56 protein-coding genes and 2 pseudogenes (1 of these 58 only partly in view) are annotated in these 55,467 nt (G+C 67.2%); 36 read left to right on the top strand and 22 right to left on the bottom strand.

Translation table 11 applies throughout. The annotated features are described in order from the left end of the window. Together IEX88_RS06135 and IEX88_RS06130 are read right to left on the bottom strand one after the other, a co-directional pair. A protein-coding gene (locus tag IEX88_RS06135; protein ID WP_188849686.1) for a GDP-mannose 4,6-dehydratase crosses the window boundary here: on the bottom strand, positions 1–49 show its start. It extends 1,991 nt beyond the left edge of the window; 49 of the gene's 2,040 nt are visible here — the first part of the coding sequence; it begins with the start codon at positions 47–49; its stop codon lies off the left edge, out of view. Beyond that, positions 46–1,155, bottom strand: coding sequence for an NAD-dependent epimerase/dehydratase family protein (locus IEX88_RS06130; protein WP_188849685.1), 1,110 nt, complete (start codon positions 1,153–1,155; stop codon positions 46–48). The genes IEX88_RS06135 and IEX88_RS06130 overlap by 4 nt, the downstream gene beginning before the upstream one ends. Before the next feature lie 633 nt (positions 1,156–1,788). Between IEX88_RS06130 and IEX88_RS06125 the strand changes: the two genes are divergently transcribed. From IEX88_RS06125 to IEX88_RS06115, 3 genes are all read left to right on the top strand, one after another. Then, entirely contained in the window at positions 1,789–2,778 is a 990-nt protein-coding gene (locus tag IEX88_RS06125; protein WP_188849684.1) for an MDR/zinc-dependent alcohol dehydrogenase-like family protein, read from the top strand. Further along, entirely contained in the window at positions 2,775–3,806 is a 1,032-nt protein-coding gene (locus IEX88_RS06120) for a Gfo/Idh/MocA family protein (RefSeq protein WP_188849683.1), read from the top strand. The genes IEX88_RS06125 and IEX88_RS06120 overlap by 4 nt, the downstream gene beginning before the upstream one ends. A gap of 159 nt (positions 3,807–3,965) precedes the next feature. Then, a complete protein-coding gene (locus IEX88_RS06115; protein WP_188849682.1) occupies positions 3,966–4,139 on the top strand; it encodes a hypothetical protein in 174 nt (57 codons plus the stop codon). A 263-nt stretch (positions 4,140–4,402) separates the two neighbouring features. On the opposite strand, the pseudogene IEX88_RS06110 reads toward IEX88_RS06115, so the two are convergent. Continuing rightward, positions 4,403–6,465: pseudogene (locus IEX88_RS06110) on the bottom strand (NAD(+) synthase). 241 nt (positions 6,466–6,706) lie between these two features. On the opposite strand from IEX88_RS06110, the gene IEX88_RS06105 reads away from it, so the two are divergent. The 8 genes from IEX88_RS06105 (at position 6,707) to IEX88_RS06070 (ending at position 13,015) form a co-directional block, all read left to right on the top strand. Beyond that, positions 6,707–7,156 (top strand): type 2 periplasmic-binding domain-containing protein, encoded by a 450-nt coding sequence (locus IEX88_RS06105; protein ID WP_188849681.1) that lies wholly within the window; start codon positions 6,707–6,709, stop codon positions 7,154–7,156. A gap of 89 nt (positions 7,157–7,245) precedes the next feature. Beyond that, on the top strand, positions 7,246–7,914 hold the full coding sequence (locus IEX88_RS06100; RefSeq protein WP_188849680.1) for an amino acid ABC transporter permease: 669 nt from the start codon (positions 7,246–7,248) through the stop codon (positions 7,912–7,914). A gap of 8 nt (positions 7,915–7,922) precedes the next feature. Next, a complete protein-coding gene (locus IEX88_RS06095; protein ID WP_188849679.1) occupies positions 7,923–8,597 on the top strand; it encodes an amino acid ABC transporter permease in 675 nt (224 codons plus the stop codon). A gap of 3 nt (positions 8,598–8,600) precedes the next feature. Further along, complete coding sequence (locus tag IEX88_RS06090) at positions 8,601–9,572, top strand: NAD-dependent epimerase/dehydratase family protein (protein WP_188849678.1); 972 nt, start codon at positions 8,601–8,603, stop codon at positions 9,570–9,572. Continuing rightward, positions 9,569–10,315 (top strand): amino acid ABC transporter ATP-binding protein, encoded by a 747-nt coding sequence (locus IEX88_RS06085; RefSeq protein ID WP_188849677.1) that lies wholly within the window; start codon positions 9,569–9,571, stop codon positions 10,313–10,315. The genes IEX88_RS06090 and IEX88_RS06085 overlap by 4 nt, the downstream gene beginning before the upstream one ends. A 50-nt stretch (positions 10,316–10,365) precedes the next feature. Further along, positions 10,366–11,313, top strand: coding sequence for a dihydrodipicolinate synthase family protein (locus tag IEX88_RS06080; protein WP_188849676.1), 948 nt, complete (start codon positions 10,366–10,368; stop codon positions 11,311–11,313). Beyond that, entirely contained in the window at positions 11,303–12,091 is a 789-nt protein-coding gene (locus tag IEX88_RS06075) for an SDR family oxidoreductase (RefSeq protein WP_188849675.1), read from the top strand. Before IEX88_RS06080 ends, IEX88_RS06075 begins: the two co-directional genes overlap by 11 nt. Positions 12,092–12,238: 147 nt before the next feature. After that, positions 12,239–13,015 (top strand): SDR family NAD(P)-dependent oxidoreductase, encoded by a 777-nt coding sequence (locus IEX88_RS06070; protein WP_188849674.1) that lies wholly within the window; start codon positions 12,239–12,241, stop codon positions 13,013–13,015. A gap of 119 nt (positions 13,016–13,134) precedes the next feature. Here IEX88_RS06070 and IEX88_RS06065 read toward each other — a convergent pair whose 3' ends face one another. Continuing rightward, positions 13,135–13,812 carry a GntR family transcriptional regulator gene (locus tag IEX88_RS06065; protein ID WP_188849673.1) on the bottom strand — a complete coding sequence of 226 codons (678 nt, stop codon included), beginning with the start codon at positions 13,810–13,812 and terminating at the stop codon, positions 13,135–13,137. 262 nt (positions 13,813–14,074) lie between these two features. On the opposite strand from IEX88_RS06065, the gene IEX88_RS06060 reads away from it, so the two are divergent. The 4 genes from IEX88_RS06060 to IEX88_RS06045 all read left to right on the top strand — a co-directional run bounded on the left by IEX88_RS06060 (position 14,075) and on the right by IEX88_RS06045 (position 17,987). After that, positions 14,075–14,686, top strand: coding sequence for a TRAP transporter small permease (locus IEX88_RS06060; RefSeq protein ID WP_188849672.1), 612 nt, complete (start codon positions 14,075–14,077; stop codon positions 14,684–14,686). Beyond that, on the top strand, positions 14,686–15,951 hold the full coding sequence (locus IEX88_RS06055; RefSeq protein WP_188849671.1) for a TRAP transporter large permease: 1,266 nt from the start codon (positions 14,686–14,688) through the stop codon (positions 15,949–15,951). Before IEX88_RS06060 ends, IEX88_RS06055 begins: the two co-directional genes overlap by 1 nt. Before the next feature lie 13 nt (positions 15,952–15,964). After that, positions 15,965–16,975 carry a TRAP transporter substrate-binding protein gene (locus tag IEX88_RS06050; RefSeq protein WP_188849670.1) on the top strand — a complete coding sequence of 337 codons (1,011 nt, stop codon included), beginning with the start codon at positions 15,965–15,967 and terminating at the stop codon, positions 16,973–16,975. A 70-nt stretch (positions 16,976–17,045) separates the two neighbouring features. Next, the gene (locus tag IEX88_RS06045) at positions 17,046–17,987 is read left to right on the top strand and encodes a dihydrodipicolinate synthase family protein (protein ID WP_188849669.1); all 942 of its coding nucleotides are present in this window, start codon (positions 17,046–17,048) and stop codon (positions 17,985–17,987) included. A gap of 224 nt (positions 17,988–18,211) precedes the next feature. On the opposite strand, the gene IEX88_RS06040 is transcribed toward IEX88_RS06045, so the two are convergent. Further along, positions 18,212–19,201 (bottom strand): sugar-binding protein, encoded by a 990-nt coding sequence (locus IEX88_RS06040; RefSeq protein ID WP_188849668.1) that lies wholly within the window; start codon positions 19,199–19,201, stop codon positions 18,212–18,214. Between the two features lie 740 nt (positions 19,202–19,941). On the opposite strand from IEX88_RS06040, the gene IEX88_RS06035 reads away from it, so the two are divergent. The 5 genes from IEX88_RS06035 (at position 19,942) to IEX88_RS06015 (ending at position 24,954) form a co-directional block, all read left to right on the top strand. Next, a complete protein-coding gene (locus IEX88_RS06035) occupies positions 19,942–20,682 on the top strand; it encodes an ATP-binding cassette domain-containing protein (protein ID WP_188849667.1) in 741 nt (246 codons plus the stop codon). 59 nt (positions 20,683–20,741) lie between these two features. Further along, on the top strand, positions 20,742–21,740 hold the full coding sequence (locus tag IEX88_RS06030) for an ABC transporter permease (RefSeq protein ID WP_188849666.1): 999 nt from the start codon (positions 20,742–20,744) through the stop codon (positions 21,738–21,740). A 134-nt stretch (positions 21,741–21,874) separates the two neighbouring features. Then, positions 21,875–22,771 (top strand): NAD-dependent epimerase/dehydratase family protein, encoded by an 897-nt coding sequence (locus IEX88_RS06025; protein ID WP_188849665.1) that lies wholly within the window; start codon positions 21,875–21,877, stop codon positions 22,769–22,771. A 223-nt stretch (positions 22,772–22,994) separates the two neighbouring features. After that, a complete protein-coding gene (locus IEX88_RS06020; RefSeq protein ID WP_188849664.1) occupies positions 22,995–23,921 on the top strand; it encodes a universal stress protein in 927 nt (308 codons plus the stop codon). A gap of 190 nt (positions 23,922–24,111) precedes the next feature. Continuing rightward, complete coding sequence (locus IEX88_RS06015; RefSeq protein WP_188849663.1) at positions 24,112–24,954, top strand: universal stress protein; 843 nt, start codon at positions 24,112–24,114, stop codon at positions 24,952–24,954. A 240-nt stretch (positions 24,955–25,194) separates the two neighbouring features. Here IEX88_RS06015 and IEX88_RS06010 read toward each other — a convergent pair whose 3' ends face one another. From IEX88_RS06010 to IEX88_RS05990, 5 genes are all read right to left on the bottom strand, one after another. Next, a complete protein-coding gene (locus tag IEX88_RS06010; protein WP_188849662.1) occupies positions 25,195–26,043 on the bottom strand; it encodes a transporter substrate-binding domain-containing protein in 849 nt (282 codons plus the stop codon). A 36-nt stretch (positions 26,044–26,079) separates the two neighbouring features. Continuing rightward, the gene (locus IEX88_RS06005; RefSeq protein WP_188849661.1) at positions 26,080–26,865 is read right to left on the bottom strand and encodes an ABC transporter ATP-binding protein; all 786 of its coding nucleotides are present in this window, start codon (positions 26,863–26,865) and stop codon (positions 26,080–26,082) included. Next, a complete protein-coding gene (locus IEX88_RS06000; RefSeq protein ID WP_188849660.1) occupies positions 26,862–27,590 on the bottom strand; it encodes an ABC transporter permease in 729 nt (242 codons plus the stop codon). The genes IEX88_RS06005 and IEX88_RS06000 overlap by 4 nt, the downstream gene beginning before the upstream one ends. Then, positions 27,590–28,309 carry an ABC transporter permease gene (locus IEX88_RS05995; protein ID WP_188849659.1) on the bottom strand — a complete coding sequence of 240 codons (720 nt, stop codon included), beginning with the start codon at positions 28,307–28,309 and terminating at the stop codon, positions 27,590–27,592. The genes IEX88_RS06000 and IEX88_RS05995 overlap by 1 nt, the downstream gene beginning before the upstream one ends. A gap of 72 nt (positions 28,310–28,381) precedes the next feature. Then, entirely contained in the window at positions 28,382–29,800 is a 1,419-nt protein-coding gene (locus IEX88_RS05990; RefSeq protein WP_188849658.1) for a M20 family metallopeptidase, read from the bottom strand. On the opposite strand from IEX88_RS05990, the gene IEX88_RS05985 reads away from it, so the two are divergent. Further along, on the top strand, positions 29,781–29,948 hold the full coding sequence (locus IEX88_RS05985; RefSeq protein WP_188849657.1) for a hypothetical protein: 168 nt from the start codon (positions 29,781–29,783) through the stop codon (positions 29,946–29,948). The two genes, IEX88_RS05990 and IEX88_RS05985, sit on opposite strands and share 20 nt — an antisense overlap. A 104-nt stretch (positions 29,949–30,052) precedes the next feature. Continuing rightward, a complete protein-coding gene (locus IEX88_RS05980; RefSeq protein WP_188849656.1) occupies positions 30,053–30,691 on the top strand; it encodes a GntR family transcriptional regulator in 639 nt (212 codons plus the stop codon). A gap of 107 nt (positions 30,692–30,798) precedes the next feature. Here IEX88_RS05980 and IEX88_RS05975 read toward each other — a convergent pair whose 3' ends face one another. Both IEX88_RS05975 and IEX88_RS05970 read right to left on the bottom strand, forming a co-directional pair. After that, positions 30,799–31,995 (bottom strand): YeeE/YedE family protein, encoded by a 1,197-nt coding sequence (locus IEX88_RS05975; RefSeq protein WP_188849655.1) that lies wholly within the window; start codon positions 31,993–31,995, stop codon positions 30,799–30,801. Positions 31,996–32,204: 209 nt separating this feature from the next. Further along, positions 32,205–32,642 (bottom strand): Lrp/AsnC family transcriptional regulator, encoded by a 438-nt coding sequence (locus IEX88_RS05970; RefSeq protein WP_188849654.1) that lies wholly within the window; start codon positions 32,640–32,642, stop codon positions 32,205–32,207. Between the two features lie 391 nt (positions 32,643–33,033). Between IEX88_RS05970 and rocF the strand changes: the two genes are divergently transcribed. Both rocF and ocd read left to right on the top strand, forming a co-directional pair. Beyond that, positions 33,034–33,963 carry an arginase gene (rocF, locus tag IEX88_RS05965; RefSeq protein WP_188849653.1) on the top strand — a complete coding sequence of 310 codons (930 nt, stop codon included), beginning with the start codon at positions 33,034–33,036 and terminating at the stop codon, positions 33,961–33,963. A gap of 1 nt (position 33,964) precedes the next feature. Beyond that, positions 33,965–34,959: pseudogene (ocd, locus tag IEX88_RS05960) on the top strand (ornithine cyclodeaminase). Here the strand turns inward: ocd and IEX88_RS05955 are convergent. Next, positions 34,956–35,942 (bottom strand): GlxA family transcriptional regulator, encoded by a 987-nt coding sequence (locus IEX88_RS05955; RefSeq protein WP_188849652.1) that lies wholly within the window; start codon positions 35,940–35,942, stop codon positions 34,956–34,958. The pseudogene ocd and the gene IEX88_RS05955 overlap by 4 nt on opposite strands. A gap of 101 nt (positions 35,943–36,043) precedes the next feature. Here IEX88_RS05955 and IEX88_RS05950 point away from each other — a divergent pair, with 101 nt between their 5' ends. From IEX88_RS05950 to glnT, 10 genes are all read left to right on the top strand, one after another. Further along, on the top strand, positions 36,044–37,297 hold the full coding sequence (locus tag IEX88_RS05950; protein WP_188849651.1) for a sarcosine oxidase subunit beta family protein: 1,254 nt from the start codon (positions 36,044–36,046) through the stop codon (positions 37,295–37,297). A 351-nt stretch (positions 37,298–37,648) separates the two neighbouring features. Then, positions 37,649–37,930 carry a sarcosine oxidase subunit delta gene (locus IEX88_RS05945; RefSeq protein WP_188849650.1) on the top strand — a complete coding sequence of 94 codons (282 nt, stop codon included), beginning with the start codon at positions 37,649–37,651 and terminating at the stop codon, positions 37,928–37,930. Next, complete coding sequence (locus tag IEX88_RS05940; protein ID WP_188849649.1) at positions 37,927–40,908, top strand: sarcosine oxidase subunit alpha family protein; 2,982 nt, start codon at positions 37,927–37,929, stop codon at positions 40,906–40,908. Before IEX88_RS05945 ends, IEX88_RS05940 begins: the two co-directional genes overlap by 4 nt. Continuing rightward, entirely contained in the window at positions 40,901–41,509 is a 609-nt protein-coding gene (locus tag IEX88_RS05935; protein ID WP_188849648.1) for a sarcosine oxidase subunit gamma, read from the top strand. Before IEX88_RS05940 ends, IEX88_RS05935 begins: the two co-directional genes overlap by 8 nt. A gap of 332 nt (positions 41,510–41,841) precedes the next feature. Beyond that, positions 41,842–42,693 carry a hypothetical protein gene (locus IEX88_RS05930; protein WP_188849647.1) on the top strand — a complete coding sequence of 284 codons (852 nt, stop codon included), beginning with the start codon at positions 41,842–41,844 and terminating at the stop codon, positions 42,691–42,693. 303 nt (positions 42,694–42,996) lie between these two features. After that, positions 42,997–43,650, top strand: a complete 654-nt coding sequence (locus tag IEX88_RS05925; RefSeq protein ID WP_188849646.1) for a helix-turn-helix domain-containing protein — start codon at positions 42,997–42,999, stop codon at positions 43,648–43,650. Positions 43,651–43,749: 99 nt separating this feature from the next. Then, positions 43,750–44,643, top strand: coding sequence for a class II glutamine amidotransferase (locus tag IEX88_RS05920; protein WP_188849645.1), 894 nt, complete (start codon positions 43,750–43,752; stop codon positions 44,641–44,643). After that, on the top strand, positions 44,643–45,329 hold the full coding sequence (locus IEX88_RS05915) for a GltB/FmdC/FwdC-like GXGXG domain-containing protein (RefSeq protein ID WP_188849644.1): 687 nt from the start codon (positions 44,643–44,645) through the stop codon (positions 45,327–45,329). The genes IEX88_RS05920 and IEX88_RS05915 overlap by 1 nt, the downstream gene beginning before the upstream one ends. A gap of 12 nt (positions 45,330–45,341) precedes the next feature. Continuing rightward, positions 45,342–46,679, top strand: a complete 1,338-nt coding sequence (locus IEX88_RS05910) for an FMN-binding glutamate synthase family protein (RefSeq protein WP_188849643.1) — start codon at positions 45,342–45,344, stop codon at positions 46,677–46,679. Positions 46,680–46,759: 80 nt separating this feature from the next. Beyond that, positions 46,760–48,058: a type III glutamate--ammonia ligase gene (gene glnT / locus IEX88_RS05905; protein ID WP_188849642.1), complete on the top strand. Its 1,299-nt coding sequence runs from the start codon at positions 46,760–46,762 to the stop codon at positions 48,056–48,058. A gap of 76 nt (positions 48,059–48,134) precedes the next feature. Here glnT and IEX88_RS26785 read toward each other — a convergent pair whose 3' ends face one another. The 7 genes from IEX88_RS26785 to gph form a co-directional block, all read right to left on the bottom strand. Next, positions 48,135–48,377 carry a helix-turn-helix domain-containing protein gene (locus IEX88_RS26785; RefSeq protein ID WP_274604576.1) on the bottom strand — a complete coding sequence of 81 codons (243 nt, stop codon included), beginning with the start codon at positions 48,375–48,377 and terminating at the stop codon, positions 48,135–48,137. Positions 48,378–48,479: 102 nt separating this feature from the next. After that, positions 48,480–48,707, bottom strand: a complete 228-nt coding sequence (locus IEX88_RS05895; protein WP_188849640.1) for a hypothetical protein — start codon at positions 48,705–48,707, stop codon at positions 48,480–48,482. After that, on the bottom strand, positions 48,704–49,396 hold the full coding sequence (locus tag IEX88_RS05890; RefSeq protein WP_188849639.1) for an acyl-homoserine-lactone synthase: 693 nt from the start codon (positions 49,394–49,396) through the stop codon (positions 48,704–48,706). The genes IEX88_RS05895 and IEX88_RS05890 overlap by 4 nt, the downstream gene beginning before the upstream one ends. A gap of 82 nt (positions 49,397–49,478) precedes the next feature. Then, positions 49,479–50,201: a LuxR family transcriptional regulator gene (locus tag IEX88_RS05885; RefSeq protein ID WP_188849638.1), complete on the bottom strand. Its 723-nt coding sequence runs from the start codon at positions 50,199–50,201 to the stop codon at positions 49,479–49,481. 96 nt (positions 50,202–50,297) lie between these two features. Then, complete coding sequence (locus IEX88_RS05880; protein WP_188849637.1) at positions 50,298–50,558, bottom strand: DUF2188 domain-containing protein; 261 nt, start codon at positions 50,556–50,558, stop codon at positions 50,298–50,300. 160 nt (positions 50,559–50,718) lie between these two features. Further along, the gene (locus tag IEX88_RS05875; protein WP_188849636.1) at positions 50,719–51,411 is read right to left on the bottom strand and encodes an HAD-IA family hydrolase; all 693 of its coding nucleotides are present in this window, start codon (positions 51,409–51,411) and stop codon (positions 50,719–50,721) included. Then, complete coding sequence (gene gph, locus IEX88_RS05870) at positions 51,408–52,103, bottom strand: phosphoglycolate phosphatase (RefSeq protein ID WP_188849635.1); 696 nt, start codon at positions 52,101–52,103, stop codon at positions 51,408–51,410. The genes IEX88_RS05875 and gph overlap by 4 nt, the downstream gene beginning before the upstream one ends. Positions 52,104–52,320: 217 nt before the next feature. Here gph and IEX88_RS05865 point away from each other — a divergent pair, with 217 nt between their 5' ends. Further along, a complete protein-coding gene (locus IEX88_RS05865; RefSeq protein WP_188849634.1) occupies positions 52,321–53,157 on the top strand; it encodes a transglutaminase-like domain-containing protein in 837 nt (278 codons plus the stop codon). Positions 53,158–53,227: 70 nt separating this feature from the next. Here the strand turns inward: IEX88_RS05865 and IEX88_RS05860 are convergent, their stop codons facing one another. Then, on the bottom strand, positions 53,228–53,740 hold the full coding sequence (locus IEX88_RS05860) for a MaoC family dehydratase (RefSeq protein ID WP_188849633.1): 513 nt from the start codon (positions 53,738–53,740) through the stop codon (positions 53,228–53,230). Between the two features lie 2 nt (positions 53,741–53,742). After that, positions 53,743–54,561, bottom strand: a complete 819-nt coding sequence (locus IEX88_RS05855; RefSeq protein ID WP_188849632.1) for an SDR family oxidoreductase — start codon at positions 54,559–54,561, stop codon at positions 53,743–53,745. 106 nt (positions 54,562–54,667) lie between these two features. Between IEX88_RS05855 and IEX88_RS05850 the strand changes: the two genes are divergently transcribed. Beyond that, the gene (locus tag IEX88_RS05850; RefSeq protein ID WP_188849631.1) at positions 54,668–55,408 is read left to right on the top strand and encodes a TetR/AcrR family transcriptional regulator; all 741 of its coding nucleotides are present in this window, start codon (positions 54,668–54,670) and stop codon (positions 55,406–55,408) included. Positions 55,409–55,467 lie beyond the last annotated feature (59 nt).

The following is a 55,467-nucleotide window of genomic DNA, read 5'->3' as shown; positions in this document are numbered from 1 at the left end:
CGTAGGCCTTGCCTGGTGCCGCCCGATCTGGAGGGACGGATGAGTTCATGAAATCAATCCTCGCTCTTCCAGCTGGCGCTTCATCTCGGCCCCTCGGTCGATGCCCCCGGTGCCCCGAACCCATTCCGCAAAGGGGCCAAGGGAGGTCTCGAGCCGCGCCTGAGGCTCGAAGCCGAGGAGATCGCGCGCCTTCGAGATGTCGGCGAAACAGTTGCGGATGTCGCCGGAGCGCGCCTTCCCCATGATCTCCGGGGCGATCTGCGGCACGCCCATGGCATCGGCCAGCAACATCGCAACCTCGGCGATGGTGTAGGCCTGCCCGCTGCCGACATTGATCGTGTGACCTGCCGCCTGCGGCTCTTCGAGCGCCAGACGGAAGGCCCGGGCGACGTCCTCGACATGAACGAAATCGCGGCGCTGCTGGCCGTCCTCGAAGATCAGAGGCGGCTGGTTGTTGGCGAGCCGGGATGCGAAGTTGGCCAACACCCCAGTATAGGGGTTCGACAGCGCCTGGCCGGCACCGAACACGTTGAAAAGCCGAAGCGCCACGGCATCGACGCCGTAGGCCTCGCCGAAGATCAACACCTGCTTTTCCTGCGAATACTTGGTGAGCGCGTAGATGGACGCGAGGTCGACGGGCTTCTCCTCGTCCGTCGCCACCGGCACGAGCGCCTCGCCTGTCGGGGAGACGAGATCCCAGACCCCCTTCTTGATCCGGTCGGGGCTGCGACGGACGACGCCCGCCAGCTTGGCGCCGCTTTCAGACCTGTAACGCCCCTCGCCGTACACGCTCATCGAGGACGCAACGACGATCCGCCGGATCGGCTTGCCGATCATGGCTTCGAGGAGGACCGCGGTGCCTAGGTCGTTGCCGCCGACATAGCGGGCGATTTCGTACATGGACTGACCGACGCCGACCTCGGCCGCCAGATGGATGACGCCATCGACACCGACCAGCGCCTCCTCGACCGCCGCCTTGTCCCTGACGTCACCGCGGAGGACTGTCGCCGCTTCTGGCACGGATGCCTCCGCGTCTCCGTGGACCTGGTCGATCAGCGCGTCGAGAATGAGGACTGAATATCCATGCTGCAGGAGCTCTTCCGCGACATGGCGGCCGATGAAGCCGCATCCTCCGGTCACAAGAATCGTTGCCATGAGGCCCCCATCGCTGATGGTCTAAAACACATGCTGACCTTCGAACTTGACGGCCGGCGGATGGTTCCTTCATCTACGGCATCTTTGGTGACATCAATGACTTCATCAATGACATCCGGCTGGAAACGCGGAGGCGGCAAAATATATTCCATATGTCGACTAGACATTTTGCCGCTCGGGAACCGCGTTATGTAGGCGTTACAGGAGGTTTTCTCTTTGGTTACTGAGGCGGCTACAGAGATGCGAGCAGGGCCAGGAAATTAATTGGCCGCCTGCGTATGTCAGCGCCGGTTATAGTCGGTTCTCCCCAAGCGAATTGGATCGGTGGCTAAACTTCAATCCTTCGAACCTCATCGAACAGCCTTGATGAACTTCCTGCGGAACGCCTACAGGGGGCCGGAGTTCAAACCGAGATCGCGGGCACCATCACCTGCGGAGAGACAGTGACAACGCGGCGGTGTTCGCAGGCGATCATCCGGGCTGACGGCTGATGCACACCGATCGGGGCCGCTTCTGCCTTCGCCCTCCGGCCAGGCAGCGGCAGTCCGTGGAAGCGGCGCCGTCGGGGATGTCACAGCGGGCGTCATCGCGCGCGGAAATTTTCGCCATTGCCCATCACGACAGGAGACATCCATGGACCTATCCCCCAGCCCGGCGGCGCATGCCTATTCCGGTGTCGTCGTCTCCGGTCCCGGCAAGATCCTCCTTGCCCAGGCGGCGCTCCGGGAGCCTGTCGCGGGCGAGGTGCGGGTGCGCCTGGAAGGCTGCGGAGTCTGCGCCTCGAATCTGACCCCTTGGTCGGGGCCGGAATGGATGACGTTTCCGACCGAACCGGGGGGGCTCGGCCACGAGGGCTGGGGCCGTATCGACGCCGTTGGTCCCGGCGTCACGCGTTTCGCCGTCGGCGACCGTGTGGCTGCCCTGAGCTACCACGCCTATTCCAGCCACGACTTCGCGCCGCAGGAGAATGTCGTGCCGCTTCCTGCCGCCCTGGACGGTCAGCCTTTTCCGGGGGAACCGCTCGGCTGCGCCATGAACATCTTCCAGCGTTCGGACATCCGGCCCGGCCAAACCGTCGCCATCGTCGGCATCGGCTTTCTCGGCGCGCTGCTGACCCAACTCGCCGCAAAGGCCGGCGCGCGTGTCATCGGCGTATCACGACGCCCGGAATCGCTTGAGGTCGCCAGGCGCATGGGAGCGGCAGAGACGATCGCCATGGACGACCACTGGCGCATCATCGAGGAAGTCAGGACCCTGACCGATGGGCGGTTTTGCGAGCGGGTGATCGAAGCGGTCGGAATGCAGTGGCCCCTCGACCTGGCGGGGGAACTCGCTGCGGAGCGCGGGCGGCTGATCGTCGCCGGCTATCATCAGGACGGTCCGCGACAGGTGAACATGCAGATGTGGAACTGGAAGGGGCTCGACGTGATCAACGCTCATGAGCGTGATCCGGCCGTCTACGTCCAGGGCATCCGCGACGCCGTCGAGGCGATCGCGGAAGGCCGTCTCGATCCGTCTTCGCTCTACACGCATCGCTACCCGATGGACCAGCTGGACCAGGCGCTCAACGACACGCGCGACCGGCCCGGCAACTTCATCAAGGCGCTGGTATTGGCTCCATGACGAACACCCTCACGCAAGAGCAGACCCTGACCGACCAGAAGCCAAGGCTTGGCTTTCTCGGCGTCGGCTGGATCGGACGGCATCGGATGGAGGCCATGCTGGCCACCGGGCAGGTCTCGGCCGCCGCCATCGCCGATCCCTCCGCCGAAATGCTGCAGGCGGCCGCGCTGGTGGCCCCCCAAGCGAAGTGTGTGAGCAATCTGGACGAGCTTCTGGCGGAGGACCTCGATGGAATCGTCATCGCGACGCCCAGCGCTCAGCACGCGGAACAGTCGCTTCGCGCCCTTCAGGCAGGGGCGGCGGTCTTCTGCCAGAAGCCGCTGGGGCGCACGGCGGGGGAAGTCAGGGCCGTCGTCGACGCGGCGCGGGCAGCCGACCGTCTCCTCGGCGTCGACCTCTCCTACCGGGAGACGAAGGCGATGCAGGCGATCAGGGCCCTGCTGCAGTCGCAGCAGCTGGGAACGGTCATGGCTGTCGACCTGACCTTCCACAACGCCTACGGGCCGGACAAGCCGTGGTTTTACGACAAGACTCTCTCGGGCGGGGGGTGCGTGATCGACCTGGGGATCCACCTCGTCGATCTCGCGCTCTGGGCGCTCGACTTTCCGAAAGTGGTGGGCATCACCAGTCATTTGCTGGCCAAGGGTCAGCCGATCCGCAGCCGGACGGATGCGGTCGAGGATTTCGGCGTCGCAACACTCGAACTGGCCAGCGGGGCCGTCATCCGGCTCGCCTGTTCCTGGGGCCTTCACGCCGGCCGCGACTGCGTCATCGGCGCCAGCTTCTTCGGCACCGAGGGCGGTGCGGAAATGCGCAATGTCGGCGGCTCCTTCTACGACCTCAGCGCCGAGCGCTTTTCGGGAACCAGCAGCGAACGGCTCGTCGACCCGCCGGACGAATGGGGTGGACGCGCCGCCATCGGATGGGCGCGGCAGCTCAGCCAGAGCGCCAGGTTCGACCCTGCAGCGGAGCGTCTGATCGACGTGACGGAAATTATCGACCGCATCTACGAAACGGCGCGCCTGTAAGCCCGTTGCGGCTGATGGCGCCAGCGGTGGTGCTCGAAAATGGCACTGTGACTGCATTGCTGGACGAGGGACATGCCGAGGCGACGGTTCGATTGGCAGAAGGCGCAGACGTCTCCCCGGAGTGACCTGGTAATCAGGAGCAAGCTGCCGGGATGGGTGGTGCGCGCGCTCCGAGAGAACGGTATCAAGAGGATGAGCGTCCTCTCCACTCTTTCCGACCAGCAGCTGTCGCAGGTGCCTGGTCTCGGCACCCGCTCGATCGCGCTGATCCGCGAGGAACTGAAGCGGATGGGCGCCATGAAGAACCCGCCGCCCATCGATGGACGGTCGTGAGATTGCTTGTGTGGCCAGTCATGGTCGCGACTGTCGGTCCGCAGAGGACGGCCTTCGCCCTCAGGGATCACCCCGGGCGGAAGTGGGCTCTGAAATGTGCCGGCCGGCATGGCTGACGCGCGACATCAACCCGGCCATTTTCCAGGTCGCAGGAGCGGATTAATTTCGCAAGGCCGTGAACCGAGACCCCAGTGCCGAGCCGCAATCGGTGGCCGTGCGAAGAAGCGGCAAAGTAAGCCGGCGTCTGCGACCGATTCCGTGGCTTACGGGTTCTTGACGCTGTCGCCGAGATTCTTCAGCCAAACGTCCGCCCGGCCATCCGACGGCGCGCGCCAATCGCCGCGCGGGGAGAGACTGCCGCCGGCGGACACTTTCGGACCGTTCGGCATGGCTGTCCGCTTGAACTGGCTGGTCTGGAAGAAGCGGACGAGGAAACGCTCGAGCCAGAGCCGGATCGTATCCAGGTCGTATTGGTTCTTGGCCTCCGCCGGATAGCCCGCCGGCCATAACCCCGCCGCCGCGTCCTTCCAGGCCTCGTAGGCCAGATAGGCCACTTTCGACGGCGACTGGCCGTAGCGCATGGTGTGGAACAGGAAAAAGTCGTTGAGCTCGTAGGGGCCGACCTTGGACTGTGTGCTCTGGATGACGCCTTCGGCATCCGCGGGCACGAGTTCGGGCGAGATCTCCGTGCCGAGAATGTCGGTGAGGACCGCGCCCGTCGCCGCGTCGAACTGACCGGTCGAGACGGTCCAGCGAATGAGGTACTGGATCAGCGTCTTCGGCACGCCGGCGTTGACGCCGTAGTGACTCATCTGGTCGCCGACACCGTAGGTGCACCATCCCAGAGCCAGTTCCGACAGATCCCCGGTGCCGACGACGAAGCCGTTCCGCTGGTTCGCCAGGCGGAAGAGATAGTCGGCCGCAACCCGGCCTGCACGTTCTCGAAGGCAATATCGAAGATCGGCTCGCCGTTCGCGAAAGGATGGGCCATGTCCGCCAGCATCTGCCGGGCAGCCGGCCGGATGTCGATCTCTTCGCCGGTAATACCGAAGGCTTCCATCAGCCGCCAGGCGTTGGATTTGGTGGCGTCGCCAGTGGCAAAGCCCGGCATGGTGAAGCCGAGGATGGTCGTGCGCGGCAGGCCGAGAAGATCGCAGGCCTTGGCGGCGACGATCAGGGCGTGCGTCGAATCGAGGCCCCCGGAAATGCCGATGACCAACCGATCGCCCGGCGTCGACTCGAAGCGCCGGATCAGACCCGCCACCTGGATGTTGAAGGCTTCGAAGCAGTCCTCGTCCAGCCGCGACGGCTCGTCGGGCACATAGGGAAAGCGGCGGATGGGACGGATCAGTCCCCTCTCCGCGTAGTTCGGCTCATGCTGGAACAGGACGCGACGGAACGGCTCGCTCTTCTCCGGGCGGATCGCGGCATCGTGGAAGGTGGGCGTGCGCATGCGCTCGAGCCGGATGCGCTGGAGGTCGACGTCGGCATATACCAGCTGATCGGAGCGGGAGAATCGGACCGATTCCGCCAGGAGGTCGCCCATTTCGTAGATCATCCCCTGGCCGTCCCAGGCGAGGTCGTTGGTGCTCTCGCCCGCGCCGGCGGCCGAGTACGCGTAGGCAGCGAGGCAACGGGTGCTCTGGGAACGGCAGAGAAGATGACGGTCGTCGGACTTGCCGACGACGATGTTGGAGGCCGAGAGATTGCAGAGCAGCAACGCCCCGCCGAGCGCTCCTTCGGTCGAGGGCGGCGTCGGCGCCCAGATGTCCTCGCAGATCTCGGCGTGGAAGATGAAGTCTCGGAAATCGTCGGCCTCGAAGATCAGATCCGTCCCGAAGGGCACCGCCGTGCCGCCGAGCCGGATCGTCGACCCGGTCACCGCTCGGCCCGAGGCGAACCAGCGCTTTTCGTAGTATTCGCGGTAGTTCGGCAGGAATGTCTTGGGAACCACGCCGAGGATCTTTCCCCGCGACAGGACCACCGCGCAGTTGTAGAGAGCCGAGCCCCGCCGCAACGGAGCCCCGACCAGAAGGACGGGAGCCAGATCCCGGCTTGCCTCGGCGAGATCGACGACTGCCTGCTCGACGGCCTGGAGAAGCGCCTCCTGCAGGAACAGGTCGTCGATCGCATAGGCGGACAGCGAGAGTTCGGGGAAGACGACGATATCCACATCGCCCTCGGAAGCCTGCGCGGCGAGCTTCAGGATCGCTTCGCCGTTGCGGACGGGATCACCGACATGGACCCGCGGCGTCGCGACCGCGGTACGGATGAAGCCGTGTCCGTGCGAGGCCAGAAAGCTTCTCTCGCGCTCTAAATTCGTCATGCCCACTCCCGCTTCCGTCTCGTCGATGATTACTAAATCGAGCGGCGTCCGGATGTTCCCATCCAGCAGATTTCAGAATAGCCGAAGCCAGCTATCGACCGGGAACGCACGGAAGCCCTCGTTTCTTTTGAGACGAGGAGGCTCCCATGAATGATAAAAACCAGCTGATCTACGGACCGCTCGGGCCGAAATGCCTGCATCTGTGCGTCGACATGCAGAAGATGTTCGCCGAGGACACGCCATGGCACACCCCTTGGATGAAACGGGTGGTGCCCAACGTCACAAATGGGCGACCGAGAACGCCGAAAAGTTCGGCTTCGAGGTTCAGCGCTACGAGACTTTTCCCGACTCGGTCCAGGCCGTCATCACCCAGCGCGCCTTCGCGGCGATCAACGAGATCCCGACCGCCGCATATGCGGCCGGGAAGAATCCGGCCATCACGCTCGCCTTCGAGGACTATGACGGGCGCATGTTCGGCTATGCCTTTCGCTATGACAGCAAGGACTATCGCGACAAGGTCGAGAACGCGATCGAGTGCATGAAGACCGACGGCACGCTCTCGGCCCTCTACACCAAATGGTATGGCGGCGAGGTTCCGGCCGACAGTCCGCTCGTCACCGCCTATCCCGGCTACGGCGCTCCCGGCTTCAAGGGCCATGACGCGACCCCGCACACGCTGACCTGCAACTAGGACCAGCCTTCCCGCAGGGCCGCCATCGGTCGCCCTGCGGACGGTCCCGAGAGGCTCGGGCCGGCCCTCGCAACGCAAGAGAACGGCGAATGGACGAGCTTCGCGAGAACTACTTCAACCTGGAGATCATCGCCGGCGCGCTGCCCTCGGTGCTGGCGGGGTTTGCGACGACGGTCCAGGTGGCGCTGACGGTGATCGTCATCGGCGTCGCGATCGGGCTCGGCCTGGCGCTCCTCAGGCTGGTGGGCAACCGCTATGTCAACGGTCTCATCACCGCCTGGGTGGAGCTGTTCCGCACCCTGCCGCAGCTGGTGATCCTGATCTTCCTGTATTTCGCCCTGCCCTATGCCGGCATCCGCCTGTCGCCCTTCCTGGCGACGGCCCTGGCGCTCGGCGCGGTGCTGTCGGCCTTCTGCACCGAGATCTTTTCCGCCGCGATCATGGCCTTGCCCAAGGGCCAGTGGGAAGCGGCCCGCGCCCTCAGCCTCAGCCCGGGGCGCACCCTGCGGCTCGTCGTCCTGCCGCAGGCCCTGCGCCTGGCGACGCCGCTCGTCACCAACCGCGTCATCGCCGTGACCAAGGGCTCGGCCCTCGGCATTGCCGTCTCGCTGAACGACACGCTGGGCGCGGCGCAGAGCTACATGTCGATCACCGCCAATCCCTCGCCGCTGATGCTGGCCGCCGCCCTCTACCTCGCCTTCTTCATTCCCCTCGTCGTCTTGAGCCGCCTGCTCGAGCGGCGCATGCAGCCCTACTGAGGCGAGCGATGGACCTCTTTCTCGCCAATTTCGCCAATTGGGACTCGCTGGTCACGGTCTGGCCGCTGCTCATGCAGGGGCTGGGGGTGACGCTGCAGATCGTCGCGGTGTGCCTGCCGCTGGCGGCCGCCAGCGGCCTCCTGGTCGGCATCGCCTATTCGCTGAGCGGTCCCGGCCTGCGCCGCGCCATCGTCGTGATGATCGACCTCCTGCGCTCCTTCCCGGCGCTCGTTTTGCTCGTCCTCATCTATTACAGCCTGCCGGCCCTGCAGATCCGCATCAGCGGCTTCGGCGCCGTGGTGCTGGCGCTGGTGATCAACAACACCGGCTATTTCGGCGAGATCTTTCGCGCCGGCCTCGTCTCCATCGACAAGGGGCAGAGCGAGGCGGCCTATGCGCTGGGCTTCGGCCGGATCCGCTCGATGATCTGGATCATCCTGCCCCAGGCGGCGCGCCGGGTGGCCGCGCCGCTCGCCTCCAATGCGCTCGAGCTCGTCAAGATGACCTCGATCGCCTCGATCGTCGCGATGCCGGAACTTCTCCGCTCGGCCCGCGTGGCGCAGGAACTCACCTACAATCCGACGCCGCTGACGGCCGTCGCCGTGATCTTCTTCGTCCTCCTGTGGCCGTTCTCGCGCTGGGTTTCAGTGCTGGAGCGCCGCGCCATCATTGCACGGGGCTGAGCCATGAAGATTGCCATCACCGGCGGCAGCGGGTTCCTCGGACTCGCCGTGGCGGAAGCGGCAGCGGCACGGGGGCACGAGGTCCTGCTGCTCGACCTTTCGCCGCCGCCCGCCGCCTTCGCGCGCCACGCCGCCTTGTCCGGCGTGGCCTTCGCCGCAACGGATGTGTGCGACAGCGCGGCGCTCGTCCGGCACGCCGTGGATTTCGGCGCCGAGACGATCGTCCATCTCGCCGCGATCACCGCCAACGCCGCCCTGGAGCGCACGGCGGCCCAGCGCATCGTCGACATCAATGTCGGGGGTACGGCGGCCGTGCTCCAGGCCGCCGCGACGGCCGGAATTCGGCGTATCGTGCATCTGTCCTCCATCGCCGTGTACGGATCCATCGGGCGCGACCCCGGCGGGGCGGAAACGCTGCGCGAAGACAGCCGGCTTTCGGCCGACAGCCTCTATGGCATCAGCAAGCAGGCTGCCGAGGACGTCGCGCGGCGGCTGGCAGTCGTGCACGATCTGGGCCTCACCATCCTCCGGCTCGGACCGCTTTTCGGGCCTTGGGAACATACTGGCGCCGCGCGGCCCGATCTCAGCCCGCACGCCCAGATCCTGCGGCTCGGCAGCGACGCGCGGCTGCCGCATGCGATGCGGGCCGACTGGCTGTACAGCCGCGACGCGGCCGCGGCGATCGTCCTTGTTCTGGAGCGCGGCGACCTTGGCGGCGAAACCCTCAACCTCGGGGCCGGCCGCTCATCCACCCCGGCCGAATGGGCCGCGGCCGCCCGCCTGCCGGAGCCGGTCCTCGACGCGCAGTCGCCCAATGTGACGGCGCGGATCCCGCCAGGCCGCCCGCCGATGGACATCCGGCGCCTGTCGGCCGCCTGCGGCTATGCCGGCACACGCGACATCGCGCTGGCCGCTGCCGATCACATGGCCTGGGTGCGATCGGCCGGCCTGCAGCAAGAGATCGTCACCCCATGACGCCAGCCGAAGATCCGCTCATTCACGTCAAGGGCGTCTCGAAATTCTACGACCATTTCCAGGCTCTGCAGAGCATCCACCTGCCCGTCCACAAGGGTCGCAAGGTGGTGATCTGCGGACCGTCGGGATCGGGGAAGTCGACGCTGATCCGCTGCATCAACGGCCTGGAGAAATTCCAGAAGGGCGAGATCCTGGTGGACGGCGAAGGCCTGGCGCCGGGCGGGCGCGGTCTCGACCGGGTGCGCCGCAAGGTGGGAATGGTGTTTCAGCACTTCAACCTGTTCCCCCACCTCACCATCCTCGAGAACCTCACCATCGCCCCGATCAAGATCGGCCGCATGCCGCGGGGCGAGGCGCGCGATCTGGCGATGCATTATCTGGAGCGGGTCCACATCGCCGAGCACGCCGACAAGCGGCCCTCCCAGCTCTCCGGCGGCCAGCAGCAGCGGGTGGCGATCGCCCGCGCCCTCTGCATGCGCCCGAAAGCCATGCTGTTCGACGAGCCGACTTCGGCGCTCGACCCGGAGATGATCGGCGAAGTTCTCGACGTCATCACGGGCCTCGCCGAAGACGGCATGACGATGATCTGCGTCACTCACGAGATGGGCTTTGCCCGCCGCGTCGCCGACGAGGTGGTGTTCATGGACCAGGGCGCCATCGTCGAGCGCCGCCCGCCCGACGAGTTCTTCGACGCGCCGCGCAGTCCCCGGGCCCGCGTCTTCCTGGAGCGGATCATCCGCTGAGCCGCTCCCCTCCCGCCAACGCCGAAGCCCTCTTCTGATCGAGGAATCTGATGCCTACCCAACCGATCCACCGTCACACGCGCGGCGTCTACATCATCGCCGCGACCCCGTTCACGGCCACCGGCGAAGTCGACGATGCCAGCACCGACCGTCTGGTCGATTTCTATCTCGAACACGGCGTCGACGGGATCACGATCCTCGGCATCATGGGAGAGGCGAACAAGCTGACGGAGGCGGAGGCCTGCGCCTTCGCTTCGCGTGTCCTCAGGCGAGTCGACGGGCGCGTTCCCGTCATCGTTGGGGTCTCGGGCGCCGGCATTGACAATCTGCGGCGCCTGGCGGTCTTCGCCATGGAAAACGGGGCGGCCGGCGTGATGGTGGCGCCGACGCCCGGGCCCGCCGTGGAGGACCGCATCCGCCACTATTTCCACCAGGTCTGCGAGGCGCTGGGGCCCGGCGTGCCGGTCTGCCTTCAGGATTTCCCGCAGGTGACCGGGGTGCCGATCTCGGCCGCCACCATCCTCGCCCTCACCCGCGAATGCCCCGAGATCGTCATGCTGAAGCATGAGGACTGCCCCGGTCTCGGCAAATTGTCCGCCGTCCGCGCGGGATCGGGCACCGTCGAGACGCCGCGGCTCTCCATCCTCTGCGGCAATGGCGGCCTCTATCTGCCGCAGGAACTCGCCCGCGGGGCGGATGGCGCCATGACGGGCTTTGCCTATCCGGAAATGCTGGTCGAGGTGGTCGCCCGCCACGCGGCCGGCGAGATCGACCGCGCCGAGGACATCTTCGACGCCTATCTGCCGATCCTGCGCTACGAGCAGCAGCCGGGTTATGGCCTCGCGGTGCGCAAGGCCATTTTGCACCACCGCGGCGTCATCGCCGATCCCCGCACGCGGGCGCCCGGTCCGAAGCTCGGCCCCCTGGACCAGGCCGAGCTCCTGCGCCTCATGGCCCGGACCGACATCAATGTGAAGGAGTTGAACCATGGATCTTGAGATCAAGGGCAAGCGCGCCGTCGTCCTCGCCTCGTCGCGCGGACTGGGCCTCGGCATCGCCGAAGCGCTGGCCGCCGAAGGCGTCGATGTCCTCCTCTCCGGCCGCAGCGCCGACCGGTTGAAGGCGAATGCCGAGGCCATCAACGCCAGAGGCGGCGGACGGGCAGCGTGGATTGAGGTCGACCTGACCGATCCCGCCTGCGTCGACCGCATCTGGGAGGCCGCCCAGGAAAAGCTCGGCGGCATCGACATCCTCGTCAACAACACCGGCGGTCCGCCGCCGGGCGGGGCCGCCGACATGTCGGCCAGCCTCCTGGAGCAGCAGTTTTCCGTCATGGTCGCGCGGGTCATCGAACTGACGACGCTGGCCCTGCCGGGCATGCGGGCTGCCGGCTGGGGCCGTGTCCTCACCATCGCCTCGTCCGGCGTGGTTCAGCCGATCCCGAATCTCGCGCTGTCGAACACGCTGCGTTCGGCCCTCGTCGGCTGGAGCAAGTCGCTGTCGAACGAGGTCGCCAGCGACGGCGTGACGGTGAACATGCTCCTGCCCGGCCGCATCCATACCGACCGCGTCGACGAGCTGGACGCCGCCAATGCGAAGCGGACGGACAAGCCGATCGATACCGTCCGGCAGACGGCTCGCGCCGGCATTCCCGCCGGCCGCTATGGCGACGTCGCGGAATTTGCGGCGGTCGCCGCCTTCCTGGTCAGCGGCCGGGCCAGCTACGTCACCGGCAGCGTCGTGCGCTGCGACGGCGGCGCCATCAAGGCCGTCTGAACCCCGCCTTGCTAAGCCCCGGCCGGTGGACCCGGCCATGCCGCGGCCTCCCGCCGCGGCCGTGGTGACGCGATACCCCGGCCGGCATGGCCGCGCCGGGTCGCGGCGTGGCCAAGGCTTCCCTGCGACAGAAGAGGATACCGAGGAATGACCCAGAGACTGGCAGGCAAGGTGGCGATCGTCACCGGCGGATCCTCGGGGATCGGACGATGCATCGCCCGGCATTTTGCGCAGCACGGCGCGGCGGTGGTCGTCGCCGACATCACGACGGAGGCCATCGAAGGCGGCGAACCCGTCGCCGACGTGATCGCGCGGGAGGGCGGGACGGCGCTGTTCGTCAAGACCGACGTCGCGAAGGCGGATGCCGTCACGGCGCTCGTCGACGCAACCGTCACGCGGTTCGGCAAGATCGATATCCTCGTCAACAACGCCGTCCTGCGTGCCGGCAAGGCGCTTCTGGAAACCGAGGAAGCCGACTGGGACAGGGTGATGGATGTCAGTCTCAAGGGCGCCTATCTCTGTGCCCGGGCCGTTCTGCGCCAGATGGTGTCGCAGCCCGTCGTTGGCGAGGCACGCGGGCGGCTGATCAACATCTCCTCCCAGCACGGCCATGTCAGCGCGCCCGAAGACTTCGCCTACGGCGTCAGCAAGGCCGGCATCGCCTATATGACCCGGCAGATCGCCGCCGACTATGCCAAGGACTACATCGTCTGCAACGGCATCGCGCCCGGCAAGATCCTGACCGGCAAAAGCGGCCGGGCCATCGAGCCGAAGTGGATCGACTATTCCGAGCAGCGGACGCCCTGGCCGCGCCTCGGGACGCCGCAGGACGTCGCCAATGCCGCCTTGTTTCTCGCCAGCGACGAGGCGACCTATCTGACGGGGCATAATCTCTTCGTCGACGGCGGCTGGATGGCCGCCTGACGCGAAGGCGCCCGGCCTGGCCGCCTTGAGGCAGACAATCCACTCATCCCGCTGTGAAGATTGGACGAGCCACCTCTATCGCCGGCTGCCCGTATGGTCTGAGCCCCGCGACGCCGAAATCAGGCCTGCTCGCCCCGCTCGCGCTGGAGAAACGCGACGAGGGAGTGGCTGGCGTCGAGGATATGGGCCCGGGTGAGCTCCGCGGCCCGGTCGCCGTCGCCCGCCAGACAAGCGTCGAGGATCGCCTGATGCTCCCGGCGCGCCTGGTCCATGCCATCGGTCAGAGCGAGCTGCGCCTTGAGATAGCGCCCCACTTTGTCGAGCGCGCTGGAAACGACCTGCAGGTGATAGGGGCGGTTCGCATCGCGATAGAGCGCGTAGTGGAAGGCGCGGTTGAGCTGCGCCCAAAGCTCCGGATTGGTCTCTGCGGCAAAGGCCTGGCAGTGCCGAGCCGCCTCGTCGAGGGACTCGCGGCTCATGCTGGCGGCTGCCAGACGCAGCACCTCGGGCTCGATCAGCGCCCTGAACTCGAAGGTCTCGGCGATCTCATCGAGGGACAGCGAGGCGACGACGGCCCCCTTGTAGCGCTGGTTGGTGACGAGACCGAGCGCTTCCAATCGCGCCAGGGCCTCGCGCACCGGAATGCGGCTGACGTTGAAGAGCGAGGCGATCTGATCCTGGCGCAAGAGCTCGCCATCGCGCAGCTCGCCCTGGACGATGGCTTCCCGCAGGGACTCGACGATGAGATCGGCGGCCGAGGCGGCACGCCCGATATCGGTGGTTTTCAACCTGAGCATCGAGATCCTTGCAAAGCCTATCGAACGTGCAAGCGGGCACGATTCTGCGGGCAGTCAGCGTAGATAATATACATTCCGTTTGATGGCACGAATTATAGCAGCAAAACACTCGGACCTCATTGCAAATTGGATCCAATATGCGATTGTCGCCCCAGCAGGTGTCTCGGTGCATGGAAACCACGGTTTTCCGGCATGACGAACGGGCTCCCGCGCCAGGCCGCATTTTCAAACGCGGCCGCCCCCGCGTTCGAAGGAGCGACTCATGAACACCTGGCCCGCCCGCAAGGCACCCCTGCCCCTGCGGGCCCTGCAAAGCGCTTCGGAAGGCGTGCTGAAGATCGAGAAGATCCTGCTCGGCCTGCTGATGGCGCTGCTGTTCGCGCTGATCCTCGTCAACGTCGTCACGCGCTATGCGCGCATGCCGCTCTATGGCAATGACGAGGCTTCCGTCTACGCCATGGTCTGGCTGACCTTCATTGGCGCCTCCTGCATGACGCGCCTGCGCATGGATTTCTCCGTCGCTCTCCTGACGGAATATCTGAAGCCGGGCCTCGCCAAAGCGTTCCAGGCCGGGGCGACCCTGATCGTGCTGGGCTTTTCGCTGGCGCTCGCCGCCATGTGCTGGATCTGGCTCGACCCCATCGGCATCGCCCGGGCCGGCTTCGACGCGCAGGCCTATGCCGGCGAGAGCTTCAATTTCCTCTACACCGAGCGCACCCAGACGCTGGAATGGCCGACCTGGATCGTGATGGGCGTGGTGCCGCTCTTCGCCCTCACCACCATCCTCCATGGCGCCGCCAATCTCGCCGAAGATCTCGGCCTCGTCGCCCGCCCCGAGCGTCCCCCGCTCGATGCCGGCCAGGGGGTGAACTGATGATCACCGGCGGCGCCTTCTTCATCCTGATGCTCGTCGGCGTGCCGATCAGCATCTGCCTTTGCCTCGCCTCCATCGCCTTCATCTGGGACTCCGGCAACCCGCTGCTGTTCCAGTCCTTCGTCCCGCAGATGTTTGGCGGCGTCGACAGCTACGGCCTGATCTCGATCCCGCTGTTCATCATGATCGGCGAGGTGATGAACGGGGGCGGCATCACCCGGCGCATCGTGGCCATGGCCATGGCGATCGTCGGGCAGCTGAAGGGCGGCCTCGCCTACGTCAACCTCGTCGCCAACATGTTCATCTCCTCCATTCTCGGCTCGGCGACCGCGCAGGTCGCGATCATGGCCAAGGTCATGGTGCCGGAGATGGAGCGCCAGGGCTACGACAAGACCTTTGCCGCCGGCCTCACCGCCTATGCCGGCATGCTCGGGCCGATCATCCCGCCCTCCATCATGTTCGTGATCTATTCGGTCATGGCCCAGGTGCCGGTCAGCGACATGCTGATGGCCGGTCTGGTGCCGGGAATCCTCCTCACCGTGCTGTTCTGCACGGTCATCGCCATCATGGATGTCTGGCAGAACTATCCGCGCGGCGAGCGGATGGACTGGGCGCAGCGCCTGCGCGTCGTCCTCGATGCGATCCCGACGCTGATCATCCCCGTGGTGATCGTCGGCTCGATCCTCACCGGGCTGGCCAACGCCACCGAAGCTGCCGCCGTCGGCACGCTCGCCGCCATCCTGATCGGCCGTTTCTGGACCCGCCAGCTGAGTTTTCGCGACCTTCCGGCGATGATGGTGCGCTCGGGCATCTATGCGGCCGTGGTGCTGTTCCTGGTCGCCGCCGCCGCGATCTTCTCCTGGGTGCTCGTCTACGGCCGGGTGCCGCAGGCGGTGGCCGCCTGGGTGCAGACCGTCGCGGAAGATCCGGTCACCTTCATGCTCCTCGTCAACGTCATCCTCCTGGTCATCGGAACGGCGATCGACGGGGCGCCGGGCCTCATCATGACGGTGCCGATCCTCCTGCCCATCGCGACCGAAGTCTACGGCATCGACCCGATCCATTTCGGCGTCGTCGCCGTGATCAACCTGACGCTCGGCTTCCTGTCGCCGCCGGTCGGCCTCTGCTTCTTCGTCGCCTCGGCGGTGACCGGAGCCAAGGTCGGACGGATGTTCATCGTTACCCTGCCGTTCTTCTTCGCGGCCTGCCTGCTGCTTCTGCTGCTCTCGATCTTCCCGTCGCTCTCCCTTCTTCTCGCCAACTGAAAGGCCTCGTCCCATGAGCACGCTTCTGACCCGCCGCTCCCTTCTCCATTCGGCCGCAGCCGTTGCCGGCGCCGGCGTGTTGGGCCTTGCCACGCCCGGCATCGTGCGCGCCCAGGAAGCCCGCGACTTCCGCCTCGGCATCATCACGCCGAACGGCCACCCGTGGAACCTCGCCGCCGCCAAGGTCGGCGAGCGCCTGAAGGCGGAGACGAACGGCCGCCTGTCGCTGACGCTCTTCCCCTCGGGCCAGCTCGGCAACGAGGCGGCCATGCTCCAGCAGATGCAGTCGGGCGCGCTCGACCTCGGCTGGATCATGACCGCCGAACTTGGCTCGCGCGTTCCCTCCATCGCCGCGATCAACGCCCCCTGGATCGTCGATTCGACGGCGAAGGTCGCGAAGCTGGTGCGTGATCCGCTGGCTTTGTCCTTGCTGGACGTCCTCCCGAGAGAGACCGGCACCATGGGTCTTGCCTATGGCATCACCACCATGCGCGTCGTCTTCTCGGCCCGGCCGATCGAGGGTCTGGAAGACCTGAAGGGCATGAAGCTGCGGATCAACACGACGCCGGCCTATCGCGACTTCTACGGCCTCCTCGGCGCGACGCCGACGCCGATCCCGACGCCGGCGGTTTTCGACGCCATGTCCAACGGCCAGGTCGACGGGCTCGAGGCCGATCTCGACCTTTCCTGGAACCAGCGCTTCGACAAGGTGTCGAAGACCATGCTGCGCATGAACGCGATCTTCATGCCCTGCGTCGCTCTGGTCTCCGGCCGTGTCTGGAAGACGCTCGATCCCGCCGACCAGGAATTGCTGACGCGGCTGACCCGGGAAGCCCTTTCCGCCCAGATCGACGAAACGGTCGTCAACGAGCCGAAGCTCGTCGAAAGCTTCTCGGCCGCCGGCATTCCGATCAAGGACGTCAAGGTCGCCGATGCCGATGCCGTCATCGCGCAGTATGACGCGATCTGGCAGCCGAAGGCGCCGGCGCTGGCCGATCTTCGCAAGCTCGGCGCGACCCTCTAAGCTTCGCTCCTCCCTTTCGGCCGCCCCGCAGCGGGCGGCCCCCGTCTCATCTCTTTCTGGACCGATCTCCATGGACACCACGATCTTTACCGGCTGCATCCCCGCCCTGATGACGCCCTGCACCGCCGACCGCCAACCCGACCTCGCGGCCCTGGTGGCGACGGGCCAAAAACTGGTCGATGCCGGCATGTCGGCCGTCGTCTATTGCGGCTCGATGGGCGACTGGCCGCTTCTGACGGACGACCAGCGCATGGCCGGCGTCGCGGCGCTGGCCGAAGCCGGTGTGCCGGTGATCGTCGGAACGGGTGCGGTCAACACCGCCTCGGCCGTCGCCCACGCCGCCCATGCCGCCAGCGTCGGCGCCAAGGGCCTGATGGTCATTCCGCGCGTCCTGTCGCGCGGCTCCTCGCCCTCGGCGCAGAAGGCGCATTTCAAGGCGATCCTGTCGGTCGCGCCGGACCTGCCGGCGGTGATCTACAACAGCCCCTATTATGGCTTTGCGACCCGCGCCGACCTCTTCTTCGCCCTGCGCGCAGAGCACCCGAATCTCATCGGCTTCAAGGAATTCGGCGGGGCGAGCGATCTGCGCTACGCCGCCGAGACGATCACCTCGGGCAGCGCGGACGTGACCCTGATGGTCGGCGTCGACACCAACGTCTTCCACGGCTTCGTCAATTGCGGTGCGTCGGGCGCCATCACCGGCATCGGCAATGCGCTGCCTCGCGAGGTGCTTCAGCTGGTCGCCCTGTGCAAGCAGGCGGCCGCCGGCGACGTCGAGGCCCGCCGCAAGGCGCTGGAGCTGGAAGCCGCGCTCGGCGTCCTCTCTTCCTTCGACGAAGGCCCCGATCTCGTTCTCTACTACAAGCTGCTGATGGAGCTGAACGGGGAAGCCGGCTACGGTCTGCACTTCAACGAAACCGACGTCCTCAGCGCTTCGCAGCGCGGCTATGCCGAGGCGCAGTATCGGCTGTTCCAGACCTGGTATGCGAACTGGAATGCCGCCGCGGCCTGATGGGCCCTTGGGCTGCCGGTGATACCGGCGGCCCATCCTGAAAGCGGTGGACCAGACCGTCCCAGCTCTGATCCACGGCTTCTGCCGCGATCTCCGCGCATGGCCGCTGAAATGACGCCGCTCTGCGGTAATCACGTCGCCGGGCGCCAGCGCCTGCGGTGCGATCTCGTCCATCAGGGCGCAGAAAAATTGGGAGCGCCCGGCTGGCGGGCGCTCCCTTTGGCTTACTTCTGGATGCAGGTGTCGACGGTGTCCTTGGTGCATTCGTCGAGGCCGGTGAAGACCGGATCCTCGACGGTCTTGCCCTCGATCAGGTCGATCATCACCGAGGGGGCCTTGTAGCCCATCTCGAACGGACGCTGTCCGACCAGGGCCGTGACGAGGCCTTCGCCGGCGATCGCCACTTCGTCTCCGATCGTGTCGGCGGCACCGACGACGAAGTCGTTCGAGGCGATGCGCTCGGCCAGCGGCCGCATCAGGTCGCGGTAGGGCTGCGGCGCGCCGAACAGCGGCCAGCCGCCCATGATGCCGAAGGCGTCGAGATCGGGATTGGCGGCGAGGATGTCGGTCATCGCCTGCACGCCCTTGGCGCCGTCGTCATTGGTGAAGACCGGGCAACCCGCGACTTCCGTCCAGCCGCCCTCGCCGGCCAGCGCGCCGAGGCCTTCCTGGCCGGAGAGCGCATCGCGCATGCCCTGCGCGCGGCGCAGGATGTTGTCGGCGCCGGGATTGCCCTGGATCGAGCAGACGGTCCCGCCGTCCGGCTTGGCCTTCTTGATGTACTCGCCGATCTTCTTGCCCATCAGGTAGTTGTCGGTGCCGAGATAGGTTTTGCGTAGGGCCGAATCCTCGGCGGCGAGATCGGCGTCGATGGTCATGATCGGAATGGTCGGCGCGGCGACCTTCAGCGTCTGGGCGATCAGCTTGGCGTTGGAGGGTGAGATCGCCATGGCCACGGTGTCGGCCTTGCCCAGCATGTCCTGGACGATCTGCGCCTCGCCGGCTTCGTCCGAGGTCGAGGCCGGGCCGGTGTAGAAGCACTCATATTCGGAATCGGCGTTCTCGCTGTTCCACTTCTGGCAGCCCTGGTTGATCGCCTCGAAGAAGGGATTGTCGAGCCCCTTCACCACGATCACGAGCTGCTTCTTGGCCAGAGCCGGCCCGGCACCGAGCGCCAGCGCGGCGGCGGCGACAAGTAGGGTCAGTTTCTTCATCTGTTCCTCCCGATGGATGTCCGCCGCCTCGACGGCGGTCGGCTGAATGGCGGCAGCAGTTCTTGCGACTGCGGTCCGCCGGTCGAAATCCGGAAGTTTTCCGGCACTGCTCGCCGACCGGCGCGGCGACGAGACGGGCCCCGCACCTTCCGGTCACACTGCGGTCAAAGCCCGCCGCTTGGGTGGCCCCAAAGCCTCCCGCCTTGGCGTGTTTTGCCTATTCGTGTCCTGTCTTTCCCGCCCCCTGCCCTTCGCGTCCCCTGCGGCTTCCTGCCGTGCGGTCTCCTGCCGCCCGCCTGCATTCCCGGTCGGGGGTGGCAGAGCCAGTCGACCGACGCTGACGCGGATCGCAGCCCTCTACCGCCCCGACCCCGACTTACGGCCCGGCTTACCGCCCAGACTGCATCAAGAACCCCTGTCGACAGGCCTGCGCCTGCCGTCGTCGATCATCCGCCGAGCGACAGCCGGACGGTCCTCCGGGAGGACCAGGTCGGCCGATGTCGATCTAATCTTGGCTTCCGGCGACGGTCAACAGTATTTATTCCAAGCACTGGATTATTTTTGCAGTGCAAGGAAAATTTATACTGCATTGCACAAGAGAAGCTCGATTGACGCCCGGCGGAAGAGTGTGCGCTAGTGCTGGGGAAGTCGTTTTCGCGTCAGGCGGAAGGGAATGAAGGCCGCTGCCGGCAGTCCGCCGCAGCAGGCCTTTTCAGTCTATGCCAGAGGATCAACGTCGCGTGGCCGTTCTCGAGCTCCAGAATATTTCCAAGCATTTCGGCGCCATCCAGGCGGTCAACGACGTGTCCTTTTCGCTCGAACGCGGGGAAGTCATGGGCCTGATGGGCGACAACGGCGCCGGCAAGTCGACGCTGGTGAAGATGATCGCCGGCAATTTCCGGCCCAATCACGGTCACTTGCGCATGGATGGCAAGGAACTGGTGATGAACCACCCGGTGGAGGCGCGCCAGCACGGCATCGAGATCGTCCACCAGGACCTGGCGCTCTGCAACAATCTGACGGCGGCGGCGAACGTGTTCCTCGGCCGCGAATTGAAGCGCGGTTTCGGGCCCTTCAGCATTCTCGACTATGCCGGCATGTACCGCCGCGCCGGCGAAATCTTCGCCGAGCTGAAATCGGAAACGCGGCCGCGCGATCTGGTGAAGAAGATGTCCGGCGGCCAGCGCCAGGCCGTCGCCATCGCCCGCACGCGCCTCTCGGACGCCAAGATCGTCCTCATGGATGAGCCGACGGCGGCGATCTCGGTGCGCCAGGTGGCGGAGGTCCTGAACCTCATCCGGCGGCTGCGCGACCAGGGCATCACCGTCGTCCTGATCAGCCACCGCATGCCGGATGTCTTCGACGTCGCCGACCGCGTCATCGTCATGCGCCGCGGCCGCAAGGTGGCCGACAAGGTGATCGCCAAGAGCTCGCCGGAAGAAGTCACCGGCCTCATCACCGGCGCCATCGAACTCGCCTGAACCCTGTTTCCCGATATTCGGGCCCCGACGTCCGGGGCCGACCGCTGAGAAGACCGACCATGGCCATCACGCTGGATCAGCCCATCGAGCACAAGCCGAAAAGCTTCCTGGCGAGGCAGATGGCGAGCCAGACCTTCTGGGTCCTGGTCGCCCTCCTGCTCGCCTGCCTGTTCCTGTCCTTCGCCACCGATTCCTTCGCCTCGACGAAGAATCTCTACAACATCAGCCGCAACGTCACCTTCACCGCGATCATCGCGCTGGGCATGACGATGGTGATCATCTCCGGCGGCATCGACCTGTCGGTCGGCTCGGTGCTGTGCCTGTGCAGCATGGTGCTGGCGGTGACCATGAATGCCGGCTACTCGATCGAGGTCGGCATTGCGGCGGCCATCGGCACGGCGCTTCTCGTCGGCGCGTTCAACGGCATCCTCGTCGCCTATCTCAACTTTCCGCCCTTCGTCGTTACCCTCGGCATGCTGTCCGTGGCGCGCAGCCTCGCCATGGTCGCCTCCAACAACACCGTCGTCTTCCAGTTCGGTCCGGACCACGACAAACTCCTGTCGCTCGGCGGCGGGGCATGGCTCTTCGGCATCGCCAACCCGGTGATATACATGGTCGTCCTGGCGCTGATCACCGGCTTCGTGCTGCGCTGGACGAAGTTCGGCCGGCACGTCTTCGCCATCGGCGGCAACGAGCATGCGGCGACGCTGACGGGCGTGCCGGTCAAGCCGATCAAAGTCGCGGTCTACATGATCTCGGCGCTGTCGGCCGGCATTGCCGGCATCATCCAGACCGGCTGGCTCGGCGCGGTGACGACGAACATCGGCGCCGGCATGGAGCTGCAGGTCATCGCCGCGGCGGTGATCGGCGGCGCCAATCTCGCCGGCGGCATCGGCACGGCCTTCGGCGCCCTGGTCGGCGCGGCGCTGATCGAGGTGATCCGCAACAGCCTCGGCCTCCTCGGCATCAACGCCTTCTGGCAGGGCACCTTCATCGGCGGCGCCATCCTCCTGGCCGTGCTGTTCGACCGCCTGCGCAATTTCCGGCAGAGCGACTAATCCGGCGGGCTTGAAGCCAGAGACCTTGCCTTTTCGACCCAGCGCCCTCGCTGCATGACCATGGCGCCGCGGACGACGCCCGGCGCGTCGCGCCGACGGCGGCAGGCGGCGCCGACCTATCTCGGGAGAATTTCATGAACAAACGCATCGTCTTCACCGGCGGCACCGGCAAGGCCGGGCGCCACGTCGTCCCCTATCTCGTGGACAAGGGTCACGAGGTGCTGAACGTCGATCTCGTGCCGCTCGACCATCCCGGCGTCAACACGCTGATCGCCGACATCGCCGACAGCGGCCAAGTCTTCAACGCCCTCTCCTCGCATTTCGGCTTCGAGGGTTTTGAGAGCGGCAAGGGCCCGGCGGCGATCGATGCCGTGGTCAATTTCGCCGCCGTGCCGCGCGTCCTCATCCGGCCCGACAACGAGACCTTCCGCATCAACACGGTCGGCACCTACAATGTCATCGAGGCGGCGGTGAAGCTCGGCATCAAGAAGATCATCATCGCCTCCAGCGAGACCACCTACGGCGTCTGCTTCGCCGAGGGGGACAAGGACTACCACTCCTTCCCGCTCGAGGAAGACTACGACATCGACCCGATGGACAGCTACGGCCTGTCCAAGGTGGTGAACGAGAAGACGGCGCGGGCCTTCGCCATGCGCTCGGGCGTCGACATCTACGCCCTGCGCATCGGCAACGTCATCGAGCCGCACGAATACGACAAGTTCCCCGCCTTCCTCGCCGACCCGATGTCGCGCAAGCGCAATGCCTGGAGCTATATCGACGCGCGCGATCTCGGCCAGATCGTCGACCTCTGCCTCGGCAAGGACGGCCTCGGCTTCCAGGTCTTCAACGCGGTCAACGACACCATCACCGCGGACCTGCCGACGGCGGAGTTCCTGGCAAAATACTGCCCGGACATCCCGCTGACGCGGGAACTGGGGCCGAGGGAAGCACCGCTGTCCAACCGCAAGATCCGCGAGGTTCTCGGTTTCGAGGACGTCCACGACTGGCGGAAATACGTCAAGCAGGGCTGATCGCGACTCCCGGTGGCATGGCAAAGTCGCCGCCACCGGGACGCTCCCGAATACCGCCGCCGCGCACGGCGGCGGGGGTCCCGTCGGGGGGGCCCGACGGGCCTTTCGCTTCTACCCGCCGATCGCCGGCTCGTCGCTTGATCCGAATCAAGGCTGGCCCGCCGGCAGCGGCTAGAGTTTCCGGAAATGGAGGTTTCTGTTCTCCATGATGGGAGACATGGCGATGAACGAAGTGCGCACGCGCGGTGCCGGCCGCAGCATGGCCGCCTACAGCGACAAGTCGGCGCTGCCGAAGCCGGTCCAGGCGGACAAAGAGAGGGTCGCCGGGCCAGTGTGCGACGTACTCGTGCATCTCGACGGCTCCGGGCAGGACGTGGCGAACCTTGCCCATGCCGAGATGATCGCCACGGTCTTCGGCGCGCATGTGCGCGGGGTCTTCACCCATGTCATCCCCTCGGCGCTCGTCTCGGTCGGACCCGATCTCGGCCAGCTTTCCGCGGCCTTCTGGAGAGACGACGCGGCCCTCGCCGATACGGCGGAACAGCAGGCGCGCCAGCGACTCCTGCTGCTGGACGCCGCGACCGACCTCTTGCGCGCCGACGGCCTGTCGCACGAGATCGGCAGGACCCTGGCCCAGCTTTCCCGGGCCGTCGACATGGTCGTCCTCGGGCGGCCGCAGGGTGGTGCGGGGCCCGATCTCCTGGAATCCGTCCTGTTCGACGCCGGCGCCGTGGTCTTCGTGGTGCCGCCCGAAGCGGTGCAGCCGAAGGATCCCGAGACGATCGTCATCGGCTGGCGCGATACCACCGAGTGCTCCCACGCCATCGCGGCGGCCCTGCCCTTTCTGCAAAACGCCGGGCGCGTCCACCTCGTCGAGGTCGCGGAGGGCTCCGCCGACGATGAGGACGATTCGCTGCCCGCCGCCGACATGGCCCGCCACCTGGCGCGGCACGGCGTCTCCGTCGATGTCCGGCGCCTGTCGCATCCGAGTTCGCGCGCCGATGCCCTCTTGAACGAGGCGGCGATCCTCGGGGCGGATCTCATCGTCATCGGCGCCTACGGGCATTCGCGCCTGCGCGAGATGCTTCTCGGCGGCGTCACGCGCGAACTTCTGACCCGCAGCACCGTGCCCCTGCTCATGGCGCACTGAGAAGCGCGACGCCCGCGGCCACGTCGCTCCGTCGCCGGCGCGGACGGGCACTTCCGGCTTTGGAGCGGCCGAGAAGCCGCCTCTTCCGGCTTGCGGCAGATCAAGGCAGCGGCTCGGCAAGAGGGCCAGTCTGCCGGCACGCCAGGATCGGGAGGCCCCGTCCTGGCACCGCATCGGGAGACAACAGGTGATGTACAAGACCATTCTGGTGGTGCTGGATTCCAAGGACCGGGCCGAGGCGCTGATGGACCTCGCGCTGCCGCTCGCCGATCGACACGATGCCCATCTCGCCGGCGTGCACGTCATGCCGGCCGATATCACCGCCAGCATCGGCATGTTTCCGGCGGAGATCCCGGCCGGCTTCATCGAGGAAACACACCGCCTGCGCCAGTTCGAGGCCGAGGCCATCGAGGCGATGTTTCGCGAGAAGGCCCGCGCGGCGGGCGCGACGAAGACCGAATGGCGGTGCGAGCAGACGCTGCGCCCCGACAATGGTCGCCTCCTCAATCGCCACGCCATGTGCGCCGACCTCGTGATCGCCGGCCAGAACCCCGACGCCGACGCCGGCGGCGACCCGATGCTCGCCGACCTCGTGATGGGATGCGGCCGCCCGGTGCTGGCCGTGCCCTATGCCGGCCGCTTCAGCCAGGTCGGTGAGCGCGTCCTCGTCGCCTGGAACGGCACGCGCGAAGCGGCCCGCGCCGCCTTCGACGCCGTGCCGCTGATGCAGGCGGCCCACCATGTGCGGATCCTGGCGATCGATCCGAAGCGCGACCGTCCGGCCGCGGGCCTTGCCAGCGCCGACGACCTGGTGGTGGCGCTGGCCCGCCATGGCATTCCCGTCGAGGCGGCGACGTCCTACAGCGCCGACATTTCGGCCGGCGACGACATCCTGTCGAGCCTTGCCGACCACGGCTCGGACCTTCTCGTCATGGGCTGTTTCGGCCATTCCAGGGTGCGCGAAATGCTGTTCGGCGGGGTGACGCAGCACATCCTGAAGCACATGACCGTGCCGGTGCTGTTGTCGCACTGACGCCGGGATGCGGCCTGGAGATCGGTGCCGGAAACGGCCGGGAGGATCGACAGGGCCGCGCAAAGCGGGGACCGGCGCGCGGGGGCTAGCCGGTCCCCGCCCAGCCATGGCCGGATGCCCGGCCCCTACGGCCGGGCGTTCGCGAAGCCGTCAGAGGCGGCCCGGGCGCGTGATCACCCTTCGCCCGCGCGATCGGCGGGACGACGGGGCCGGCGACCGGCTCCCGTCATCCCCGCTGGATCAGCGGACCGAGACGTCGAAGCCGAACCACTTGTCCGACAATGTCTTGATCGTGCCGTCGGCATTGGCCTCGGCGATGGCCTTGTCGAACAGCGCCTTCAGCTCGGTGTCTTCCTTGCGCAGGCCGACCGAGGAACCTCTGCCCAGCATGCCGCCCTGAAAGCGCGGGCCGACGGGCTGAAGACCCTTGTTGGCGGCGTCCTTGGCGGCCGTCGTGACATAGGCCATCGAGGCCATGATGGCGTCGACGCGGCCGGACATCAGGTCGAGATCGTGTTCCTGCGTCGTCTTGTATTCGCGGATCTCGGCGACATCGGCAAAATTCTTCTGCAGGAAGGATTCGGCGATCGAGGAGGCCTGGACGCCGATGACCTTGCCCTTGAAGGCGGGCTTGATCGTCTCGACGGCTTTGGCGGCGCCCTCAGGGTCGCTCTCCAGCGGGAAGAGCTCGCCGTTCAGCGGCATCTTGGCGAGGTCGCTGCCTTCCAGCACGGCAAAAGTCTGGCCGGTCGAGCCGTAGGGCGTGGAGAAGCCGATGACTTCCTCGCGCTTGGCCGTCGCCGACATGCCGGACATGATGGCGTCGAACTTGCCGGCCGTCAGCGCCGGGATGATGCCGTCCCAGGCCTGGGCCTCGACCTTGCATTCCACCTTCATGCGGCCGCAGAGGTCCTTGGCGAGGTCGATCTCGAAGCCGACGAGCGTGCCGTCCGCCTCGGTCGAATTCCACGGCGGGAAAGCGCCCTCGGTGGCGATGGTGACTTCCTTCCAGTCCTTCGCCGCGGCGACGCCGGCAAGGAGGCTCGACGCGGCGAGCGCGATGGCGAGGATTTTCGGCAGGCTCTTCATGGGACTTCCTCTTCGTTGTGAAAGCAGGGCGCGGCCTCAGCCGGCGATGAATTTTCGGAAGCGCTCCGAGCCGCCGCCGCCAAACAGCGTCGCGGGCGTGCCTTCGGCGTCGATCAGGCCCTGGTGCAGGAACAGGACACGGCTGGAGACGTCGCGGGCAAAGCCCATTTCGTGGGTGACGACGAGCATGGTGCGGCCCTCCTCGGCGAGCGCGCGCATGACGCGCAGCACCTCGCCGACGAGCTCGGGGTCGAGCGCCGAGGTTGGCTCGTCGAACAGCATCACCTCGGGCCGCATGGCGAGCGCCCGGGCGATCGCCGCCCGCTGCTGCTGGCCGCCGGAGAGATGCGCCGGATACTGGTCGCGCTTGTCCGCGATGCCGACCTTGTCGAGCATGGCCTCGGCCTCCTCGATCGCCTCCGCGCGCGGCCGGCCCTGGACATGGATCGGCGCCTCGATGACGTTTTCCAGCACCGTCTTGTGCGACCAGAGATTGAAGGTCTGGAACACCATGGCGACGCGCGAGCGGATGCGGTCGACCTGTTTGCGATCCGCCGGCATGGTCTCGCCGCGCCGGTTGGCCGTCAGCGCGGTCGTCTCGCCGCCGACGGCGACCGTGCCGGACGTCGGCACCTCCAGCATGTTGATGCAGCGCAGCATGGTCGATTTGCCGGAACCCGAAGCGCCGAGGATGGAGACGACCTCGCCCTCGTGCGCCTTGACTGAAATCCCCTTCAGCACCTCCAGCGAGCCGAAGCGCTTGTGGAGATCCGTCAGTTCGACCGCGACCTTCGGCGTGCCGGTTTCGAGGGCAGTGCTCATGCCTGGTCTCCGATCTGGCCGACGAGAATCGCCGGCTCCTTGCGGGCGCGCAAATGCGGGGTCAGCCAGTGTTCGAGCATGAGCACGATCCGCGTCAGGACGAAATTGATGGCGAGGTAGATCGCGCCGGCGACGACGAAGACCTCGATCACCCGGTAGGTGTCGGAGATCATCTTGGCGGCGAGGCCGGTCAGCTCCATCAGGGTGATGATCGAGGCGAGCGAGGTGGCCTTGACCATCAGGATGATCTCGGTGCCGTAGGCCGGCAGCGCCTGGCGAATGGCGAGCGGCAGGACGATCCGGCGAAACAGCAGGAACCGCGACATGCCGCAGGCCCGCGCCGCCTCGATCTGGCCGTGCGGCACGCCGAGCAGCCCGCCGCGGATGATCTCGCTGGCATAGGCGCCGGTGTTCAGCGTCAGCGCGATGACGGCGCAGGCGAAGGGCTCGCGCAGGATCGGCCAGAGAAAGCTCTGGCGCAGCGCCGGAAACTGGCTGAGGCCGTAATAGATCAGGAAGATCTGGACGAGCAGCGGCGTGCCGCGGAAGACGAAGACATAGGCCCGGGCGAAGAGATCGAGCGGCAGGACGCCGGACAGGCGCATCGAGGCGAGGATCAGCGCCAGCACGGCGCCGAAGGCGCAGGACAGGAAGGCCAGCTGCAGCGTCATCGGCACGCCGGGAAGGAGGCGCCAGAAGGCCTCGGCGAAGAATCCGAAATCCATCAGGCTCTCCTCACGCCGCGGCTGTAGTGTTTTTCGGCGCGCCGGAAGGCGAGGTTGGAGAGGGTCGAGATGCAGAGGTAGAGGATGGCGGCGGCGAAGTAGAAATCGAAGGGCTCGCGCGTCGACCCCGCGCCGATCTGCGACTGCCGAAGCAGCTCCACCGTGCCGGTGACCGAGACCAGCGCCGACTCCTTTAGCACCACCTGCCAGACATTGCCGAGGCCCGGCAGCGCGTGGCGCAAAGCCAGCGGCGCGACGATGCGCCGGAATTTCAGCCCCGGCGACATGCCGGCGGCGGTCGCCGCCTCCAGCTCGCCCGGCTGCACCGCCCGGAAGGCGCCGCGAAACACCTCCGTGTGCTGCGCGCCGGACACGACGCCGATGGCGAGCGCGCCGGCGAGGAAGGCGGGGATGGAGACAAAACCCTCGCCGCCGAAGAAGCGGCCGACAGCCGTGAGCACCGCGCTGCCGCCGAAATAGAAGAGATAGATGATGAGGAGATCGGGGATGCCGCGCAGCACCGTGGTGTAGACGTCCGCCACCCGCCGCGCGACGGGGCCGCCGGAAATCTTGGCATAGGCGCCGGCGACCCCGAAACAGGCGCCGAGGGCAAAGCCCGTCAGCGCCAGGATCACCGTGACGCCGGCGCCCATCAGCATGGCCGGGGCCCAGCCGCCCGGGCCAAAGCTCATCAGTTGCAGGAAGCCGGGCTGGTCCATCGGGCGGGAGAACTTCCATTGCGGAGGGCGGCGCCTCCGGAGGGTCGAGAGGGACGGCCTCGAAAGGCGAGATCAGCCGGCGGACGGCAGTTCCGGCTGGACGTCGTCGGGGATCGGGTTGACGAAGGGTCGGCCCTCGCGCCGCCTGGCGAAATCGGCCTTGGCGTCAGCGATCAGTGCGGGATCGGCAAAAAGGTCGGCGGCTGTAGCGGCCATGACCTTGGCGGCATGCTCCATGCCCTTGTGCGCGGCGGGCGTCTTGCCCTGTGCGACCAGCTGCCAGGAATGGCCAGGGGTGCCGATGGCATAGGTCGCGCCGCGCATCTGCACGGTCGGGACGACCCAGCTGACGGTGCCGACATCGGTCGAGCCGACATGCGTGCCGTCGCCGGCCTCGGGCGGAAAGATGGTGTCGCAGAGCGCGGTGTCGCGGCGCGGCGTCATGCCGAAACGCGCGAAGGCGGCCACGATGTCCTCCTCGCTCAGCGTCGCCTGGATCTCGCGCGCAAAGGCCTGGTCGGCCGCGTCGAAGACCGGCGGCCCCAGCCGCTCGAGCTGGCGGTGCATGGCCTGCTCCAGCGGCGTGTTGCCGATGAGGTTGGCGTCGCCGGAGACGATGTGGCTGGTCACCTGCGTCTCGGTCATCAGGGCTGCGCCCTCGGCGACCTTCTGCACGCGCTTCAGGAGGGCGTGCAGTTCGCCGAGCTCGCGGGCGCGGATGAGATAGCGCACCTTGGCATAGGCCTGGACGACGTTCGGCGCGATGCCGCCGGAATCGATCACGGCATAGTGGATGCGGGCGGTCGAGGGCATGTGCTCGCGCATGTAGTTGACGCCGACGCTCATCAGCTCGACCGCGTCGAGCGCCGAGCGGCCGAGCTCCGGCGACGCCGCGGCATGCGCCGCCCGGCCGCGGAACTCGAACACCACCTCGTTGCAGGCGAGCGAGATGGGGTTGTTGACGCCGGCGAGCGGCGCCGGGTGCCAGGAGATGGCGATGTCGACATCGTCGAACACGCCTTCGCGGACCATGAAGCCCTTGGCCGAGCCACCCTCTTCCGCCGGGCAACCGTAATAGCGCACGCGGCCGGCCATGCCGTTCGCCGCGAGCCAGTCCTTCACCGCGGTGGCGGCGAGCAGCGAACCGGCGCCGAGCAGATTGTGGCCGCAGCCATGGCCGTTGCCGCGCTTTTCGATCTCGCGGTGCTCGGCGACGCCGGCCTCCTGGCTGAGGCCCGGCAGCGCGTCGAACTCACCGAGGATGGCGATCACAGGCCCGCCCTCGCCGGCTTCGCCCATGACCGCCGTCGGCAGTCCGGCAATGCCGGACGAAGCGCGAAACCCCTTGGCCTCCAGCATGGCGAGATGCTCGGCGGCCGAGCGCGTCTCGGCAAAGTTCAGCTCGGGCATGCCCCAGACCCGGTCGCTGAGGGCGATGAAGTCCGGCGTCTCGGCTTCGACATGGGCCCAGATGGCATTGCTGTTCGTCATGCGTGTCTTCCTGCCTGCCGAGCATTGCCGAAGGGCGCTGTTCGCGCGCCGCCTCGGTTCCAGCCCGTCCGACGCCGGCCCGTCCGGCTTGCACCGGATCCGCGATTGCGCCAAAATTGGTGCCAATATGAATGCACGATTTTCGTGACGGTGCAAACCCCGATTCTGCCTCGTTTTTCGGCAGCATGCTCCGGTGGCAGATTGCAGCGGAACGGCGGCCATGGCATCGAGGAGAAAGCGAGGAGGCAGGCGATGAGCGAGGGACTGGGCAGCCTGGCCGACAGGATCGCCGCCGACATCCGCGAGGGCCGCTTTTCCCAGGGCTCCTGGCTGAAGCAGATCGACCTGCAGGAACGCTATGCCCGCAACCGCTCCGACATCCGCCGGGCGCTGGAGCAGCTCAGCCACAAGCGGCTGATCGAATATGTGCCCAACCGCGGCTACTACGTTCACCGCGAAGACGACGACAAGGCGATCGAGATCCGCGACATCCGCCTCTATCTCGAGACCGGCGCCGCGCCGGAAATCGTGGCACGCGCCGAAGCCGCCGACATCGCCAGGCTGTCAGCCCTTGCGGAAACCTTTCGGCGCCTGCTGCCGGACGGCACGATCTTCGAGATCTACGAGGCGAATCTCCGCTTCCACCGCGCGCTGCTCGACCTGACGGGGAATCGCAGCCTCGTCGACCTCGTCGAGGAGCTGCGCCTGCGCACCTCCCCCGCCCCGGCCTCGCAATGGGCGACACGCGCCCGTATCGAGCAGTCGGCGGAGGAGCATTTCGAGATGGTGGCGGCGATCGAGGCGCGGGATGCGCCAAAACTGCGGACGGTGATCGAGGCGCATATCCGGCAGGGCCTCGGTGGCGCACCGGGGGCTGAGCGCCCTGGCTGAGACGTCGTTCCCTGCTGCGCACGACAACGCCGCCCGGCTGATGCCGCGGCGGCGCTGTCAAGTCAGGTGCGGAGGCCGTGGCTCGGCTGAATCGGCCCCGCCTTTGCTTAGGCCCGGTCGAAGAAGAACGGCCGCGCCTTCACGCCGAGGATGTTGCCGGCAAAGGCCGCCACGGCCCAGAGCCAGCCATGCAGGCTGCCCGAGGCAATCCCGGAGAAATAGGCGCCGATGTTGCAGCCATAGGCGATGCGCGAGCCGTAGCCGAGCAGCAGCCCGCCGACGACGGCGGCCGCGAGCGAGCGCAGCGGGATGCGGAAGTTCGGCGCGAACTTGCCGGCGAGCACCGCTGCCAGCATGGCGCCGGCGATGATGCCGAAATCCATGACCGAGGTGATGTCGGCAAAGACGCTGGCCTGCAGCGCCTTGGCATTGGCCGCGCTCTGCCAGTAGGCCCAGGCCGAGGGATCGAAGCCGATGAGGTCCGCGCCCTTGGCGCCCCAAAGCGCGAAGGCCGAGGTGATGCCCCAGGGGCGCCCGGCGAGCGCAAGGGTCGCGAAGTTGAGAAGAGCGAGTGCCACCGCGCCGGCGACGATCGGCCAGGGGCCGCGAAGATAGCGCGAGAACCCGTGGCGCGGGGCCGGCGGCGTGGTCTCGAGCGCGCCATTGCGGCGCTTTTCGACGACGATGGTGAGGGCCGCGATGGCGGCGAAGACGGCGAGCGAGACGAGGATGCCGACCGGGGCGCCGAGCGAGACGAGCGTGACCGGCGCGAAGGAGGGCAGCGACACCCACCAGTCGAAATTCACCGTGGCCAGCACCGAGCCGACGATGAAGAAGAACAGCGTCACCAGCATGCGCGCATTGCCGCCGCCGGCGGTGAACAGCGTGCCGGAGGCGCAGCCGCCGCCGAGCTGCATGCCGAGGCCGAAGAGGAAGGCGCCGATGACGACGGACAGGCTGAGCGGCTGGACGAGGCCCGACACCGGATTACCGAACAAGGTGCCCGCCGCGAGCGCCGGAAAGAACAGCACCACCGCCAGAGCGAGAAGCACCATCTGCGCCCTGAGGCCCCGGCCGCGGCCCTCCAGGATGAATTCCCGCCACGCCGCGGTGAAGCCGAAAGACGCGTGATATAGTGCGATGCCGAGCGCGCCGCCGACGAGAAAGAGCGCGCCATGGGCCGGACCATAGGAGAGGCCGAGCGCCAGCGTGCCGATCAGCAGCACCGCCAGCGAGACGAAACCCGCCGTCCCGAAGGTCGGGGGAAGGGAAAGACGGGAGGGGGACGAGGTGATCGACGACATGGGCAGGCTCCAGGGTTGTGGCAGACTTATGCCCGAAGCCCGGCAGCCGCGACGCATGGGAATCTAAATGCGGGCGCGATGGGAGATTATCGTTCGTATTCCTTGGTTCTTACGTCCCCCGCAGCGATCGCCGGCGGGCATGGGGCAACTTTGCTGCCTAAAGCATGATCTTTCCCGAAAGCCGGAACGCCACCTTTCGGGATCATGCTTCAAAGCCGCGCCCGCGTGCTCCGCGGCGTGGCAAGCAAGAGGTTCGTTTCCGACGCGGTGATGCCGTCGATGAGGCGCATTCGGCGCAGGACGGCGTCGAGATCGGACAGGTTCTGCGCGGAAATCTCGACGACGAGATCCCAGCGGCCGTTAGTAGTGTGGACGGCGCCGATCTCGGGAAAGCCGGCCAGCGCCTCGACGACGCGGTCCGCCTTGCGGCCCTCGACCTCGACCAGCGTCAGCCCGCGCACCGGCAGCGACACCGCGTCGGCCCTCAGAATCACAGTATAGCCGACGATGTCGCCGCGCTCCTCCATCTTCTCGATCCGCGCCCGCACCGTGGCGCGCGAGACGCCGAGCTCCAGCGCGATGTCGGACACCGAGCGCCGACCGTTGTGGCGGAGATGGGTGATCAGCTGGCGGTCGAGATCGTCCATGGGGGCTCCCGGGGTGGCGAGGCGGTGTTGTTGGTCTGGTGGCCGCTGGCAGGCGATTGCGCGAGGCACCCCCCTCTGGCCTGCCGGCCATCTCCCCCTCAAGGGGGGAGATCGGTCTCGTTGCTGTCGCGGCACTTCCTGTACCGGGCAACGTGCGGGAAAAATCAGCCGATCTCCCCCCTTGAGGGGGAGATGCCCGGCAGGGCAGAGGGGGGTTGCCACGTCCGACGTCAGATGGCCCTCTCCCGACCATCGCAAACAGAGCCATGTGCATATCGGCTACTCCAATCGCGCATTCCGCCAAGCCTTATCGCACATTCTGCCAATCTGCCTCGTTCTTTCCGCCACCCGTCGCGGCTATCCTTCTGCCTTGGCGAGAGGTGGAGAGACGATGGACAGGAACTGCATTCTCATCGGCGTGCCGGTGCAGGACGGCGCCGGGCGGCTCGGCTGCGACATGGGGCCGAGCGCCTATCGCACGGCGGGCCTCGCCGGCGCGCTGCAGGAACTCGGCTTTGCCGTCGTCGACCGCGGCAATGTCGCGCCCGCCCCGCCATCGGGGCCGCAGGCGCATGCCAATCCGGCGCTGAAGAAGCTGGCGGAGATCGTCGCGTGGACGGCGCTTCTCTCCGATGTCGCCTTCGCCGCCGGCGGCGAGGGACTGCCGATCTTTCTCGGCGGCGACCATAGCCTCGCCGCCGGCACCGTTTCCGGCATGAGCCGGCGCGCGGCGGAAGAAGGACGCGACCTCTTCGTGCTCTGGCTCGACGCCCATCCCGACTTCCACACGCCGGACACGACGAAGAGCGGCAATTTGCACGGGGTACCGATGGCCTATGCCACCGGCCGCCCCGGCTTTGCCGGGGTGTTTCCGCCGCTCGCCGTGGCGGTGAAGCCCGAAAATGTCTGCATGCTGGGCCTGCGCAGCGTCGATCCGGCCGAGCGCGCGGCGCTCGCCGAGGCGGGCGTGCTCGTCCACGACATGCGGGCGATCGACGAGCACGGCATCGCGCCGCTGCTGGGCGCCTTTCTCGATCAGGTCGCGGCCTCCGGCGGCCTCCTCCATGTCAGCCTCGACGTCGATTTTCTCGATCCCGCCGTCGCCCCCGGCGTCGGCACGACAGTGCCGGGCGGCGCGACGTTCCGCGAAGCGCATCTCGTCATGGAGATGCTGCACGACAGCGGCCTGGTGCGCAGCCTCGACCTCGTCGAGCTCAACCCTTTTCTCGACGAGCGCGGCCGCACCGCGCTTCTGATGGTCGACCTCGCCGCGAGCCTGATGGGCCGGCGCGTCCTCGACCGCCCCACCAGGAGCTTTTGAGATGCTGCCGAACCTCAACCTCGTGCCCTTCGTCAGCGTCGACCACATGATGAAGCTGGTGCTCTCCATCGGTGTCGAGCGCTTTCTCTGCGAGCTCTCGGCCTTCGTCGAGGAGGATTTCGCCCGCTGGGAAGTGTTCGACAAGACGGCGCGCATCGCCTCCCACAGTGCGGAAGGGGTGATCGAGCTGATGCCGACCTCGGACGGCGCGATCTACGGCTTCAAATATGTCAACGGCCACCCGAAGAACATGCGCGACGGCCGCCAGACGGTGACCGCTTTCGGCGTGCTGGCGGACGTCGCGAATGGCTATCCCGTGCTGTTCTCGGAGATGACCATCCTCACCGCCCTGCGCACCGCCGCGACCTCGGCCGTGGCGGCCAAACATCTGGCGCGTAAGGACTCGCGCACGATGGCGATCATCGGCAACGGCGCGCAGTCGGAATTCCAGGCGCTCGCCTTCAAGGCGCTTCTCGGCATCGACAGACTTCGCCTCTACGACATCGACGTCTCCGCCAGCGAGAAATGCCGAAAAAACCTTGCCGGCTTCGGCTTCGACATCACGATCTGCGAGAACGTCGAGGCGGCGGTCGAGGGCGCCGACATCGTCACCACCGTCACCGCCGACAAGCAGAACGCCACCATCCTCACCGACAACCTCGTCGGCGCGGGCCTGCCGGCATCCTCCACCGCGCCGACATCTTTGTCGAATACCCGCCGCAGACGCGCGTCGAGGGTGAGATCCAGCAGCTCGCCCCCGACCATGTCGTGACCGAACTGTCCGAAGTGATCGCCGGCCGCGCGGTGGGGCGGCGCGACGCGGCGCAGATCACGCTGTTCGACTCCGTCGGCTTCGCCACCGAAGACTTTTCCGCGCTGCGCTACGTCAAGGCAAAACTGCCGGGCACGGGCTTCTATGCCGAGATCGACCTCCTCGCCGATCCGGACGAGCCGCGCGACCTGTTCGGCATGCTGTTGCGCGCGGCGGCAGCCTAAACGCTGCGCTCCCGCCGCTCCCCCGTCGGCGCCGTGCCGAACTTTTGGCGGTAGGCCCGGGAGAAATGGCTGCCGCTGGCAAAACCCGTGGCGACGGCGATTTCGGTGACGGAGAGGCCGGTCTGGCGCAGCAGCTGGCGGGCGCGGTCGAGACGCAGCGAGAGGTAGAAGCGCTCCGGGCTGGTGCCGAGATGGGCGGCGAAGAGCCTGTCGAGCTGGCGGGGCGAGAGGCCGGCGAGCGCGGCCAGCGCGGTCCGGCGGAGCGGCTCTTCCAACTGGCCCTCCATGGCCGTGACGACCTTTTCGAGCGGCGGGCTGGAAATGCCGAGACGCTCGCGCGGGGGCAGGCGCTGCCCGCCGCCGCCGGGGCGCACATGCGCCTGCAAAAACCAGTCGCTGACGGCGCGGGCAAGCTCCGCGCCGTGCGCTTCGGCGATCACCTGGTGCATCAAGTCGAGCGCAGCGACGCCGCCGGCGCAGGTGAGGCGCCGTCGGTCGATCTGGTAGAGCGAGGGGACGAGCGTCACATCCGGAAAATCCTCGGCAAAGGCCGGGGCGTGCTCCCAGTGGACGGTCGCGCGAAAACCGTCGAGAAGGCCGGCCCGGGCGAGGATCACCGGCCCGCCGGAAACGCCGCCGATGACGATGTCCTGCCGCGCCAGCGTGCGCAGCCAGGCGAAGGTGGCGGCATCGTCGAACAGGGCCGGATTGCCGCCGGCGCAGACGAAGAGCATGTCCGGCCTCTCCCCCTCCCCCGGGCCGCCGTCGACGGCGAGGACGAGCCCGCTGGAGGCTTCGACCGGCCTGCCATCGGGGGAAATGTGGCGCCAGGTGTAGAGGGGGCGACCGGCCAACGTGTTCGCCGCGCGAAAGGGTTCGAGCGCCGAGGCATAGGACATCATGGCAAAGCCGGGGATGAGCAGCAGCGCGACGCGGGTCGGGGCCGATGGTTCCCCGGCCGCTCCCTCATCATTGGTGCTCATGTCGCTTCGGATCAAGAGACCGTCTCTCCCGTACAAATATCCGTACCGCAATGACGGATCATGCGAGGATAGACAAGCCGCTCCCGCCGGAAGCTTTGCCGATGCGCTATTCCTTTCTCTCGCTCGCGCTGAACGCGCTGTCCGGCCACCGGCACTGGCAGCCGGCCTGGCGCGATGCGGCGCCGAAGCCGGACTATGACGTCGTCATCATCGGCGGCGGCGGGCACGGGCTGGCGACGGCGCATTACCTCGCCAAGAACCATGGCATCACCAATGTCGCGGTGGTCGAGAAGGGCTGGATCGGCTCCGGCAATGCCGGTCGCAACACCACGATCATCCGCTCGAACTACATGCTGCCCGGCAATTCCGCCTTCTACGAGCTGTCGATGAAGCTCTGGGAGGGGCTGGAACAAGACCTCGGCTACAATGCCATGGTCTCGCAGCGCGGCGTGCTGAATCTCTTCCATTCCGTCGCGCAGCGCGACGCCTATGTCCGGCGCGGCAATGCGATGATGCTGGAGGGGATCGACGCCGAGCTTCTGTCGCTCGACGACGTCCGGCGCGAGATGCCGTTCCTCGCCTTCGACGATGCGCGTTTTCCGATCAAGGGCGGGCTGATGCAGCGGCGCGGCGGCACGGCGCGGCACGATGCCGTCGTCTGGGGCTACGCGCGGGCCGCGTCGGAGCGCGGCGTCGACATCGTCCAGAACTGCGCCGTCACCGGGTTCCTGCGCGATGCCTCGGGCGCGGTCGCCGGCGTCGAGACGAGCCGCGGGCCGATCCGGGCGAAGAAGGTGGCGATGGCGGTCGCCGGCAATTCCTCGCGCGTCGCCGAGATGGCGGGACTTCGCCTGCCGATCGAGAGCCATGTGCTGCAGGCCGTCGTCTCCGAGGCGATCAAGCCGATGATCGACAATGTCGTGACCTTCGGCGCCGGGCATTTCTACATCTCGCAGTCCGACAAGGGCGGCCTCGTTTTCGGCGGCGACATCGACGGCTACAACTCCTACGCCCAGCGCGGCAATCTGCCGACGGTGGAGGACGTCTGCGAGGGCGGCATGGCGCTGATGCCGGGGATCGGCCGGGTGCGCATGCTGCGTTCCTGGGGCGGCATCATGGACATGAGCATGGACGGCTCGCCGATCATCGACAAGGCGCCGGTGGACGGCCTCTATGTCAATGCCGGCTGGTGCTATGGCGGCTTCAAGGCGACGCCCGCCTCCGGCCACGCCTTCGCCCACCTCATCGCCACCGACACGCCCGAACCGAGGGCCGCCGCCTACCGGCTGGACCGGTTCCGGCGCGGTTTTGCCATCGACGAAAAGGGCCAGGGCGCCCAGGCGAACCTGCATTGACCGCGGTGATGGAGGCGGCGCCCACCTCTCAGATCGTTATCATCACCGCGCGTACCTCTCAGGTTGTCATCCTCACCGCGCCAACTTCTCAGCTCGTCATCCTCGGGGCCGTAGCCCCGGGGATCCATGCCGCAACGGGGATGCCGTTCGACGGTTTCCTTGGATCGCCGCCTGAGCCGTCACGGGCGCCTCAGCGGAGAGGCATGGATCCCCGGCCTGCGGCCGAGGATGACGAGGCTCGGAGGGCTGCGCCACCTTGCGCGGCTGAGGTCGCGACGGCCCGTGGCGTCACCCTCGTGGCCCTCTCCGAACACGTCGCCCCCACCATTCCCACCGCCGGGGAGTTCTAGCATGCGCATCGACTGCCCCTTTTGCGGATCGCGGGATCTGCGCGAGTTCACCTTTCTTGGCGACGCGGACGCTGCCGCCGGCGGCTGGGACGCAGACGTCTCGCCTGACGCCGAAGCCGATCGCGTCTATCTCCGCAGCAACCCCGCCGGCCGGCACGTCGGACACTGGTATCACGAGGCGGGCTGCCGCTCCTGGCTGACGGTCGAGCGCGACACGGTGACCCACGCCATCCACTCGGTCGCGCTGGCCGGTAGCGCGGGCGAAGAGGCGAGCGGACGATGACGGCGCCCATCGCTTCGCACCGTCTCGCCACGGGCGGCCTCGTCGACCGGACAAAGCCGCTGCGTTTTCGCTTCGACGAAAAATCCTATGACGGCTTTGCCGGCGACACGCTGGCCTCGGCGCTCCTGGCCTCGGGAGTGCGGCTGGTCGGGCGGTCGTTCAAATATCACCGGCCGCGCGGTGTCGTCACCGCCGGCCCGGAGGAGCCCAACGCCCTCGTCGAGCTGCGCGAGGGGGCGCGGCGCGAGCCCAATTCCAAGGCGACGACGGTCGAGCTCTTCGACGACCTCCGGGCGCGGAGCCAGAACCGCTGGCCCTCGCTCGGCTTCGACATCGGCGCGGTCAACGGCCTGGTCTCGCCGCTCCTCGTCGCCGGCTTCTACTACAAGACGTTCAAATGGCCGGCCGCCTTCTGGGAAAAACTCTACGAGCCGGCGATCCGCCGCGCCGCGGGCCTCGGCCGCGCCGCCGGGCTTCTCGACCCGGACGCCTACGAAAAGGCCTTCGCCTTCACAGACGTGCTGGTCATCGGCGCCGGTCCCGCCGGCCTTGCCGCGGCGCTCTCTGCCGGCCGCGCCGGGGCACGGGTGATCCTGTGCGAGGAGGATTTCGTTCTCGGCGGACGGTTGCTGGCGGAGCGCGACACGATCGACGGACTGCCCGCCGACGGCTGGGCGGACCGCGCCGTGGCGGAGCTGGCGGGTCTTGCCAATGTCCGGCTGATGCCGCGCACCGCCGTCTTCGGCGCCTATGACGGCGGCACTTTCGGGGCGATCGAGAAAGTGTCCGATCACCTGCACGTGCCGGCGGAGGGCCAACCGCGCCAGCGTCTCTGGCAGATCACGGCGAGACGCTCGATCCTCTGCGCCGGCGCCGTCGAGCGGCCTCTGGTGTTTGCCGGCAACGACCGACCGGGCGTGATGATGGCATCGAGCCTTCGCACCTATGCCCACCGCTTCGGCGTCGTGCCGGGGCGCGCCGTCTCGGTCTTCACCAATGGCGACGACGGCTGGCGCACCGCCTTCGACCTCGCCGAGGCGGGCGCGGCGATCGAGGCCGTCATCGATAGCCGGGAGACGGTCCCGGCTGCCTTCGAAGAACGGGCGCGGCGCCTCGGCGCGCGCGTTGTCGCGGGCGGACGGGTGGTGGCGACGCAGGGCGGAAAGAGCCTCGCCGAGATCACCATTGCCCGCGCCGATGGCAGCCTGTCGCGCATTCCGACCGACCTCCTGGCAATGAGCGGCGGGTGGAATCCGGCGTTGGCGCTGTCGACCCATCTCGGCGGCCGCCCGGCCTTTTCCGACGCCATCGCCGCCTTCGTCCCGGGCACGCCGCCTGAAGGCATGGTGGTCGCCGGCGCCGCCAACGGCACGATGACGCTCGGGCGGGGACTCGGCGAGGGTCACGCCGCCGGCGCACGGGCGGCCGAAGCCTGCGGCTTTTCCGCCGCAACCGGCGAGGCACCCGTTGCGGACGACGAGGCCGCCGGTCTCGTCCCGCTCTGGCACGTCGCGGGCAAGGGAAAAGCCTTCGTCGACTTCCAGCACGACGTCACCGCCGCCGACATCGCGCTCGCCCACCGCGAAGGGTTTCGCTCGGTCGAGCTGTTGAAGCGCTACACGACGCTCGGCATGGCGACCGACCAGGGACGGCTGTCGAACATCAACGGCCATGCCATCATGGCCGAACTGGCCGGCCGGCCAATTCCCGAAGTCGGCACCACCGTCGCCCGCCCGCCCTATGCGCCCGTCGCCATCGCCGCCTTCGCCGGCACCGCGCGCGGCAAACACTTCAAACCGACCCGGCATATTCCCGCCCACGCGGTGGCCGAGGAGCAGGGCGCAACCTTCATCGAGGCCGGGCCCTGGCTGCGGCCGCAATTCTATCACCGCGCCGGCGAGTCCGGCTGGCTGGAGACGGTGACGCGGGAGGCGCGCAACGTGCGCGACAATGTCGGGCTGTGCGACGTCTCGACACTCGGCAAGATCGACGTGCAAGGACCGGACGCGGCTGAATTCCTCGACCGTGTCTATGCCAATGCCATGGCGAGCCTGCCGGTCGGGCGCGCCCGCTACGGGCTCATGCTGCGCGAGGACGGGTTCGTCCTCGACGACGGCACGGTGGCGCGGTTTGGGCCTGAGAATTTCGTCGTCTCGACCACGACGGCCAATGCCGGGCGGATCATGAAGCACCTGAATTTCCTGTCGCAGGTGCTGTGGCCCGAGCTCGACGTCCAGCTTGCCTCGGTCACCGAGGCCTGGTCGCAGGTCGCAGTCGCCGGGCCAAAATCGCGGGCACTGCTGCAGGCTCTCCTCGGCGACGCGATCGATCTTTCGGGCGACGCCTTCCCCTTCATGGCGGTGGCGCAATTCGACTGGGCCGGCGTTCCCACGAGGCTGTTCCGCATCTCCTTCTCCGGCGAACTCGCCTACGAAATCGCCGTCCCCGCCGATTACGGCGAGGCGCTGGCGCGGGAACTGGCCACGGTCGGCGAAGGCTTTGGCGCTATGCCCTACGGTACCGAGGCGCTCGGCGTGCTGCGCGTCGAGAAGGGCCATGTCGCCGGCAACGAGCTGTCGGGCACGACGACCGCGGGCGATCTCGGCCTCGGCCGCATGCTGTCGACGAAGAAGCGTTTTGTCGGCAAGGCGCTCGCCTTCCGCGAGGGGCTCGTCGATCCCGACCGCCTGCGCCTCGTCGGCTTCAAGCCGGTCGACCCGACGCAGAAAGTCTCGGGCGGCGCGCATTTCCTGGATGCCGGCGCGGCAGCGACGACGGCGAACGATCTCGGCTATGTCACCTCCGTCGTCTTCTCGCCCGCTCTCGGCCAATGGATCGGGCTCGGCCTGATGAAGCGCGGGCCGGAGCGGATCGGCGAGCGGCTGCGCGCCGTCGACCTCCTGCGCCGCACCGATGTCGAGATCGAGCTCTGCTCGCCGCATTTCGTCGACCCCGAGGGGAGCCGCCACCATGCTTGACCGTCCGCGGCTCGCCGCCGTCTCCGCCTTTTCGCGCCTCGCTTTGCCGACGGCCGGAGACGGGCGCGCCGGCGTCACCGTCGCCGAGCGCCATCCGCTCGGCCTTGCCACCGTCACGCTGCGCCGCGGCGCCGAAGCGGCCCTGCCCGACCGGCTGTCGGAAACCTTCGGCATGGCGCTGCCAACGGGGCCAAAAATCTCGGGCGCGGACGGGCTGAGCCTCGTCGGCACCGGCCCGCGCAGCTGGCTGGCGATCGGCGCCGGCGGCGACCCGCATTTCGCCGCGACGCTCGGCACGGCGCTCGCCGGCGTCGCCTCGGTCTGCGACCAATCTTCCGGCTATGGCGTCCTCAGACTGTCGGGCCCCGCGGTGCGCGCTCTGCTGGCCAAGGGCGTGCCGCTCGATCTCGACCCCTCGGCGTTTTCGCCCGGCGACAGCGCCGTCACGCTCGCCGGCCATGTCGGCATCGTTCTGTGGCAGGTGGATGACACGCCGACCTACGACGTCGCGGTCTTCCGCAGCTATGCCGCCGACTTCTGGGCCTGGCTGACGACGGGCTCGGCCGAATTCGGCCTTGCCGTCGACGCGCCCATCGGCTGACACCGCGGTGTCGTATCGGGCATCCCCCGGAGGTAGGGCCGCATGCTCATCCGCCGGAGGCGTATCGATCGGGTATCATGCGGCAATGGCCACCAAAGGACGGCCCTTTTCGCCCCAAACCGGCGCTAGCAGCGTGCCAAAACGGTCTCTTGTTGCAAGGGCTTGCCCTGCGCTCGTTCCGCCCGCTCCGCGAACTAGCCGATCAATTCGGGGTAGAGTAGCGTAGCCGGAGTTCGGCGTGTCGCAATCAATGAGGCAGAAGCTCACGAGCTCGGAGGCAGGCGTTGGAGGTTGACAGAGCATTCCGGCCGCAGCCATCGGAGCGCTGGGCTATGTATCGCCTGATCTGTCCTGCGGTCGACGCGGCATGCGCCGCAAACGGCCTCGAAGCCTATTTCGAGTATTCCCGGCCGAACGGACCAAACCGGCGCCTTTCCGCCGACATCGCCCTGTTGCGTGACGGGCAGCCCATCTGGCTGATAGAGGCAAAGAAATACGGACGCCGGATCGAGCCGGGGATGGTTGATTCCTACCTGATCCCGGGGGTCATGGGTGTCGTCTCGAACGGAAACCATTGGATCTTCAAGATCGGCGGTCGCTACCTCGATTTTGGTCCGCTCCTGCGGGCAGATGGTACCCTCGACCGAGAGCCTTACGATGCAATCGTGTCGCTCCTGTCAGCGACAGACGAGGCGACGGCCATCGCGATGTCTGATGCATGGTCGGATACATGGACCAAACCGGCGAAGATGTCCGGGCCTGTTCCGTGGGTCGAAAGCGGTGGAAAGGGCGAGCGTCGCTATCACCAGAAGACAAGCTTCTCATCGCTCGTCGAGGCTGCGGCGTCTGCACGTTCCTATGTGAAGGACGGGACGATGGCCGCAGCTTTTTTGGACGAGATCATTTCCGAGAACCAAGAAATTTCGGCTGGGCACGTCGAGTTGAATCAGGCCCGGATGATCTGGTGGCTGACGCCTAAGGTCCGCCGGATCCGACTCAACCTCACGGGTCAGCACATGGAGATGCTGGTCCATAATACGGTTCTTGAGGCTTTCGGACGAGGGAAAGTCTCGGCGAGCATCAAGTTGCATGACAAGAACACAGCGATGTCGATTGTCAAAGCGAGTATCCCGGAGGAGGTCGAAGGCCTCTCAGCGCTCTTCGGGCCGTCATCGAGCGCCTAGAGTTGCCGACGCTGGCTCTGGCAGCCTTCGGCCCACGTCTATCAGATATCGAATTTCGCTTTTGAGACTCTCTGCTCTGAAGCAGACTGTTCGCATCCACCCAGCCAAGCCACTAGCCAGCGCTCGCAGCAAAGTCCTTTTGGTGGCCGGTGCCACGTATCGCCACATCGATCGCGCGTTACGCGGTAGTCGGTGCGGAACATTCAAGGATTGGGCCAAGGCGTGCTTTGACAGATCGCCCGTTGTGGCCTTTGGTTCGGGGAAAGGACTGCCTGCCAGTCCGGATTCTCAAAGCGAGGCAGGATGACGAGCGACATCACGGGGACCGATGGTCCCGACGACACCGATCTGGCGACGGGGTCGACAGCCCCCCGGACGGAACACCGCAATCTCGAACGGGCGCTGGGCGCGCATGTCCGCCGGCTGCGGCGGCAGAAGGACCTGTCGATCGCCGATCTCTCCGCGGCAGCGGGCATTTCCAGCGGCATGCTGTCGAAGATCGAGAACGGCCAGATCTCTCCCTCGCTGACGACGCTGCAGGCGATCGCCTCGGCGCTGGGCGTGCAAATGTCGACGCTGTTCGCCGAGTTCGAGGAGCAGCGCGACTGCTCCTTCGTCAAGGCCGATCAGGGCGTCATCATCGACCGGCGCGGCACCAAGGCCGGGCACGTCTACCGCCTGCTGGGGCACGGGTTGCGCAACGACGTGGTGGTCGAGCCCTATCTGATCGAGCTGCACGAGGACGCCCTCCCCTACACCAACTTCCAGCATGCCGGCACGGAATTCATCTTCATGCTGACCGGCAGCGTCGCCTATCGCCACGGCGAGCGGACCTACGAGCTGTCCCCCGGCGACGCCATGCTCTTCGACTCCGCCGCGCTGCACGGACCGGAGCGGCTGAACCAGCTGCCCTGCACCTATCTCTCGATCATCGTCTACAGCCGCGAGCAGCCCTAACACGTCCCGGCCCCAAGAAATCGCCGGCTTCGCATTGACGCGCCAGCATCCCCGACATATTCCTGTGAATTAGAAATATTCACTCATAGGAAACACGCCATGTGCGGGATCGTCGGGCTCTTTCTCAAGGGGCCGAAACTGCAGGACGAGCTCGGCTCGCTCCTCTCGGGCATGCTGGAGGTCATGTCGGACCGCGGCCCGGACAGCGCCGGCTTTGCCATCTACGGCGCCGGCGCCGCCGGTCAGGTCAAGCTGACCCTGCGCGGCACCGATGCCGAGGCGCTGCGAAGCGCCGTGGACCGGCTCGGCACCGCCTTGGGATCGACTACCCAGCCGGTCTTCCACGACACCCATGTCGTCGTCAGCGTGCCCGAGGCCAAGGAGGCCGAGGCGCGGGCGCTGATCGCGGCCGAGGCCGGGGTCAGTCTCGTCGGGACCGGCGGCGCGATGGAGCTCTACAAGGAAGTCGGCCTGCCCGGCGACGTCGCCAGCCGCTTCGGCCTGCCCGCTATGTCCGGCACGCACGGCATCGGCCATACCCGAATGGCGACGGAGTCGGCGGTGACGACGAGGGGCGCCCACCCCTTCTCCACCGGCACCGACCAGTGCCTGGTCCACAACGGCTCCCTGTCCAACCACGCCTCGTTGCGCCGGATGCTGTCGCGCGAAGGCATCGAGTTCGCCACCGACAATGATTCCGAGGTCGCCGCGGGCTACCTCACCTGGAAGATGCGCGAGGGCGCGTCGCTGAGCGAAGCGCTGGAACAGGGCCTCGGCGATCTCGACGGCTTCTACACTTTCGTCGTCGGCACCGAAAAAGGCTTTGCCGTGATGCGCGATCCGATCTCGTGCAAGCCGGCCGTCATGGCCGAGACCGACGATTACGTCGCCTTCGGCTCGGAATACCGGGCGCTGGCTGGCTTGCCCGGCATCGAGACGGCGCGCGTCTTCGAGCCGGAACCGGCGACGGTCTATGTCTGGGAGCGCCCGTGATGCCGAGCTTCGATCTCGCCACGGTGCCGCTGCGCGAGCTGAACCAGGCGCTGCATGCGCTGCCCGAGACGACCAACGAAACGCACTGGGTGATCGACAATCCCGGCGGCAAGCATGCCATCGCCTGCGGCCTCGACGTGCCGATCACCGTCGAGGTCAACGGCCATGTCGGCTACTACTGCGGCGGCATGAACGACAAGGCGACCATCCTCGTTTCCGGCAATGCCGGCGTCGGCGTCGGCGAGAACATGATGTCGGGCGAGATTCGCATTGCCGGCGACGCCAGCCAGGCCGCAGGCGCCACCGCGCATGGCGGCCTTCTCGTCATCGACGGCAATGCCTCGGCGCGCTGCGGCATCTCGATGAAGGGCGTCGACATCCTGGTGAAGGGCTCGATCGGCCCGATGAGCGCCTTCATGGCGCAGGCCGGCAATCTCGTCGTCCTTGGCGACGCCGGCGAGGCGCTGGGCGATTCGATCTACGAGGCGCGCCTGTTCGTGCGCGGGTCCGTCGCCAGTCTCGGCGCCGACTGCATCGAAAAGCCGCTCGGGCCGGACGAGATCGAGGCGCTGGAGGGCGTCTTGGCGAAAGCCGGCGTCGGCGGCGTCGCGGCCAGCGAGTTCCGCTTCTACGGCTCGGCCCGCAATCTCTACCATTTCCATGTCGACAATGCCGACGCCTACTGAACGGGTCCCGTCATGAACGCTCCGATGAAGCCCGTCCACCGCACCCTGCCGCGCTATTCCGCGACCTTCGACCCGCACACGATCTCCGAGATCCAGCGCGCCGCGGCGACCGGCATCTACGACATCCGCGGCGGCGGCGCCAAGCGCAAGGTGCCGCATTTCGACGACCTCCTGTTCCTCGGCGCGTCGATCTCGCGCTATCCGCTGGAAGGCTATCGCGAGAAGTGCGGGACCGACGTCGTCCTCGGCTCGCGCTTTGCCAAGAAGCCGATCCGGCTGAAAATCCCCGTCACCATCGCCGGCATGAGTTTCGGCTCGCTGTCGGGACAGGCCAAGGAAGCGCTCGGCCGCGGCGCGAGTCTGGCCGGCACGTCGACGACGACCGGCGACGGCGGCATGACGGAGGAGGAGCGCGGGCATTCTCAGGTCCTCGTCTACCAGTATCTGCCGTCGCGCTACGGCATGAACCCGCGCGACCTCCGCCGCGCCGACGCAATCGAGATCGTCATCGGCCAGGGCGCCAAGCCCGGCGGCGGCGGCATGCTGCTCGGCCAGAAAATTTCGCCGCGCGTCGCCAAGATGCGCACCCTGCCCGAGGGGATCGACCAGCGCTCGGCCTGCCGCCATCCGGACTGGACGGGCCCGGACGATCTCGAGATCAAGATCGAGGAACTCAGGGAGATCACCGACTGGGAGAAGCCGATCTACGTCAAGATCGGCGCGTCGCGGCCCTATTACGACACTGCGCTGGCGGTGAAGTCGGGCGCCGACGTCGTCGTCCTCGACGGCATGCAGGGCGGCACGGCGGCGACGCAGGAAGTGTTCATCGAGAATGTCGGCCTGCCCATCCTCGCCGCTATCGCCCCGGCCGTGCAGGCGCTGCAGGACCTCGGCATGCACCGCAAGGTGCAACTCATCGTCTCCGGCGGCATCCGCTCCGGCGCGGATGTGGCAAAGGCGCTGGCGCTCGGGGCCGACGCGGTGTCGATCGGCTCGGCGGCGCTGATCGCGCTGGGGGACAACGATCCGGCGCTGGAGGAGGAATACCGGAAGCTCGGCACCACGGCCGGCGCCTATGACGACTGGCACGAGGGCCTCGACCCCGCCGGCATCACCACGCAGAACCCGGAGCTGGCCGCCCGCCTCGACCCGGTGCTCGCCGGAAGGCGCCTCGCCAACTACCTCGCCGTGCTGACGCTCGAGGCGCAGACCATCGCCCGGGCCTGCGGCAAGAGCCACGTCCACAATCTGGAGCCTGAGGATCTCGTCGCCCTGACCATGGAGGCGGCGGCCATGGCCCGCGTGCCGCTCGCCGGGACGAACTGGATCCCCGGCCAGACAGGACTTTGATCGAGGGGGCGGAAACGCCCCTTCTTCGTATCCCGCGATGCCCATCCGATCACACCGAGTTTTTCGACCGAGGGGATTTCATGTCTGCCAGCCTGGAAGCGATCGCTGAGAAACGCGGGATCAAATATTTCCTGATCTCCTATACCGACCTCTTTGGCGTGCAGCGCGCCAAGCTTGTACCCGCCCAGGCGATCGACAAGATGGCCGAGGACGGCGCCGGCTTTGCCGGTTTCGCCACCTGGCTCGACATGTCGCCGGCCGATCCCGACGTCTTCGCCAAGCCGGACCCGGACAGCCTCATCCAGCTGCCGTGGAAGCCGGAGGTCGGCTGGCTCGCCGCCGATCCCTGGATGAATGGCCAGCCGGTCGCGCACGCGCCGCGCAACACGCTGAAGCGGCTCGTCGCCGAGGCGGCGGCCAAGGGCTATGTCGTGAAGACCGGCGTCGAATGCGAATTCTTCCTGACCACGCCCGACGGGCGCGCCGTCTGCGACCAGGCCGACCGGCAGATGAAGCCGTGCTACGACCAGTCGGCGCTGATGCGGCAATACGACATCATCACCGAGATTGCCGACGCCATGCTCGTTCTCGGCTGGAAGCCGTATCAGAGCGACCACGAGGACGCGAACGGCCAGTTCGAGATGAACTGGGCCTTCGACGACGCGCTCCTCACCGCCGACCGCCATGCTTTCTTTAAATACATGGCCCGCTCGATCGCCGAAAAGCACGGCCTGCGCGCGACCTTCATGCCCAAACCCTTCATCGACCTGACGGGGTCGGGCTGCCATGCGCATGTCTCGTTGTGGAAAGGCGAGACGAACGTCTTCGAGGATCCGGCGGGCGAGCTCGGCATCTCGGCCCTCGGCTACCAGTTCCTCGGCGGGATCATGCACTCGGCCGAGGCACTCACGGCGATCTTCAACCCGACGGTGAATTCCTACAAGCGCATCAACGCGCCGCGCACGACCTCGGGCGCGACCTGGGCGCCGAACGCCATCACCTATACCGGCAACAACCGCACGCACCTGATCCGCATTCCTGAGGGCAACCGCTTCGAAATCCGGCTCGCCGACGGCGCGGCCAATCCCTACCTGCTGCAGGCGGGCATCATCGCCGCCGGGCTGGACGGCCTGGACAATGAACGCGATCCCGGCCAGCGGCTCGACATCAACATGTACACCGAGGGTCACACGGTCGAGGGCACCAAGAGGCTGCCGCTGAACCTTCTCGACGCGCTGCGCGCGCTGGGCGCGTCAGACGTCATGAAGGAGCGGCTCGGGGCCGTGGTGCCGAGCTATCTCAAGCTGAAGGGCGAAGAGTGGAACGCCTATTCCCGGCACCTCACCGACTGGGAGCGGGAAAACACGCTGGACTGCTGAACCGCTTAGACCGGCGCGGGCAACCACCCGCGTCCGCCACGCCCGGAATGCTGGTTGTGGCGGCGCTCGGCCAGTCTCAGGAGCCACTGCCCATCCGCGCGGGCTGATCCAGATCGACATCGACGCGCTCGATCCCGTCGAAGAACCAGCCCGGCTCGACCTCGAACTCGACCGCGATGCGATAGAGCCGGCTGGCGCTGATGCGGTTGGCGCCGGTCTCGTACTTCTGGACCTGCTGGTAACTGACGCCAATCTTCTGCCCGAGCTCTTCCTGGGTCAGGTTTTTCAAGAGGCGGACCTGGCGGACCCTTCGGCCCACGTGAACATCGACGACATCTGGCTCTAAACGCAATTCTCGTACTCCAGGAAAAAGAAGGCCCCCCCGGCACGAGCTAGAACACCTATTGTGGAATCTCAAAGGCTAATTGCAATTATCCTTTAGCTCAGTATCGCATACCAGTGAACGAAGCAGGTCCTGTTCGATCATCCGGGCCCGTTCGGCGGCCACGGGGAGCCCCAGCCGAGCTGCCTCGCGGGCGATATAGGTCGAGAAGTGCAGAAGCGCCGCCAGGTCCTGAGCCCGCCGGTCGCCCGTACCGTCCGGCGTCGAGGACGGCCTGTCGAACGTCTTGTCGAGGGTCTCGCTCATCCCGGCACCTGCCGTCCGAGCCCACTGCCGCCCGGCTGTATCGGTTGCTCGTAAATCCGGCCCGTCCGGAAAGCCCTCTGCGGGCCGAGGCGGACGATCTGGCTGGCGGAAATGCCGGCGCTGCGGCGCACGCCCTCCAGCGCTTCCTGGCTGACCTCGAACATCGCCGCGAGGCAGGACGTGCCCTCGATATCCTGCGGCAGCCCCAGGGGCTCGACCCGCCAGCCGTAATCCATCCATCGGGGAAGCCAGTAGGTTTCCTGAATTCCACCGATCCGCGTGACGCCTTCCTCCAGACAATATTCCATCACCGCGCAGCACATCGCCGCGGCGACGCCCTTGTGCCCTCTTTCGCGCACGCCCGGCACCACGAACATCCGCGTCCATTCCGCTTCCTCCGGCAGGGAGGGCAGGCCCCGCACCGCGGCGAGGAACGGAAACACCTCAGCCAGCAGCGTCGCCTGCGAAAACGACCGCAACCGGCTCGAGGCGACGAAGTCGCCCCCGCGAAGGGCGACGAGATAAGTCGCCTCGTCGGTGTCGAACTGGTCCATCTCCCGACCGTCCGGTCGAGCCTCCATCCAGCGCTTTTCCTCGACATAGATCCGGTGGCGCCAGCGGAAGACCTCCTCCATCTCGGCGCCATAGCGCGCGCGATTGGCGGCGGTGACGACGTGAACCTGCAACATGGGTCACTCCTTCGGTTTTCGAAGAAGTTACCGTGATGTGACAGGGCGCCCCTACCCGCTCAAATGAGCGGGTTGACGTTTGTCAGGGCCGGATCTCGCCGCGGCGGATGCTTTCGGCGACCGCCTGAGCCATCGTCGTCACGTCGAGTTTATGTCGAATGGTGGCGAAATAGCCGCGGACGGTCTGGTGGCCGATGCCGAGAATGACCGAGATGTCCCAGCTCGATTTGCCGCGGGCTGCCCAGGTCAGACAGTCGCGCTCGCGCGGCGACAGCACCGGCGGAAGGTCGCGCCGGGGTGTCAGCAGACGGCGCACCGATTCGGCGGCGAACACGCCCATGATCTGCAGCGCGCCGAGGTCCCGCGGCGACAAAGCGAGCGCCTGATCCGATGCGAAGGCGACCGCCGTCTGCCAGTGCCGCGGGGAATACATCGGGACCACGTAGCCATCGCGAAAACCGAAGGACTTGGCCTCGGCCATGACGCGCTTGGCCGCGTCGTTCTCCCGGTATTCCGCGGGAACCTCGTCCCAGCGATAGGGTCTCGTGGTGCGCAGCGACCACTGCGCCACGCCGTCGACGGCAAAGTAGTTCGACTGGGTGTAGCGGCTGTACCATTCCTGCGGCCAGGCATTCAGCATCACCAGCGGCGCCAGTTCCTCCATCGGCAGGGGGAGGCCGGTGATCATGAAATGCTGAAAGCCGAGGGCCGAGCTCTGCGCCAGAAGTTCCTCCAGGATGACCTTCGGGTCATCCTGGGTGCGGATCCTGTCGAGGAAGTCGAAGGTGGCGTTCTCAATGCCCATGGACGCGTTTTCCAGCAGAGACGAGCCGGCGACCCGCCGGCTGTTCCAGAAGAAGGCCACCCGCCCTGTTGTTTCGTCGCATCGGCGCGGTCCGGCCTATTTGACCTGACCGTCGGCGAGATCGGTCACGTGAGTCTGGGGCCGATCGGTTCCCTGGGCCACCTCCTCGTGCCAGCGGCCGGACGCGTCCTGATAGCTGATGCCATCCGTCTCGCCGGACAGGGACTGCCGCGCGGCGGCATCCTTGGCGGCAGCCAGGGCATGGTCATGACTGGGAAAGGTCTCGGAGAAGACATCCGCCACCTTATAGGCCCAGCCACCATCATGCTGGACGATCTCGTAGTTCAGGTCGCTCATCGTTCATCCTCCATGTTTGCCGTATCGGCAGGCCCATCCGCTCCTCGGCATGCGGGCAGCAGGCGCTGACCGTGACCGACTCGGCCAGGGCCGCCGGGCCGTAATGCTCGGCATAGTCTCGCGTTCCGCTCGCCGGGACAAGGCGGCGGGCCGCGCCGCATCACGCCGCGGCGCCGGCGGCGAACAGTTCCCAGACCGGGCCGGCGTTGCGCAGGTCCGGCAGGACGAGGTCGGCGCCGGTGAAATCCTCGTCGACGGTATACTGGGCCGGCGTGACGACACAGCGCAGGCCGGCGGCCTTGGCGGCACGCAATCCGTTGCTGGAATCCTCGAAGGAGAGGCAGGCGGCGGCAGGCAGGCCGAGCCGTTCGAGCGCCAGTTGGTAGATGTCGGGGGCCGGCTTCTTGGCCGCGACCATGTCGCCACAGGCTATCACCTCGAAGGCCTCGCTCCCGCCGAAAGCCGCCGCCAAAAGGGCGTCGACGTTTTCCTGGCTCGTCGTCGTGGCGATCGCCAGCCGGATGCCGCGCTCGCGCGCCTCGGCGACGAAATCGAGAATGCCCGGTCGCAGCACGAACTGGCCCTCGGCGACGGCCTGTCCGTAGTGGCGGGTCTTGGTCTGGTGGAGACGCGGGATCAGATCGTCGAGCGGCGTCTCGGAGAGGATCTCCTCCTCGTCGACGAAGGTGCGCATCCTTTCCTTGCCGCCGGAGACCCGCAGCAGTTCCTTGTAGCGGTCGCTTTCCCAGTGCCAGGGCAGGCTGGCCTCGGCAAAGGCGGCGTTGAACGCCGCCCGGTGCACTTCCTCGGTTTCGGCGAGCGTGCCGTCGACGTCGAAGATGAAGGCGCTCATCCCCGGCCTTCCGTCGCCGCCAGCGCCAGCAGCGCATCGGAAAGGTCGTTCAGGCGGTCGATCACGGCGACCGCGCCGAGCGCATCGGCGCCGCGGCCGGTATAGCCGCCGCGCACCGCGACCACCGGCATGCCCGCCGCCCTCGCCGCGTCGACGTCGTTCTCGCTGTCGCCGACGAAGACGACCTCGGCCGGGCCGAGCCCGAGCTTCTCGCAGGCGAGCAGCAGGAGGCCGGGCGCCGGCTTCTTGTCCGGTCCGGCGTCGCCGCCGACGACGACGGTCATCAGTTCGAGCAGGCCGAAATGGGCGAGGATCTCGCGCGTCTCGGCATCCGGCTTGTTGGTGACGACGCCGATCGGCACGCCGGCCTCGCCGAGGCTGCGGGTGGTGTCGCTGGCGCCGGCATTCAGCGTCGTCAGCTCCGTCGCGCGCGGCTTGTAGATGGCCAGAAAGCGCTCGACGACGCGGTCGCGGGTCGCCGGATCGAGGTCCTTGCCGAGCGCGACATAGGCCCGCTCGATCAGCTTCGGCACGCCGCCGCCGATCATGCCGATGACCGCCTCGATGAGGAAGGGCGGCTCGCCGAGGCTCTCCAGCGTCTGGTTCAGCGAGGCGTGGATGTCGGGCGCCGAATCGACCAGCGTGCCATCGAGGTCGAAGAGAACGGCTTTCGGCCAGGCGGAAGATGTCATGATCAATCCTTGTCTGCGATCGTCTTTGTCTGCGATCGTCATTCGATCGGGGGAGTACCCGCCGGCCGGAACCGAAACTCGGTCGGCACCCGCAAAGCGCTCTGTGAATTCGGCCCACCTTTCGGCAGGATCACGCGTCGGCATATGGCCGTCAACGTCGCCGTCGCGTAAAGCGGAGAGGTTGCCACGCCGATCTCGAACCTGCCGGACATCTCTTATGAAATTCAAGCTCGGCTGCACCCTTTCCTACGAAGCCTACGACCGTGCGCTGTTCTTCTTCAACGTGCAGGCGGTCGGCAACGAAAGCCAGATGGTGATCGAGGAACGGCTGGAGATTGATCCGCCGCAGACGATCGAGACCTATGTCATGCCCGAGACCGGCAATCGCTGCCTGCGCTTCGAAACCGGGCCGGGTCCGGTCACGCTTCGCTACGAGGCGATCGTCGACCACCATCCGCTGCGCCTCGACGCCACCGGCATCGCCGAGACCGATGCGGCGGTGCTGCCGCCGCGCGTGCTGCCCTATCTCATCCCCAGCCGCTACTGCGAGGCGGACCGGCTGGCGCACCTCGCCACCATCGAGTTCGGCGCCATGGGCCGCGGGCACGACCGGGTCACCGGCATCTGCAACTGGATCTACGGTCAGCTCGGCTACATCTCCGGATCGAGCGACCTGCACACGTCGACGCTCGATACGCTGGTCGACCGCGCCGGCGTCTGCCGCGATTTCGCCCATCTCGGCATCGCGCTCTGCCGGGCGCTCGGCATTCCGGCCCGCTATGTCAGCGTCTATGCCTGGCGCCTGCGGCCGCCGGATTTCCACGCCGTGTTCGAGGCCTATCTCGGCGGCCGCTGGTATCTCTTCGATCCGACCCGCCAGGCGGCGATCGAGGGCCTGGTGCGGATCGGCGTCGGCCGCGATGCCGCCGAGGTCGCCTTCGCCAATTTCATCGGCCCGGTCGAGCCCGGCGAGATGAAGGTCTTCATCGAGCCGGTCGAGCCGCCAGACTGGTACGTGCCGACGATCGACGCGGTGAGCGTCTCCGCGCACTGACATCGCCGCGAGAGGGCGGTCCCGTCGGGCGACGCTCTCCCCTTCCCCGCGTTGAAACTCCTGTCCGGCGTCAGTCCTGCGGCGGGCTGAGAACGGCGAGGGTGATCCAGTGCGCCGTCAGCGCCGGCTTGACCGCGCCCTCGATCTCGATCGCCGCGTCCCAGGCCGATTGCAGGGACACCGCCCGCTCGGTCAGATCCACCAGCTTGAACCGGCCGCGCACGCGGGCGCCCGATTTCACCGGGTTGAGGAAGCGTACCTTGTCGAAACCGTAGTTGATGCCCATCCGCGTGTGCTCGACCCCGGGCAGCGCATCGAAGGCGAGGCGCGACAGCAGCGACAAGGTGAGAAAGCCGTGCGCGATCGTCCCGCCGAAGGGCGCCTCGGCCTTGGCGCGGACCGGATCGACATGGATGAACTGGTGATCGATCGTCGCCTCGGCGAAGAGGTCGATCATCGCCTGGTCGACCGTCAGCCAGTCCGACAGCCGCTCTTCGCCGCCGAGAAGCGTGCGATAGTCGGCGAGCGGTATGAGCTTGCTCTGCAGCGCCGCCTCTTCGGCGCGCCTCGTGGCATCGGACAATCTTATCCCTCCTCGAACAGTTCATGGCCGGTCTCGACCCCGATACCGCCGTCGACCGGCAGAATCGCTCCCGTCGTATACGCCCCGGCCCGGCTGCAAAGAAACAGCGTCGCGCCGGCGATGTCGTCGGCCCGGCCGATCCGCCCGAGCGGCACGCCGCGCCCGACGGCCGCCGCCTTCGCCTCGGTGCCGGTGGCAAACGCCGTCATCTTCGAGGCGAAAGGCCCGGGCGCCAGCGCGTTCACCGTGACATGGCGGCCGGCCAGTTCCTTGGCGAGGATCTTCGTCAGATGGTGCACGGCGGCCTTGGAGGCGGCGTAGGAATAGGCGCCCCCGCCGAGCGGCGCGGCGCCCATCACCGAGCCGAGATTGACCACGCGGGCCGGGTCGTCGATCGAGGCGTGCCGCTCCATCAGCGGCAGGAGCTGCTGCGTCAGCGTGAACAGGCCGGCGACGTTGACGTCCATGACGCGGGCGAAGGCCTGGTGCGGAAACGTGCCCAGCGGCGCGCCCCAGGAGACGCCGGCATTGTTGACGAGGATGTCGAGCCGGTCGGTCCGCTCGCCGAGGGCCGCGGCCAGCGCCATTACCCCAGCCTCGGTGGCGACGTCGCCGCCAAAGCCCTCGACGCGCCCCTTGTGCCCCTCGGCATTGATCGCCTCCGCCGCGGCGAGGCAAGCTTCGGCCTTGCGCGAGGCGATCAGCACGCGCGCCCCGCCGGCGGCAAGCCCGGTCGCGATCATCCGGCCGATGCCGGTGCCGCCGCCGGTGACGAGCGCCGTCTTGCCCTCGACCGAGAACAGCCTGTCCAGAATTCCCATTGTATCCTCCCGCTGGCCGCTCCGGCCGGTCGCGGCGGATTTGACATCATCGCGTCCGGGCGGTCCACTCTTGGCCAGCGAGCGACGCGGCAGGGGAGCATCCGCCATGGACCAGAAGGGCGCGTCCGCCGAAGGGTCAGGCTCTGGGGAGCGCCTGCCTCCGGTACGGCGGGCTGCGTTCACCGCCGGGCGGCTGGAGCAGGTCACGCCGGAAGGGCAGATGTCGCGCGACAGGCTGCTGCAGGCCGCCGCCGCCGCCTTCATGGATAAGGGTTTTGCCGCGACCTCGATCGAGGATGTCGCCCGCCGCCTCGGCGCCACCAAGGGGCTCGTCTACCATCACTACCGCTCGAAGAACGACCTGTTCTTCGACGTCTGCCGACGCGGCATCGAGATCGACATGGCGGCCGTAGAGCCGCATGCCGCGGCGCGCGACCGCGCGGTGACGCGGCTCGCCCGAATGGCCATGGCGCATGTCGAGGCGATGCTGACGCGGCGGGATTTCCAGCTCGCGATCCTCGAGGGCGTCGCCATTCATTTGGGCAAACGCATCGACGAGGAGGACCGCGCGACCCTGGCAGCCCTCGTCCGGGCGCGTGAGCGCTACGAGGCGCTTTTTGGGGAGACGCTGGCCGCCGCGATTGCGGAGGGCGACATGGATGCCCTCCTGTCGCCCGAGCTCAGCACCGCGGCGCTGCTCGCGGTGCTGAACGCGCCGCTGTCCCGTGAGGCGCTGGGCGGCCAGGAAGAGCAGGGGGACCGTTCCGCCTTTGCCCGCACCCTGACGATCTTCGCCCTGCGCGGCGCCGGCGCCAGTCCCGCGATCATCGCGGAGGAGTTCAGCTAGTTCCGAAATGCCGAGAGCCGGCGTCTCGACGGCCTCGTCGATAACCGGGACGTTCCGGT

It is taken from the genome of Aureimonas glaciei, from assembly GCF_014643375.1.
Taxonomy (GTDB): Bacteria; Pseudomonadota; Alphaproteobacteria; order Rhizobiales; family Rhizobiaceae; genus Plantimonas; species Plantimonas glaciei.
This window is presented reverse-complemented; position numbering and strand designations above follow the sequence as displayed.

Coding starts and splice junctions, on each gene's coding strand:
- IEX88_RS06130 (WP_188849685.1), bottom strand. CDS start 1,155: ATGGCAACGATTCTTGTGACCGGAGGATGCGGCTTCATCGGCCGCCAT.
- IEX88_RS06125 (WP_188849684.1), top strand. CDS start 1,789: ATGGACCTATCCCCCAGCCCGGCGGCGCATGCCTATTCCGGTGTCGTC.
- IEX88_RS06120 (WP_188849683.1), top strand. CDS start 2,775: ATGACGAACACCCTCACGCAAGAGCAGACCCTGACCGACCAGAAGCCA.
- IEX88_RS06105 (WP_188849681.1), top strand. CDS start 6,707: ATGGCACACCCCTTGGATGAAACGGGTGGTGCCCAACGTCACAAATGG.
- IEX88_RS06100 (WP_188849680.1), top strand. CDS start 7,246: ATGGACGAGCTTCGCGAGAACTACTTCAACCTGGAGATCATCGCCGGC.
- IEX88_RS06095 (WP_188849679.1), top strand. CDS start 7,923: ATGGACCTCTTTCTCGCCAATTTCGCCAATTGGGACTCGCTGGTCACG.
- IEX88_RS06090 (WP_188849678.1), top strand. CDS start 8,601: ATGAAGATTGCCATCACCGGCGGCAGCGGGTTCCTCGGACTCGCCGTG.
- IEX88_RS06085 (WP_188849677.1), top strand. CDS start 9,569: ATGACGCCAGCCGAAGATCCGCTCATTCACGTCAAGGGCGTCTCGAAA.
- IEX88_RS06080 (WP_188849676.1), top strand. CDS start 10,366: ATGCCTACCCAACCGATCCACCGTCACACGCGCGGCGTCTACATCATC.
- IEX88_RS06075 (WP_188849675.1), top strand. CDS start 11,303: ATGGATCTTGAGATCAAGGGCAAGCGCGCCGTCGTCCTCGCCTCGTCG.
- IEX88_RS06070 (WP_188849674.1), top strand. CDS start 12,239: ATGACCCAGAGACTGGCAGGCAAGGTGGCGATCGTCACCGGCGGATCC.
- IEX88_RS06065 (WP_188849673.1), bottom strand. CDS start 13,812: ATGCTCAGGTTGAAAACCACCGATATCGGGCGTGCCGCCTCGGCCGCC.
- IEX88_RS06060 (WP_188849672.1), top strand. CDS start 14,075: ATGAACACCTGGCCCGCCCGCAAGGCACCCCTGCCCCTGCGGGCCCTG.
- IEX88_RS06055 (WP_188849671.1), top strand. CDS start 14,686: ATGATCACCGGCGGCGCCTTCTTCATCCTGATGCTCGTCGGCGTGCCG.
- IEX88_RS06050 (WP_188849670.1), top strand. CDS start 15,965: ATGAGCACGCTTCTGACCCGCCGCTCCCTTCTCCATTCGGCCGCAGCC.
- IEX88_RS06045 (WP_188849669.1), top strand. CDS start 17,046: ATGGACACCACGATCTTTACCGGCTGCATCCCCGCCCTGATGACGCCC.
- IEX88_RS06040 (WP_188849668.1), bottom strand. CDS start 19,201: ATGAAGAAACTGACCCTACTTGTCGCCGCCGCCGCGCTGGCGCTCGGT.
- IEX88_RS06030 (WP_188849666.1), top strand. CDS start 20,742: ATGGCCATCACGCTGGATCAGCCCATCGAGCACAAGCCGAAAAGCTTC.
- IEX88_RS06025 (WP_188849665.1), top strand. CDS start 21,875: ATGAACAAACGCATCGTCTTCACCGGCGGCACCGGCAAGGCCGGGCGC.
- IEX88_RS06020 (WP_188849664.1), top strand. CDS start 22,995: ATGAACGAAGTGCGCACGCGCGGTGCCGGCCGCAGCATGGCCGCCTAC.
- IEX88_RS06015 (WP_188849663.1), top strand. CDS start 24,112: ATGTACAAGACCATTCTGGTGGTGCTGGATTCCAAGGACCGGGCCGAG.
- IEX88_RS06010 (WP_188849662.1), bottom strand. CDS start 26,043: ATGAAGAGCCTGCCGAAAATCCTCGCCATCGCGCTCGCCGCGTCGAGC.
- IEX88_RS06005 (WP_188849661.1), bottom strand. CDS start 26,865: ATGAGCACTGCCCTCGAAACCGGCACGCCGAAGGTCGCGGTCGAACTG.
- IEX88_RS06000 (WP_188849660.1), bottom strand. CDS start 27,590: ATGGATTTCGGATTCTTCGCCGAGGCCTTCTGGCGCCTCCTTCCCGGC.
- IEX88_RS05995 (WP_188849659.1), bottom strand. CDS start 28,309: ATGGACCAGCCCGGCTTCCTGCAACTGATGAGCTTTGGCCCGGGCGGC.
- IEX88_RS05985 (WP_188849657.1), top strand. CDS start 29,781: ATGGCATTGCTGTTCGTCATGCGTGTCTTCCTGCCTGCCGAGCATTGC.
- IEX88_RS05990 (WP_188849658.1), bottom strand. CDS start 29,800: ATGACGAACAGCAATGCCATCTGGGCCCATGTCGAAGCCGAGACGCCG.
- IEX88_RS05980 (WP_188849656.1), top strand. CDS start 30,053: ATGAGCGAGGGACTGGGCAGCCTGGCCGACAGGATCGCCGCCGACATC.
- IEX88_RS05975 (WP_188849655.1), bottom strand. CDS start 31,995: ATGTCGTCGATCACCTCGTCCCCCTCCCGTCTTTCCCTTCCCCCGACC.
- IEX88_RS05970 (WP_188849654.1), bottom strand. CDS start 32,642: ATGGACGATCTCGACCGCCAGCTGATCACCCATCTCCGCCACAACGGT.
- rocF (WP_188849653.1), top strand. CDS start 33,034: ATGGACAGGAACTGCATTCTCATCGGCGTGCCGGTGCAGGACGGCGCC.
- IEX88_RS05955 (WP_188849652.1), bottom strand. CDS start 35,942: ATGAGCACCAATGATGAGGGAGCGGCCGGGGAACCATCGGCCCCGACC.
- IEX88_RS05950 (WP_188849651.1), top strand. CDS start 36,044: ATGCGCTATTCCTTTCTCTCGCTCGCGCTGAACGCGCTGTCCGGCCAC.
- IEX88_RS05945 (WP_188849650.1), top strand. CDS start 37,649: ATGCGCATCGACTGCCCCTTTTGCGGATCGCGGGATCTGCGCGAGTTC.
- IEX88_RS05940 (WP_188849649.1), top strand. CDS start 37,927: ATGACGGCGCCCATCGCTTCGCACCGTCTCGCCACGGGCGGCCTCGTC.
- IEX88_RS05935 (WP_188849648.1), top strand. CDS start 40,901: ATGCTTGACCGTCCGCGGCTCGCCGCCGTCTCCGCCTTTTCGCGCCTC.
- IEX88_RS05930 (WP_188849647.1), top strand. CDS start 41,842: ATGTATCGCCTGATCTGTCCTGCGGTCGACGCGGCATGCGCCGCAAAC.
- IEX88_RS05925 (WP_188849646.1), top strand. CDS start 42,997: ATGACGAGCGACATCACGGGGACCGATGGTCCCGACGACACCGATCTG.
- IEX88_RS05920 (WP_188849645.1), top strand. CDS start 43,750: ATGTGCGGGATCGTCGGGCTCTTTCTCAAGGGGCCGAAACTGCAGGAC.
- IEX88_RS05915 (WP_188849644.1), top strand. CDS start 44,643: ATGCCGAGCTTCGATCTCGCCACGGTGCCGCTGCGCGAGCTGAACCAG.
- IEX88_RS05910 (WP_188849643.1), top strand. CDS start 45,342: ATGAACGCTCCGATGAAGCCCGTCCACCGCACCCTGCCGCGCTATTCC.
- glnT (WP_188849642.1), top strand. CDS start 46,760: ATGTCTGCCAGCCTGGAAGCGATCGCTGAGAAACGCGGGATCAAATAT.
- IEX88_RS05895 (WP_188849640.1), bottom strand. CDS start 48,707: ATGAGCGAGACCCTCGACAAGACGTTCGACAGGCCGTCCTCGACGCCG.
- IEX88_RS05890 (WP_188849639.1), bottom strand. CDS start 49,396: ATGTTGCAGGTTCACGTCGTCACCGCCGCCAATCGCGCGCGCTATGGC.
- IEX88_RS05885 (WP_188849638.1), bottom strand. CDS start 50,201: ATGGGCATTGAGAACGCCACCTTCGACTTCCTCGACAGGATCCGCACC.
- IEX88_RS05880 (WP_188849637.1), bottom strand. CDS start 50,558: ATGAGCGACCTGAACTACGAGATCGTCCAGCATGATGGTGGCTGGGCC.
- IEX88_RS05875 (WP_188849636.1), bottom strand. CDS start 51,411: ATGAGCGCCTTCATCTTCGACGTCGACGGCACGCTCGCCGAAACCGAG.
- gph (WP_188849635.1), bottom strand. CDS start 52,103: ATGACATCTTCCGCCTGGCCGAAAGCCGTTCTCTTCGACCTCGATGGC.
- IEX88_RS05865 (WP_188849634.1), top strand. CDS start 52,321: ATGAAATTCAAGCTCGGCTGCACCCTTTCCTACGAAGCCTACGACCGT.
- IEX88_RS05855 (WP_188849632.1), bottom strand. CDS start 54,561: ATGGGAATTCTGGACAGGCTGTTCTCGGTCGAGGGCAAGACGGCGCTC.
- IEX88_RS05850 (WP_188849631.1), top strand. CDS start 54,668: ATGGACCAGAAGGGCGCGTCCGCCGAAGGGTCAGGCTCTGGGGAGCGC.